This is a genomic window from Microbacterium lacus (assembly GCF_039531105.1).
GTDB classification, from domain to species: Bacteria; Actinomycetota; Actinomycetes; order Actinomycetales; family Microbacteriaceae; genus Microbacterium; species Microbacterium lacus.
In genome coordinates this window covers 2,220,090-2,277,760 of the sequence record NZ_BAAAPK010000001.1, presented here as the reverse complement: position 1 = coordinate 2,277,760, position 57,671 = coordinate 2,220,090, and the positions used below count along the sequence as shown (strand labels likewise).

Genomic DNA, 57,671 nt, shown 5'->3' with positions numbered 1-57,671 from the left:
CGCTCCGGAGGCGGACGTGCGCGGGTACCTCGCGATGATCGAGCAGCTCGAGTCGTGGCTCGCGGAGGTCACGGGGTACGACGCGGTGTCGCTGCAGCCCAATGCGGGCTCCCAGGGAGAGCTCGCGGGGCTCCTCGCGATCCGCGGCTACCACCGGGCGAACGGCGACGTCGACCGCACGGTGTGCCTGATCCCGTCCTCCGCGCACGGCACGAACGCCGCCTCGGCGGTGCTGGCCGGCATGCAGGTGGTCGTGGTCGCGTGCGACGATGCGGGCAACGTCGATCTGGATGATCTCGGCGCGAAGATAGCGCTGCACGCGGATCGGCTCGCGGCGCTCATGATCACGTACCCGTCCACGCACGGCGTCTACGAGCACGAGGTGCTGGAGATCACCCAGGCCGTCCACGATGCCGGCGGGCAGGTCTACGTCGACGGCGCGAACCTGAATGCGCTGCTCGGCTTCGCGCGCTTCGGCGACCTCGGGGGCGACGTGTCGCACCTGAACCTGCACAAGACGTTCGCGATCCCGCACGGCGGCGGTGGGCCCGGTGTCGGACCGGTGGCCGCGAAGGCTCACCTCGCGCCGTATCTGCCCGGGCACCCGTTCTCGCAGCGCGCCGAGCACAGCGGGGGGCACGTGTTCGACGGTGGAGCGGTCTCGGGTGCGCCGCACGGATCGGCCGGCATCCTGCCGATCTCGTGGGCGTACGTGCGCATGATGGGATCACAGGGACTCCGCGACGCGACGGCGGCGGCTGTTCTCGCGGCGAACTACATCGCCGTGCGGCTCAAGGACCACTACCCGGTGCTGTACACCGGCGAAGGCGGTCTCGTCGCGCACGAGTGCATCCTCGACCTGCGGCCCCTGAAGGAGGAGACCGGCGTCTCGGTCGACGATGTCGCCAAGCGCCTGATCGACTACGGCTTCCACGCTCCGACCATGTCGTTCCCGGTCGCCGGAACCCTCATGGTCGAGCCGACGGAGTCCGAGGACCTCGGCGAGATCGAACGCTTCATCGAGGCGATGATCGCGATCCGCGCCGAGGCTCAGGCGGTCGCTGCCGGTGAATGGCCGGCATCCGACAACCCGCTCGTGAACGCGCCCCACACCGCGTCGTCGGTCATCGAGGGGGAGTGGACGCACCCGTACTCGCGCGAGCTCGCCGTGTACCCGGTGCACACGCTCGTGCGCACGAAGTACTGGCCGCCGGTGCGACGCATCGATCAGGCGTACGGCGACCGCAACCTGGTGTGCGCGTGCCCGCCGATCGAGGCGTTCGCCTGACCCGCGTCTCCCTTCGCTGAGACGACAACTGCACGTCGAAACTGTGGGTTCAGCCCATGGTTTCGACGTGCAGTTGTCGTTTCACGGTGAGGGCGGGGCGATCATCGGAGTGAGCGCGCGTCGAGGAGGGCGGTGAGGGAGTGCAGCTCCTGCGACGATTCCGGCCGACGCTGCGGCAAGCCGGCGCGCCGAAGGATGCTACGGAGCGGATCGACCCTGATGGCATCCGACCACCCCCAGTGGACGATGCGGCTCGCATGGCAGAGCAGGCGTCGATCCCGTTCCTTCTCCTTGCGGATCGCCTCAGCACCCGGCTGGAGACGGCCGTCGTATTTCAGCTCGCCGTCTGCCTCGCCGATGACACGCGCATGCTCCCACCACATGTCCGAGCGGTCGAGGAAGTCGCCCGTGCGGAATTCCCGTTGCAGGACCGGCTCGTCGAAACCGAGCCATTCGATGACGCCGCGGCTGATCGACTCCAGCGTCGTCTCAGCTGATGGCGATGCTCGGTGCAGCGGCCAGCGTGCGAGCCGCCTACCGCGCTTGCTGAGACGGCTCTCGTTCGTGGCGACGAGGACTTCGACGGATGCCGTCGGGTCTAGCCGAAGTGTCGCATCGGCGACAGACAGAGCGACGGCGGGATGGCGTGAACGGGCGATGTCGACGGTCGTGTCGATCAGCGACGTCACGAGCAGACCTCCGATCCGGACGATGTTGCGGTCCTGCGCCGTGGTGTGATGCCGTAATCCGCCCGAGAGCCGCGCATTCGCGTTCGGAAGGTCGAGGACATGCACGTCGCGGGGGTGCCCGAAAATCGGCGCACCCAGGAGCGCGGCGGCGGACTCGAGACAGAAGACCGCGTCCGGGTGGGTCATCGCCGTCGCATGCACCCGCGCTCGGTACTTCTCCCACGGTGGAAGCGCCGACCATGCCGAAGCGGGGGTCAGCACCCCGCGACGTACGCGGACGAGGCGACCATCAGCCACTTCGCGGTCAGCGTGGGCGACCGCGGCCGAGCGGATGAGCGGGATCGGAGAAGGAGCGAGCACGGGGTGGCCGGCATCCGCTTCGAGTGTGAGGACCATCCCCGCACTGTGGCGTCATCGTGGCCCTCACAGAGTCGGCTTCGGCCAGCCCGTGGACAACCGCGCCTCGCACAGAGCTGTGCAGGAGCCGATCCCACGTGCCGTGAGACGACAACTGCACGTCGAGACTGTGGTGTTCACCCGCACTCTCGACGTGCAGTTGTCGTCTCAGCGGAAAAGGGAAGGGGGTCAGGACGAGGACGAGGGGGACGGGGTCGGGGACGGGGCGGGGGCGAACACGTCGGGCCAGAGACCTGCCGCGAGCGGGTAGCCGACGAAGGCGACGATGTCCAGGAGCGTGTGGGCGACCACGAGGGGCATCACACGGCCCCACCGCCGGTAGCACCAGCCGAAGACCAGGCCCATGACGAAATTGCCGACGATCGCACCGACACCCTGGTAGGCGTGATAGGCACCGCGCAGTGCGGCCGTCGACAAGATGATCGCCCACCAGGACCAGCCCAGTCGCCGCAGCCGGTCGAACAGGTACGCGATGAAGATGACCTCTTCGGTCAGCCCCGCGCGCAACGCGGCGAGCACGAGCAGCGGCACCGTCCACCACGCGGCGTCCAGCGGCGAGGCGACGACCGCGACATTCAACCCCAGCACCCGCGATATCGCGTACAGGCCCAGCCCCGGCACGCCGATCGCGGCGGCGAGCAGGATGCCGCGCCCCAGGTCACCGCCGAACCGGGAGAAGTCCAGACCGATGCGGCGCAGCGCGTTCTGCCCGGGCTCCCAGAGGAGATAGACGACGAGCGCCACGAGGGCGAGCCCGAAGAACACGCCCAGGAACTGGTACAGGACGTTCCACAGGATCTCGGCATCCCGATTCGGATTCAGCTGCGTCTGCTGCTGCCCGATCGGGGTCGTGCGCAGCGACGCGCGCACGAGGGAGAGCACGGAGTACAGCGCGGACTGTCCGACGGTGACGGCCAGGACGATCCCGATCTCCCAGCGGAGCCGGGTCCGCGCCGCGGGATCAGTGACGAACCTCACATCGGAAGGGCCGCTCACCGTGCTCACCTTGTCAGATTGCCACATGTCGCGCGGGTTGAGTTAAGGCTCTGTAACGTTTTTGCGAGTCGTTATGAACAACAGGCGACGCGTGCTTATCGTTTCCCTTATCCGCGCCCCGGCAGATCTGTGCTGTCGCGTGCGCACAACCCTGCACAGGAGGAATCAGTGAGAATGAAGCGCATTTCGGCGGCGGTGGCTCTCACCGCAGTCGGCGCCCTCGTGATCTCAGGTTGCGCGGCCACCGAAGGTGGCGGCGACGACTCGGGTCTCGTCGAGGGATCGTCGATCACCGCCGCGTGGAACCAGCCGTTCTACTCGTACAACGGCAACACGTCGTTCGGTAACGCGACCGCGAACAACAACATCACGTATCTGACGCTTGACGGCTTCAACTACTACAACAACACCCCCGAGCTCGTGAAGAACACGTCGTTCGGCTCGTACGAGGTCGTCGAAGAGGACCCGCTGACGGTCAAGTACACCGTCGCGGACGGCGTGAACTGGTCGGACGGCACCCCCGTCGACGCGTCGGACCTCCTGCTCGAGTGGGCCGCGCTCTCGCGGGCCCTGGACACCCCGGACTTCGACCCGGCCGACTTCACCGACCCCGACACGGGTGAGTTCACCGACGCCTTCCCGACCGACGTCGTCTACTTCGACTCCGGCGCCACCCCCACCGCTGGCCTGGGCCTGGTCACCCAGACGCCCGAGATCGGTGACGACGGCAAGTCGATCACGATGGTCTACGACGCGCAGTTCGTCGACTGGGAGCTCTCCTTCCCGTCGCCGCTGCCCGCGCACGTCGTCGGCAAGAACGCCCTGGGTCTGGACGACAACGAAGAGGCCAAGCAGGCCGTCATCGACGCGATCCAGAACAAGGACGACGCGGCTCTGGCCCCGATCTCGTCCTTCTGGAACACGGGCTTCAACTTCACCGAGCTGCCGGATGACCCCGAGCTCTACCTGGCCACGGGTCCGTACGTGATCAGCGACTTCGTCGCCGACCAGTACGTCACCCTGACGGCGAACCCCGAGTACAAGGGCGACAACGCTCCGAACATCGAGGAGATCACGATCCGCTTCATCCCCGACCCGCTCGCAGCGGTTCAGGCGCTGGAGAACGGTGAAGTCGACATCATCTCCCCGCAGGCCACGGCCGACATCAAGACCGCTCTCGACGCGCTCGACGGCATCACGGTCCTGACCGGCGTCGAGGGCACGTACGAGCACCTCGACCTGCAGTTCGACCAGGGCAAGAACCCCGAGAACATCTTCTCGAACCCGAAGGTTCGTGAGGCGTTCCTCAAGACGGTTCCCCGCCAGGAGATCCTCGACAAGCTCATCGTCCCGATCGCCGGCGAGGACGCGCTCCTGCGCAGCTCGCAGATCTTCGTTCCGGGCGCCGAGGGCTACGACGAGTCCGTCGCGAACAACGGCTCGGAGGCGTTCGCGGACGTCGACATCGAGGGCGCGAAGGCGCTGCTGGCCGAGTCGGGCGTCACCGACACGTCGGTCTGCATCCTCTACGCGACCAACAACCCCCGCCGCGTGAACGAGTTCGCGCTCATCCAGGCGTCGGCCAACCAGGCCGGCTTCAACGTGACCGACTGTGGTTCGGACCAGTGGGGTGGCCTCCTCGGCACGCCGGGTGCGTACGACGCGTCGTTCTTCGGATGGCAGTCCACGAGCCTCGGCGTGACCAACTCGCTGCCGACGTTCCAGACCGGTGGTATCAACAACCTGAACTTCTACTCGAACGCTGAGGCCGACGCGATCGTCGAGCAGCTGAACGTGGAGTTCGACACCGACAAGCAGATCGAGCTCCAGCAGCAGCTGGACAAGATCCTGTGGGATGACTTCTACGGAGTCACCATCTTCCAGTTCCCCGGCGTCACCGCCTTCAGCGACCGTGTGGAGGGCATCGACCCGTCGATCCTCGCTCCCACGATCTTCTGGAACGCTTGGGACTGGGCAGTCACGGACAGCGGCTCTGACGAGGGCTGATCGCTGTAGCGGTCATCGCTGAGCTTCGGCTCCGCTGACCGCGGTGGGGTGCAGGTCCATCGGGCCTGCACCCCACCCGTTAGACTTCCCGCAGCGGTAGAGCGTGTGCCCGGTGATGACGCCGGCGCAGTCGTTCCCGCTGGATCATCGATTGGCAGGCGGCCACACCATGGCTTCATTCATCATCCGGCGATTGATCGCGTCGATCTTCGTGCTCTTCGCCGCAACGTTCCTGATGTACATCCTCACGACCTTCGCGGGCGATCCTCTCGAAGAACTGAGGCAGGGGAACGCCCCGAACAAGGCGGAGCTCATCGAAGCCCGCACCAAGCTCCTCAATCTCGACGTCCCCCCTCCGCTGCGCTACTTCCTCTGGCTCGGCGCTCTGTTCCGCGGGGACTTCGGGGTCAGCGTCCAGAACCAGCCGGTGAACATCCTGCTGGGCAACGCGATCACGTCGACGCTGACGCTGGTCACCACGGCCACGGTCGTCGCGATCATCCTGGGTCTCACGGTCGGCATCATCTCGGCCCTGCGCCAGTACAGCGGCTTCGACTACAGCGTCACGCTCATCTCGTTCCTGTTCTTCTCGCTGCCGATCTTCTGGGTCGCGGTTCTGCTGAAGCAGTACGGCGCGATCCAGCTGAACAACTGGCTCGCCGAGCCGACGATCGCGATACCCGTGATCATCGTCGTCTCGCTCATCGCCGGTGTGCTGTGGATGTCGCTCCTCGGCGGGAAGGCGAAGAAGAGATTCATCGTCTTCGGCATCGCCGCCGTCGCGACGGCCGCAGTGTTGATCTACCTCTCGGCGACGCAGTGGTTCGCCGACCCGAGCATCGGGATCGTGGTCTACAGCGCATCGGCGATCGGCATCGCCTTCGGCATCACCGCGATCTCCACGGGTCTGCGCAACCGCCGTGCGCTGTACGCGTCGCTCGTCGTCGCGGTCCTGGGCATCGCGCTGTACTTCCCGATGATCAACTACATCCTCAACGGCATGACGCTGTGGTTCTTCCTCCTGCTCATGGTGCTGGCGATCGTCGTGAGCGGACTGATCGGCTTCTTCATGGGCGGCGCAGACCGCGGCCCGGTCGTCCGCACGACGGCGATCGTCGGGTTCCTCACGGCCGCGCTGATCGCGCTGGACAAGTACATGTCGTACTGGGCGGTGTACGCGAACTCCAGTCGCGTGCGCGGCCGGCCGATCGCGACGGTCGGCGCCTCCACGCCCGGTCTCGGCGGGAACTTCTGGGTGCAGGGCATCGACCTGTACACCCATCTGCTCCTGCCGACGATCGCGATCATCCTGATCTCGTTCGCGGGCTACACGCGCTACTCGCGTGCCAGCCTGCTCGAGGTCATGAACCAGGACTACATCCGCACGGCCCGGGCCAAGGGCCTCACCCAGCGCACCGTCGTCGTCCGTCACGCCTTCCGCAACGCGCTGATCCCGATCACGACGATCATCGCGTTCGACGTGGGCGCGATCGTGGGCGGGGCGGTGGTCACCGAGACGGTCTTCGGCTGGACCGGCATGGGCCGTCTGTTCGTCGACGGCATCAACCACGTCGACCCCAATCCCGTGATGGCGTTCTTCGTCGTCACCGGCACGCTCGCCGTGCTCTTCAACCTCATCGCGGACCTGGTCTACGCGGCCCTGGACCCGAGAATCAAGGTGGGCTGACATGAACACCACAGTCACTCAAGAACCAGACGTCAACGACGCGGCCGCGGTCGCCGAGATCTCGATCGAGCAGAAGGAGACCGAAGGTCTCAGCCAGGGCCAGATCGTCCGGCGCCGGTTCTTCCGGCACCGCGGCGCGATGGTCGCGATGGTCGTGCTCATCTTCATCGTGGTCCTCGCCTTCACGTCTGTCGGAGTGGACCTCTGGGGATTCAAGATCCCCGGGTGGTGGACCTACTCCTGGACCCAGATCACGCCGAAGCTGAACAACGGCGTTCCAACGCTCAGCCTCTTCCCGCTGCAGTTCGGGGAGCACCCGTTCGGGCAGGACGAGGTCGGTCGCGACATCTTCGCGGTCGTGATGCGCGGGGCCCAGCAGTCCCTCATGGTGATGGTGATCGCCGGTGTCGTCGCCACCGTGATCGGCGTCGTCATCGGCGCGGTCGCCGGCTACTACGGCAAGGTGACCGACTCGGTCCTCATGCGCTTCACGGACATCGTCATCACGATCCCGCTCATCGTGATCGGTGCGGTGCTCGGGAAGACGTTCGGCAGCCTCGGCGCCGCCGTCCTCGGCGTCGTGATCGGCGTGTTCGCATGGACCACGATGGCCCGACTCGTCCGCGGAGAGTTCCTCTCGCTTCGCGAGCGTGAATTCGTGGATGCCGCGCGGGTGTCCGGCGCGCGGGACCGGCGCATCATCTTCCGCCACATCCTCCCCAACGCGGTCGGCGTGATCGTCGTGAACGCGACGCTCCTGATGGCGGGCGCGATCCTGCTCGAGTCGGCGCTGAGCTACCTCGGCTTCGGCGTGCAGCCGCCGGACACCTCGCTGGGCAAGATCGTCTCGGACAACCAGGCGGCTTTCTCCACGCGGCCCTGGCTGTTCTGGTGGCCCGGTATCTTCATCATCGCGATCGCCCTGTGCGTCAACTTCATCGGCGACGGGCTGCGCGACGCGTTCGACCCGCGTCAGAAGAAGATGCCCAGCGAACGCGCGATGCGCCGTGCCGGTCGTGCGAGCGGTCCTGTCGCGCCGATCCTGGACACCACCGAGCCGACCGGTCCGCAGAGTGTGACGGTCCCGATGGAGGCGGTCTATACCGGCGACGTCGTGAACTACCACGACCCGCGTCCGGAGAAGCCGGGCGATGCCCAGGACGAGCCCCTCAATCCGGAGCGGTGACGGTGACGCTGCTAGACCAGCAGGCCGATCGCCGTCGCGGCAGCCAGCACCGCGATCGCCGTGATCGTGCCGTAGTGCCACGTCACGGTCTGCGCCTCGGGGTCTTCGCCGCGGGCGAAGGCTCCGGCCGCGGACAAGGATTCCCAGTGTCCGCGGATCGCCTGCGCGAGATTGCCGGATGGCGTGCTGAGCGCGTCGCTCGGGCGCAGGCTCTCGTGCTCTCCGCGGGCGCTCGTCCCGACTCCTTCGAAATCCTTCGCCGAGAGTCCGAACGCGCGGTGACGTCCGGGAGCGGGTGTGGCCCACACCGGCACCTTGCCGCGCGAGGTGTGGATCGTCAGCGAGTAGCGGGTGTCGATCGCGCGGATCGCCGGCCAGGGGATGAAGAACGTGCGGAACACGTTCACGACGGTGACGCCGTGCTCCTGCATCCGCAGACTCGGACGCCAGAACAGCGCCCACGCGACGACGGCGACCAGGATGATCGGCCAGACGTAGCGGATCGCGGATGCCGCATCCCCCCAGAACAGCGCGATCACACCGAACGCGCACACCACCACGGTGCTGACAGCGAGCGTGCGGCCGAACGCCGGCCGGTACGAAACCTCCTGGAACGCCATGAACTCAAGCTTTGCAGATGGGACACATCGGAATGACTGACACGACGGGCATCGAGGCCGAGATCGCGGCGTCGCACAAGGCCCTCCCCGAGAAGATCCTCGAGGTCGACAACCTGGGCGTCGAGTTCTGGGTCGAGGGCGAGTTCTACCCGGCTGCGGTCGACATGAACTATGTCGTGCGCCGCGGCGAGGTCCTCGCGATCGTGGGCGAATCCGGCTCCGGCAAGAGCACGAGCTCGATGGCGCTCTTGGGCCTTCTTCCCGAGAACGCCCGTGTGACCGGGTCGATCAAGCTGCTGGGGCGTGAGCTGCGCGGCGTCGACGACGCGACGCTGCGGTCGCTCCGCGGCAACGAGATCGCGCCGATCTTCCAGGAGCCGATGACGGCGCTGAACCCGGTCTACACGATCGGCTTCCAGATCATGGAGGCGCTGCGTTCGCACGATCGCGGCATGGCGCCGTCCGTGGCCAAGGAGAAGGCGATCGAGCTGCTGCGTCTGGTCGAGATGCCGACGCCGGAGAAGTCCTTCAACAAGTACCCCCACCAGCTCTCCGGTGGTCAGCGCCAGCGCGCGATGATCGCGCAGTCGATCTCGTGCGACCCGCTGCTGCTGATCGCCGACGAGCCGACGACCGCTCTGGATGTCACGGTGCAGGCCGAGATCCTCGACCTGCTGCGCAACCTCCACAAGCGCCTGGACTCGGCGATCATCCTGATCACGCACGACATGGGCGTGGTCGCGGACCTCGCCGATCGCATCATGGTGATGAAGAGCGGTGTCGTCGTCGAGTCGGGAACCGTCGAGCAGATCTTCCACGATCCGCAGCACCCGTACACGCAGCAGCTGCTGGCTTCCGTTCCGCACCTCGGTCTCGGAGTCCTCGAGGAGTCCGAGGTCGAACAGGCCGAAGTCGCGAGCGACACGTCAACCGTCCCCGCGGTCGCCGCGATCCGCGAGCGCGCGACGGATGCCGCGGCCGAAGAGGTCGTCGAGACCCGCACTCCGGTCCTGTCGTTCGAGGATGTCGCGATCGACTATCCGAAGCGCGGGCGGGTGCCGGCGTTCCGGGCCGCCGAGCACATCGATCTGCAGATCTATCCCGGCGAGATCGTGGGTCTCGTGGGGGAGTCGGGATCGGGCAAGACCACCCTCGGTCGTGCCTCCATCGGGCTGCTGCCGATCGCGGAAGGCAAGCTCACCGCCGTCGGCACCGACATCTCGCACCCGTCGCGGAAGGATCTCTTCGCGATCCGTCGGCGCACCGGCATCGTGTTCCAGGACCCGGCGTCGTCGCTGAACCCGCGCATGCCGATCGGCCAGTCGATCGGCGAGCCGATCCTGCTGGCGGGAGAGGCGAAGGGCAAGGACCTCGACAAGCGGGTGGAGACGCTCCTCTCGCAGGTCGAACTGCCCCGTTCGTACCGCAACCGCTTCCCGCACGAGCTCTCGGGTGGTCAGCGACAGCGCGTCGGCATCGCCCGCGCCCTGGCGCTGGCCCCCGAGCTCCTGGTGGCCGACGAGCCCACGTCGGCGCTGGACGTCTCGGTTCAGGCCCGCTTCCTGGATCTGCTGCAGGAGCTGCAGCAGGAACTCCAGTTCGCATGCCTGTTCATCAGCCACGACCTGGCGGTCGTGGACATCCTCGCGCACCGCATCGCGGTGATGCACCTCGGCAAGCTCGTCGAGGTCGGCACGCGCGACGAGATCCTCCGCGGGGCCACCGATGCCTACACGCAGCGACTCATCGCCGCGGTGCCCGTGCCCAATCCCGAGGAGCAGCGCATCCGCCGCGAGGCTCGCGCGGAGCTGCTGGCGCGGACGGCTTCCGGCGCCTGAACGACGGCGGCCGCCGCGCCGCCGGAGGGACGCTCAGGAAGCGCCCGGTAGACTGGGGGATGCCCGGCTCCGGGCGCTTCCCCGTTCTGCAAGGATTTTCCATGGCGCGCGCCCTCCGTTCAGACCTCCGCAACGTCGCGATCGTCGCCCACGTCGACCACGGCAAGACGACGCTGGTCGACGCGATGCTCCGACAGACCGGCTCGTTCGGCGAGCACGCTCACGTCGAGGAGCGCGCGATGGACTCCAACGATCTCGAGCGCGAAAAGGGCATCACGATCCTCGCCAAGAACACGGCGATCACATACTCCGGCGTGCACGCGACCGACGGGCCCGTCACGATCAACGTGATCGACACTCCGGGCCACGCCGACTTCGGCGGCGAAGTCGAGCGCGGTCTGTCCATGGTCGACGGTGTCGTGCTGCTCGTCGACGCGAGCGAGGGCCCGCTGCCCCAGACGCGCTTCGTGCTGCGCAAGGCTCTCGAGGCCAAGCTTCCGGTGATCCTGCTGGTCAACAAGACCGACCGCCCGGATGCCCGCATCGCCGAGGTGGAGGAGGAGGCGCACGACCTGCTGCTGGGGCTCGCGTCCGATCTGCACGAGGACGTCCCCGACCTCGACGTGGATGCGCTGCTGGACGTGCCGGTCGTGTACGCGAGCGGCCGCGCGGGCGCGGCATCCCGGACCCGCCCCGAGAACGGCGCGCTCCCCGACAACGACGACCTCGAGCCGCTCTTCGAGGCGATCCTCGAGCACGTGCCCGCCCCGTCGTACGATGACGACGCGCCGCTGCAGGCGTGGGTCACGAACCTCGACTCGAGCCCCTTCCTCGGCCGCCTCGCTCTGCTGCGCGTGTTCAACGGCACGCTGAAGAAGGGCCAGACCGTCGCCTGGGTGCGCGCCGACGGAACCGTCAGCAACGCGCGCATCACGGAGCTTCTGAAGACGAGGGCGCTCGAGCGCTACCCCGCCGAGAGTGCCGGACCCGGTGACATCGTCGCGATCGCCGGCTTCGAGGACATCACGATCGGGGAGACGATCGCCGACCCCGAGGACGTCCGCCCGCTGCCGCAGATCCACGTCGACGACCCTGCGATCTCGATGACGATCGGCACGAACACGAGCCCGCTCGTGGGCAAGGTCAAGGGGCACAAGCTCACCGCGCGCATGGTGAAGGACCGTCTCGATCGTGAGCTCGTCGGAAACGTCTCGCTCAAGGTCGTCGACATCGGCCGGCCCGACGCGTGGGAGGTGCAGGGTCGCGGCGAGCTGGCTCTCGCGATCCTCGTTGAGAACATGCGCCGCGAGGGGTTCGAGCTGACCGTCGGCAAGCCGCAGGTGGTCACGAAGAAGGTCGACGGCAAGACGTACGAGCCGTTCGAGCACCTCACGATCGACGCCCCCGAGGAGTATCTCGGCGCGATCACGCAGCTGCTGGCTGCGCGCAAGGGCCGGATGGACAACATGACCAACCACGGCACCGGCTGGGTGCGCATGGAGTTCATCGTGCCGTCCCGTGGACTGATCGGCTTCCGCACCGAGTTCCTCACGACCACGCGCGGCACCGGCATCGCGAACGCGATCTCGCACGGCTACGAGCCGTGGGCAGGCCACATCGTGACGCGTCAGAACGGGTCGATCGTGGCGGACCGGTCCGGCGTCGTGACGCCGTTCGCGATCATCGCCCTGCAGGAGCGCATGTCGTTCTTCGTCCAGCCCACCCAGGAGGTGTACGAGGGCATGGTGATCGGTGAGAACTCGCGCGCCGATGACATGGATGTGAACATCACCAAGGAGAAGAAGCTCACCAACATGCGCTCGTCGACGTCGGACTCGTTCGAGTCGATGACGCCGCCGCGCCAGCTTTCGCTCGAGGAGAGCCTGGAGTTCGCGCGCGACGACGAATGCGTCGAGGTCACTCCGGAGATCGTGCGCATCCGCAAGGTGAACCTCGATGCGACCGAGCGCGCCCGCGCGACCTCGCGCCTGAAGCGCCAGGACGCCGGCGCCTGACCCTCTTCGGGCTCAGTCGGAGTCCGAGAGGAGCACGGCGCTCGTGTGCGGCTCGAGCGCCTCGAACACGTGCGGTGCGTCGCCCGGGTAGCGCAGATAGTCGCCCGGCATCAGTTCGAACGGCTCGCCGGTGGGACCCGCGACAGCGCGCCCGCTCACCACGACCAGGTGCTCCACTGTTCCGCGTGGGTGCGGTGCCGAATGGCGGGGTTCGCCGGGTTCGGCGCGCACGATGTACAGGTCGCGTCGCACTCGCGGACTGCCCGCACTGAGCAGCAGGGCCTCGTAGGGGGAGTCGGCCGAGCGGATGCCGGTGCTCTCACCCGCCCGCACCAGGCGTGGCCGAGGCGCGGTGTCTTCGACGAAGACCGAGAACGGCACCTCGAGCGCGGTCGCGATCGCCCAGAGCGTCTCCACGGACGGATTGGCCCCTCCCGCCTCCAACTGCGACACCGTGGCCTTCGACACTCCCGCGCGACGGGCGAGCTCCGCTGCGCTCACGTGCAATCGCTCGCGCTCACGTCGCATCGCGCGGGCGATGCGATCTCCCAGTTCATCCATCAGTTCATTCTGCTGCACTTTCGTTCGGTTTGACGAACGCAGATGTCACGACGCAAGATGGGGCAGTGCCATCGCCTCCTGCGCCCGCCGATGACGAGCGTTCCTCTCCGGACGAGGCGTCGGCCCGTGCGGCGATCCGGCAGGGGCTCGGTGTCGCCCTCGCGACCAGCGCGTACGGCGTCTCGTTCGGAGCGCTGGCGGTCGCTGCGGGTCTGGACATCTGGCAGACCGCTGTGCTGAGTCTCGTGATGTTCACGGGAGGATCGCAGTTCGCCTTCGTCGGTGTGATCGCGGCGGGCGGACTGCCGGCGGCACCGGCGGCGATCGCCTCGGCATCCCTCCTCGGAGTCCGCAACATCGCGTACGGCATGCGGATGTCGCCCGTCATCGGGACCGGGTTCTGGCGCCGCCTGGGCGCCGCCCAGTTCACGATCGACGAGTCGACCGCGGTCTCGCTCGCGCAGACCGACGCCCGCGCGCGCAAGCTCGGGTTCTGGGTGACGGGCGTCGCGATCTACATCGGCTGGAACATCTCCACCGTCGCCGGCGCGCTCCTGGGCGACGTCCTCGGAGATCCGAAGGCGTACGGATTGGATGCCGCGGCGGCGGCGGCGTTCCTCGCTCTGCTCTGGCCGCGCCTGAGGCGTCGGCAGCCCATCGCGGTCGGGGTCGCCGCCGCCGTCGTCGCGACGATCCTGACCCCGGCGCTCATGCCCGGCGTACCGGTCCTGATCGCCGCCGTGGTCGCGGTCATCGTCGGCTGGTTCGACTGGCTGGGCGGTGGGCGTCCGCCGGCGGATGAGCCCGGAGACGTTCCGGAGAGGATCGGACTGCCGTGACGGAGGCGATGTCATGACCCTGTGGCCGGCGATCCTGATCGCCTCGATCGTGTGCGTCGTGTGGAAGACGCTCGGCTACCTCATCCCGCAGCGATGGCTGGATGCACCGCGTCCGATGCGGATCGCCGATCTGCTGACGGTCGCCCTCCTCGCCGCTCTCGTGGCCGTCCAGACTCTCGGCGCCGGCCAGGCCGTCGTGATCGATGCGCGGGTCCCGGCGGTGCTCGTGGCCGCAGGGCTCCTGCTCCTGCGTGCGCCCTTCCTCGTCGTCGTCGCGGCGGCGGCTCTCGCGGCGGCGCTGCTGCGCCTGTGGGGATGGGCCTCGTGACGTTTCGCCGTCGCATAGGCTGTCCGGCGTGCAGTCTTCGCTTTCGCGGATCGCGACCTGGCTCGTCGCCTTCCTGGTGGGGGCGGTGTACGGTCTGGCCGGCACGATCGCCCACTCGTTCCGTCTCGGCTGGTTTCCGCTCGGCCTCGTCCTCGCCGTCATCGGCAGCGCCGCGCTCCTCGCGGCCGTCCGTCTGCTGACCGGCGATCGCTGGAGCGCACTGGCGGCGGGACTCGGGATGATCGCCGCGACGATCGCGTTCTCCGGCCGGGGCCCGGGTGGGTCGGTCATCGTCGCACAGACCGATCTCGCCGTCGTCTGGACCGTCGCGGTGCCGATCCTCGTCGTGATCGCCGTCGCCTGGCCGAGCAGACTGCGGCCGGTCGCGGGGGATACCGGCTCCGGGAGCGACCTAGACTAGACCCGTGACGTATGTGATCGCTCTCCCGTGCGTAGATGTGAAGGACCGCGCCTGCATCGACGAGTGCCCCGTCGACTGCATCTATGAAGGCGATCGGATGCTCTACATCCATCCGGACGAGTGCGTGGACTGCGGCGCGTGCGAGCCCGTGTGTCCCGTCGAGGCCATCTACTACGAAGACGACCTCCCGGACGAGTGGCAGGACTACTACAAGGCCAACGTCGAGTGGTTCCAGGACGTCGGATCGCCCGGTGGCGCCGCGAAGGTCGGCGTGATCCACAAGGACCACCCCGTGATCGACGCGCTCCCGCCGCAGGCGCCGTAGCAGCCCATGGGCGTCGCCGACCTCGCCGACTACCCCTGGGACGCCGTCGCGCCGTACGCGGAGCGCGCCCGCGCCCATGTCGACGGGATCGTCGATCTCTCCATCGGCTCGCCGGTGGATCCCACACCCGCCGTGATCGCGCGGGCGCTGTCGGATGCCACCGATGCGCACGCCTATCCGCAGACGCTCGGTACCCCGGCGCTCCGCGAGGCGATCGTGGCGTGGTACGCCCGCCGCCGCGGGGTGAGCGCGTTGACGCCGGCGAACGTCCTGCCGACGATCGGCTCGAAGGAGCTCGTCGCGCTGCTTCCTCTGCTCCTCGGCATCGGACCCGGCGACACGGTCGTGCACCCGCGTGCCGCCTACCCGACATACGAGGTCGGCGCACGCCTGGTGGGGGCGACGCCATTCGCGTCCGACGACCCGTCGGAGTGGCCCGAAGGCACTCGACTGGTCTGGCTGAACTCGCCCGGCAACCCCGACGGGCGGGTGCTGGATGCCGCCCTCCTCCGCACTGCCGTGGGTCGGGCACGCGAGCTCGGCGCGGTCCTGGCCGGCGACGAATGCTATGCCGAACTCGGCTGGGACGGACGGTGGGCCGACGAGGCGATCCCGTCGGTTCTGGATTCCCGGGTCACCGGGGGCGACGTACGCGGGGTCCTGTCGGTGTACTCGCTCAGCAAGCAGTCCAATCTGGCCGGCTACCGCGCCGCGTTCCTCGCGGGCGACCCCGAGATCGTCGCCCGTCTGCTCACCGCCCGCAAGCATCTCGGGCTCATGCTGCCCGCGCCCGTGCAGACCGCGATGATCGCGGCGCTCACCGATGACGAGCACGTCGCTTCCCAGAAGGAGCGGTACCGGCGGCGCCGCGACGTGCTCCGGCCCGCGCTGCAGGAGGCCGGCTTCCGCATCGACCACAGCGAGGCGGGGCTGTACCTCTGGGCGACCGAGTCCCGCGACGCGTGGGAGAGCGTCGGCCGTCTGGCCGACCTCGGCATCCTCTCCGGTCCCGGTCACTTCTACGGCCCGCATTTCCCCGAGCATGTCCGGCTCTCCCTCACAGCGACGGACGAGCGCATCGCCGCTGCCGCAGAGCGACTCCGATCGGCGGGATGAACACCGCGGGTATCAACGGCGTGCATGGGAGGATTCCTCTACCGGATGCCGGATGCCTTTGGTCGTGTCCGCAGTATGCCGAACACGCCAGTAGGCTGTAGAGGCGCGGTGGCGCGGCATCCCACGCCATCACGCCGGCTCTCGGAAACGCCTCTCCATGCGATCCGCAGGGCGTCGAGACCCCCGGAACGACCAGGAATCGCGAGGAGGCGCCGTGAGCGAATCGGGCACCCAGCAGGACAAGGCCACCCTCACGATCGGTGACCGCACCGCCGAGTTCCCGCTGCTGCGCGGCACGGACGGGGTGCCGAGCGTCGACATCTCGACGTTCACCCGGCAGACCGGCCACACGACGCTGGACTACGGATTCGTCAACACGTCGGCGACGAAGTCGGCGATCACGTTCATCGACGGTGACCAGGGGATCCTGCGCTACCGCGGATACCCCATCGAGCAGCTGGCGAAGAACAGCAGCTATCTCGAGGTGGCCTGGCTCCTCATCTACGGCGAGCTGCCCACGGCGGACGAACTGGCCGCGTTCGACGACCGCATCCGCCACCACACACTCCTGCACGAGGACCTGAAGCGCTTCTTCACCGCGCTGCCGCACACGGCCCACCCGATGTCGGTGCTGTCCTCGGCCGTCTCCGCACTCTCGACGTACTACGAAGACCAGTCCGACCCGCACAACCCCGAGCACATCGAGCTCAACACGATCCGGATGCTGGCGAAGCTCCCGGTGATCGCGGCGTACGCGCACAAGAAGAGCATCGGGCAGGCATTCCTGTACCCGGACAACTCGCTGAGCTTCGTCGACAACTTCCTGAAGCTCAACTTCGGCGTGCTGAGCGAGATCTACGACGTCGATCCTGTGATGAGTCGTGCCCTGGAGCGGCTGCTGATCCTGCACGAGGACCACGAGCAGAACGCGTCGACCTCCACGGTGCGCCTGGTCGGGTCGACCGGCGCCAACCAGTTCTCCTCGATCTCGGCAGGCATCAACGCCCTGTACGGGCCCCTGCACGGCGGCGCGAACGAGGCCGTGCTGGAGATGCTGGCCCGCATCCGCGACTCGGGGGAGAGCGTGCAGCGCTTCGTCGAGCGCGTGAAGAACAAGGAGGACGGCGTCAAGCTCATGGGGTTCGGCCACCGGGTCTACAAGAACTACGACCCGCGCGCGAAGCTCGTGAAGGAATCGGCGGACGAAGTGCTCAGCGCTCTCGGCGTCAGCGACCCGCTCCTGGATCTCGCGAAGGAGCTCGAGCAGCTCGCCCTGGAGGACGACTACTTCAAGGAGCGGCGCCTGTACCCGAACGTCGACTTCTACACCGGCGTGATCTACAAGGCGATGGGCTTCCCGACGCGCATGTTCACCGTCCTCTTCGCGATCGGCCGGCTGCCCGGTTGGCTCGCTCACTGGCGCGAGATGCAGTCCGACCCGCAGACCAAGATCGGGCGCCCGCAGCAGCTCTACGTTGGCGCCGCACAGCGCGACTACCCGGGCGCATAAGGGCGGATCCGCCGCTCGTCAGGCCCTCAGCTCGGCGACGATCGTGGGGTGCGTTTCCCGCCAGGCGTTCGCGCCGAAGATGACGTCGAGGTGTCCGTACCCCGGGAACTCGTGGTACGCATGCCGCCCGGGTGAGATCGCCTCGAAGTGCGCGAACGAACGACGCTGCCCCTCGGCGAGGAAGCAGCGGTTGTCCGATCCCGCGAGGAAGACGAAGCGGGCGTCGGTCTTGGGCGGCGCCGTGTAGTCCGTCGACAGAAGAGAAACCCGCCCCGTCGGAACGAGGTGGCCCGCGCGGACGCTCTCCCTCATCTGAGCGAAGAACGTCATGGGAGCGCCGGCGAATTCGCCTGTCAGCCAGTCATGGGTCGCGGCATCGATGTTGCGGTGGGCCCAGAGCGCGGGATGCCCTGCGCCGTATGTGAAGCTCACCATGTTGCAGACCGGGTTCTCGCACTCCGGGTGCGTCGCGACCACGACGCTTCGCAGCAGGCGGGAGAAGCCTCCCTCTGTCCGGTAGCCCCATTTGGGGGACAGCGTCGGGCTGTAGCGGCGCACGATCGGCGAGAGCACCCCGATCTTCACGACCGACCACGCGGGCAGGACGGTGTGCAGCGACACCGCGTTCGTCACGATGGTCGTCACCTCGGGGACGAGCCCGGAGATCGCCGAGATCACGAACGAGGTCGACCCCTGGCAGTGCACGAACGCCTTCAGCGTCGTGGCCCCCGTCCGGCCGAGGACCAGGCGCACGGCCGCCGGGTAGTCGTACGCGGCGGCATCATCCAGGGTCCACGCGACCGGGCGGAGGTCGATCGAAGCGCGCCAGTTCACCATCCACACATCGAAGCCGTCGTCCAGCAGCGCATCGACGAGCGTGTGCTCGAGCGGAGGGCGGAAGATCTCGGCGCGCACCCCGGCGCCGTGGACGAGGAGGACGGGACCGCGCGGGGTCGGGGCTGCCGGGCGCGTGACATGCAGCATCGTGAGCGGGACACCGTCGTCCGCCGCGAACGGGATGATCTCCGTCTCCTGGCCGCGCGTCCCCGGTCGCACGTACTTCGCGGGCGCGCGCACGGGTGCGGTCTCTGTCCGGGCGGATGTCTCGGGACTCATCCCGTCAGTCCTCTCGAGCCGCGAGGCCGGCGTACGTGTCCCACAGCTGACCGAGGAACAGGCTCCCGAACCCGGCGACCGCTGCCGCTCCTTCGGGGCCTGTGGTGCGGAACGTCGTCATCTGCTTCGCGAAATCGAGCGGCTTGATTCGCAGCAGCCCGGCCCCGGTGACCTCGGGATGCCCGACGGGGAGGAGGTCGCCGCGTTCGCCGCCCTCCGGCGGCGGGACGTGTCCGGTCAGCAGCTGGACGTACAGGGTCGTCGTGTCATCCCACAGGTCGAAGCCCGGGTCGTCGTGCACATCCTTCACGCCGAGCACCGTGAAGGGTGCGCCGGAGTCGGGCGTGATCCACAACCGGTAGATCATGCGCCGTTCCGCGGCGTTGCCGGGTTGGACGAACAGGTTGAACCATCCGCGTTCGACCGGCACCTGACCGCCCAGGACGTCGGCGTCGACGAACCCGGATGCCGAGCCCGCGTGCAACGGATCGGCGACGAATCCGTCGATGTCGGGCGTGGAGATCGTCAGCTCGAACATGAACTTCTCATCCAGGAGACGGGCGTCCTCGTACGCGTCGCGGGGATCGCTCGCGCCGAGCTTCACGAAGCCCTTCATCTGCTCCGTGAAGCGGACCGACGTGGCATCCGGGTCGGCGGGGGATTCGGCATCCATCGGCGGTGTCCTCTCCTCGGGTGTGCTTCGTACGGGTGTGCGACGGCGACGGGGGATGGGGGAATCGAGCTGGCGTGTGACCGCACGATCGGCGAACGCGGCGATCGTGAGGGACGGGTTGGGTCCGGTCGGACCGGGCATGACCGACCCGTCGAGGACCCACAGGTCCTCGGTGCCGAACACCTTGCCCCATGCGTCGACGACGCCTTCGTACGGATGCCGACCCATGGGCGCTCCGCCGAGCGGATGCACGGTGATCACGCGCTTTGCCCACCAGAGCGGGTTGTCCGCATACTCCGCGCCGAGCTCGGCGGCGATCTTCGCCATCGTCGCGCGCATGTGAGCGAAGTAGTCGATCGAGGTCGCCGTGGTCCAGTCGATCTGGAGACGGCCCCCCTCCAGATACATCATGCCGTCCGGCAGGTCGCGCCCCATCCCGAGGACCGGCATGGAGGACGAGGACAGCGAGACTTTGCCGATCGCCGATGCGAGGTCGCGCGACACGTTCGAGCGCGCCTCGCCGAAGAGGCGCGAGGCCAGCATGCGGGCGGCCACCCGGGTGCTGCGCGAGATGACCGATCGCAACTGGCTGAGCTCCATCAGCCAGTTCAGGAACCCGGGGTATCCGGCATCCTGCACGTAGTATCCGCGACCCTTCGCGTCGGAGTCGTCGCCGTCAGCCCGGTCGCCGACGCGCACGGCGCTCGTGATGACGGGTCCGCGGCTGCTCACCAGGCGACGCGCCTTCGCGGTCCGCTCGATGCTCTCGCGGGCGTTGAACAGGAAGCCGAGAAGATCGCCGTTGCCGCAGAAGCGCGTTCCGATCGCGGTGCTGAGACCGGGGAGGGAGGCGCGGTTCTTCAGCAGCAGGTACGTGGAGCCGAACGTCCCGGCGGCCAGGATGAGCCGGGTCGCGTTGATGACCCGGTCGATGCCAACGCCCGTGTGCGGATCGTGCACGCGGTAGCGGACCTCCCACGCCCCGTCGAGCCGGCGGAACCCCTTGACCTCGTGGAGCGTGCGGATGTCCGCGCCGGCGTGTGCGGCCGCCGACAGGTACGTGTGATCGAGCGTGTTCTTGGAGCCGTAGTTGCACCCGATGTCGCACTCGCCGCACAGCATGCACGTGAAGCGCTCGGAGCCGTGGATGTTGCCGTACGGCGCGGCGGCCACGAGGCCCACCGAAGGACGTCCCTCGCGCTCCGGCGCGAAGGACACCGCGAGCGGAGGACGCAGCGTCCGCAGACCCGCGCGGTGTGCCGCTTCCTCGAAGGCGACCGTCTTCGAGGTGTCCGTATACGGGTAGGGGGCAGCCCCCATCATCCTCTCGACCTCGTCGTAGTGCGGATCGAGGTCCTCGCGGCTGATCGGCCAGTTCTCGTATCCGCCGCCGGGGAGCGGCGAATCGTGCACGAACCAGTCCGGATCCTTGCGCAGCAGGACGTTCGCGTAGATGAGGGACCCGCCGCCCAGGCCGCTGGAGACGACGCCCTCGAGGCCGCGGAAGCTCCAGGTCTCGAACAGGCCGTACAGCGAATCGGGCGGCGACCAGAAGTTCTCGCTGAATTCGCTCGGTGTCCGTGCGAACGTCCCGGGCGGGTAGGGTCGCCCCCGTTCCATCAGGACGACAGACCGACCGGCGCTCGCGAGCCGGTACGCGGCGACGGATCCGCCGAAGCCGCTTCCGACGACGAGCGAGTCGACGTACTCGACAGTCTGCTCTTGCGACACGCCGACCTCCCCCCGGAGACAGCCGCTGGGAGGATTATGGCACCAGCGCGACCGGGGGGATAGGGCGGCTCAGAGGCCCTCTTTCTCCTCTTCCTTCTCGGCGATGTCCGCGGCGTCCGCCTCGCGATCCTTCTTGCTCTTCTTGGAGGCGACGCGCTCGTCCTTGTGGCGCTTCTCCAGCTCTTTCGCGTAGTCCGGGACGGTCGAGGTCATGTCACGGGGCGGTCGTTCGTACCCGCCGGATGCCGGACGTTCGGGCACGATGACCTCTTCGCGCTCGACGACCTCGTACGGGATCTGGGAGAGCAGGTGCGCGATCGTGTTGATGCGACCGCGGCGCTTGTCCTCGTTGTCGACCTCCCACCACTTCGCCTCGGGGATGTCGGTGTGCACGAACATCGTGTCCTTCGCGCGGGAGTAGTCCTCCCACTTCGTGATGGACAGGACATCGTTCGGACTCAGCTTCCAGCGACGCATCGGGTCGTCCGCGCGGTCGCGGAAGCGCCGCTCCTGCTCCTTGTCGGACACGCTGAACCAGTACTTGATGAGGATGATGCCGTCCTCGACCAGCATCCGCTCGAAGATCGGCGTCTGATGCAGGAAGCGGTGGTACTCCACACTCGTGCAATAGCCCATCACGTGCTCGACACCGGCGCGGTTGTACCAGGACCGGTCCATGAGCACGATCTCGCCCGCAGCCGGGAGGTGGGGGACGTACCGCTGGAAGTACCACCGTGTCTTGTCGCGCTCGCTCGGTGTGTTCAGGGCGACGATGCGGGTGACGCGCGGATTCAGGTACTCCGACACACGCTTGATCGTGGATCCCTTGCCGGCGGCATCGCGGCCCTCGAAGATCACGACGATGCGTGCGCCCGTCGCCTGGACCCACGCCTGCATGTCCACGAGCTTGGCCTGCAGAACCATGAGCTCGGATTCGTACAGCTTCTTCGCCATTCGCGCGGCCATGGGACTCCCTTGCCTGTCTCACGCCGCCCCACCGGCGGTGCTGGCTCGACTTTACGCGTGCAGGGCGTCGTTCAGGGTGACTCCCACGCCGACCCTCCGGACGGCCTCGATCGCGCCGGTGAGCGAATTGCGCCGATACAGGATGCCGTCGCGCCCGGAGAGCTCCGCGCCCTTCACGCTGCGACGCGCGCCGTCGTGGCCGGCCGGCTCGTCGGCCAGGACGATCTTCGAACCGGCCGTCACGTACAGCCCCGCCTCGACGACGCAGTCGTCACCGAGCGAGATGCCCACGCCCGCGTTCGCCCCGAGCAGGGTGCGCGCGCCGATGGCGACACGGTGGGCCCCGCCGCCGGACAAGGTGCCCATGATCGACGCGCCGCCGCCGATGTCGCTGCCGTCGCCGACGACGACCCCCTGCGAGATGCGGCCCTCGACCATCGACGCGCCGAGCGTGCCCGCGTTGAAGTTCACGAACCCCTCGTGCATCACGGTGGTGCCGGGGGACAGGTACGCGCCCAGGCGGACGCGCGACGCATCGGCGATCCGGACACCGGGGAGACTCACATAGTCCAGGAGTCGGGGGAACTTGTCGAGCCCCTGGATCTGGATGCCGTCGCGCAGGAGGAACGGCCGCAGACGTGCGGCGTCGTCGGGATGCATCGGTCCGGCGTTCGTCCACGCGACATTCGGGAGGTGCCCGAAGATGCCGTCGAGGTTCACGGCGTTGGGCGCCACGAGACGGTGCGACAACGCGTGGAGCCGCAGGTACGCGTCCGACGTCGAGGACGGTGCGGCGTCCAGATCGACCTCGATCGTGATCGTGTCGACCGTGACCGCGCGGCGCGGGTCGGGCACCGCATGGCGGTCGAGGTCGTCGGGGGGCATCGCGGGATCCAGACCCAACGGGATGCGCCCGATCTCGGGAGAGGGGAACCAGGTGTCCAGTACCGTCCCGTTCTCGGCGGTCGTCACCAGCCCGGTGCCCCACACCCAACGCTCGTCGCTCATGTCACCACGGTACCGGCACCCGGACCCGGGGCCCGTCCCGGCCCCGACGCTAGGATCGAAGGATGCCGACGCTGGATCTGACCGCGAGCTCGATCGACATCACCCGGGCGATCTGCGACGTGCCGAGCGTGTCCGGCGACGAGACGACTCTGGCCGATCTCATCGATGCGGCCGTGCGTCCGCTCGATCACCTGGAGGTCTTCCGGGACGGTGACACGATCGTTGCCCGCACGATGCTCGGGCGACCGCAGCGCGTCGTGATCGCCGGTCACATCGACACGGTGCCGATCAACGACAACCTGCCGACCCGAGAAGAGCACGTCGACGGCGAGGCGGTCCTGTGGGGGCGCGGCACGGTCGACATGAAGGCGGGGGTGGCGGTGCAGCTCAAGCTCGCCGCAGAGTTCACCGACCCCCGGATCGACATCACCTGGATGTGGTACGACCACGAAGAGGTCGACGCCGACCTCAACGGACTGACACGGCTGGCCCGCACTCGGCCCGACCTGTTCGCCGGCGACTTCGCGATCCTCGGCGAGCCGACGGGCGGCGCGGTCGAGGGCGGCTGCAACGGCAACATGCGCGTGATCGTGCGCACGCACGGCGTGCGTTCGCACAGTGCGCGTGCATGGATCGGCGAGAACGCGATCCACCGGGCGGCGCCGGTGCTCAGTCGCCTCGCCGAGTACCGTCCGCGAGAGGTTCCGGTCGACGGACTCGTGTACCGGGAGGGGCTCAACGCTGTCCGCATCGGCGGGGGTGTCGCGGGCAACGTGATCCCCGACCTGTGCGAGATCGAGGTGAACTACCGCTTCGCGCCGAGCAGGTCGACGGAGGATGCCGAACGCCATGTGCGGGACGTGTTCGCGGGGTTCGAGGTCGACGTGATCGACGTCGCCGCCGGTGCGCGACCCGGGCTGGATGCCTCCCTCGCGCAGGAGTTCGTGGCAGCGGTCGGCGCCGAGGCCCGACCGAAGTACGGCTGGACGGACGTCGCGCGATTCTCGGCGATGGGTGTACCCGCGGTCAACTACGGACCCGGCGACCCCCATCTGGCGCATCACGACCAGGAGCGCGTGCCGCTCGCTCAGATCGTCGACGTCGAGCGCGGACTGCGGGCGTGGTTGAGCGCGCCCTGACATCCGCGGCGGGTGCCGGCCGATGGGCTTCGGTCCCGGCGGCGCTGCGGATCGGCATCCTGTATCTGGGTGCGCGCGTCGTGACGACGGCGTTCCTCCTGCTGGCGGGTCAGCTGTCCGGCCCGGCGTCCCGGTTCGGCCAGGACGCTGATCTGGGGCGGTTCGCACTCGGGTGGGATGCCCAGTGGTACTGGTATCTCGCGGAGAACGGCTATCCCTCCGAACTGCCGCTCACCGAGTCCGGCCAGGTCGCGGAGAACCAGTGGGCTTTCATGCCGGTCTACGCATACCTCGGGAAAGCGCTGGGTCTGCCGCTTGGATCCTGGGGTGCCGGAGCGGTCGTCATCTCCCTCGTCGCCGGTTACCTGGGCTGCCTCGTGCTCTACCGGATCGTCCGCATGCGGGCCGAGGAGGATGCGGCGATGTGGGCCGTCGTGTTCTTCGCGTGCGCACCGCTCGCGGCGATGTTCCAGGTCGGCTACGCCGAGGCGCTGTTCCTGCTGTGGCTCCTCCTCGCACTGTGGTCGGTGATGCGGCGCCGGTATGCGTGGCTGTATGCGCTCGTGCCCCTCATGGCCTTCACCCGCCCGGGGGTGCTGGCATTCGCGCTGTTCCTCGCCCTGTTCGGAATCTGGCGGTGGTTCTCCCGGCGCTCGGAGCCCCTGCGCGTCCGCGAGGTCGTCCACATCGTCGCGCTGGGGCTCCTTGCGGCCGTGACGGGGTTCTCCTGGCAGGTCATCGCCGGTGCGGTCACCGGGGATCCCGGCGCGTACCTGGCCACCGAACTCGCCTGGCGGCGCAACTGGTTGGGCGAGGCCTCCGCCGGGTTCGTGCCCTTCGAAGGATTCGTGCAGGGCGCCGGCTTCTGGTTCGCCTCGTGGGGTCTCGGAGCCATCACCGGCTACATCGCCCTCGCGGCATCGATCGTCGCGGTCGCCGCGCTGCTGCTCTTCGAGCCGCACGTGCGTCGGATGGGTCCGGAGATCCGGCTGTGGTCGGCGTCCTATCTGCTGTACCTGTTGGCGGTGTTCTTCCCGCAGTCGAGCATCTTCCGGCTCCTGCTGCTTCTGTCGCCCCTGTGGGGTGCTGTGGCGGTGCCCCGATCGGTCTGGTGGCGGGTGTCGATCCTGGGGCTGTGCCTGCTCGGACAGTGGTGGTGGATCTACAACATGTACGGACTCGGCAACACGTACTGGCAGATTCCCTGACGGCGATGCGACGCCGGCCAACACGCGCGCGTTAGCCCGTGTCCGGCCGGCGGGATAAACTTGACATGCAGACTACGACGAAAGGGAGCCACGATGGCAGCCATGAAGCCGAGAACCGGAGACGGGCCGATGGAGGCCGTGAAGGAAGGTCGCCTCATCATCGTGCGCGTTCCGCTCGAGGGTGGGGGGCGCCTGGTCGTCTCCGTGAACGACGCTGAGGCCAAGGAGCTCTACGACGTGCTGGGCGGAGTCGTGAACCCCGCCTGAGCATCTCTCACGCCTGACGGCCGGTCTTCGGACCGGCCGTTCGTGTTCTCATTCCGAGGGGCGCGTCGTGAGCTGAAGGAGTCCTTCACCCACGATGGACAGCGCGCCGATCACGGCGGGTGAGGACTGCGTCTCGTGGATGAGCGACCGGTACGCGGCGGTGACGCGGTCGCGCCGCACCGGATCCGCCACTGCACCGTTGCCCAGGACCCGCGGCACGAGCACCGTGCCGCCGGCGCGCACGAGGCGGAGACCATGCTCGACGTACTCGATGACACCCTCGGGATCGGCATCCACCAGCACGATGTCGTACGACGCCTCGTTCATGCGCGGCAGGACATCCGCGGCGCGGCCCGTGATGAAGCGCGCGCGGGCTGGGGGGATGCGGGCTTCGGCGAAAGACTGCCGGGCGGCACCCAAGTGCTCGGGTTCGCTGTCGATCGTCGTGAGCGTCGCACGCGGCGAGCCGTACAGGAGCCACAGCCCCGACACCCCGGCACCCGTGCCGATCTCGACGATGTTCAGGGCGCGCGACGCGGCGGCGATCACCGCGCACTGCGCGCCGACCGGCGCGCTGATCGGCGATGCCCCCAGTTCGAGTGCGTGTGCTCGGGCGCGGACGATGTGGTCGGGTTCGACCGTCGCCTCCGCGGCGAAGCGGTGGTTCGCGTCGTGCTCGGCCATAGGTGCTCCTTCCCCCTCAGCGTACGGGCCGGTGCGGCGTCGACCGCTCAGGCGCGGCGGTAATCTGAGTGCATGTTCTTCGGGCTCACGATCGAGAAGCTTCTGCTGATCGGATTGGTCGCGGGGCTCCTGATCGGACCCGAGCGGCTGCCGCGCTATGTGGAGAGCCTGACGAAGGTCGCCAAGAAGGCGAAGGAGTACGTCACGACCGCGAAGACGCGGATGAAGGACGAGATGGGCGCGGACTTCGACGACGTCGACTGGCGCACGCTCGACCCGCGTCAGTACGATCCGCGCCGGATCATCCGCGAAGCGCTGCTGGATGACGCGCCGGTCCCGACGGTGCGCGCCGCCGGTGCGGCTGCGGCCGTCACCACGGCGGCGGCGTTCACGAAGCCGCAGAGCGCGATCATGCCCTTCACCGCCGAGAACCCGCCGCCGTTCGACGACGAAGCGACCTGATCCGGCTCACCCCGCGCTGAAGGGGAGCGAGCGACGCGCAAGCCCTCGGGGCTGCGCGGCGAGAATCGCAGCCAGGGCATCGATCTGCTGCGCCGCGGGGTCGTCGGGGTGTGCGATCACCACCGGGCGGCCGTCGTCGGCATCCGCGCGGAGCGCGGGACTCAACGGGACGGACGCCAGGAGCGGCACGTCGTGCGCCGCATCCGACAGCGTCTCGGCGACCCTCAGGCCCCCGCCGGAGCCGAAGAGGTCCATCACCGTGCCGTCAGGGAGCGTGAGCGCAGCCATGTTCTCGACGACACCGATCACGCGCTGCCCGGTCTGGCGTGCGACGAGACCGCTGCGCACCGCGACGTCCGCGGCGGCGCTCTGCGGCGTGGTGACGACGATCACGTCGGCGTGGGGGAGAAGCTGTCCCACCGAGATCGCGATGTCACCCGTGCCGGGCGGCATGTCCAGCAGCAGTACGTCCAGGTCGCCGAAGAAGACATCGGTGAGGAATTGCGTGACCGTGCGGTGGAGCATGGGGCCGCGCCACGCCACGGCACCGACGGGCGCGTCGCCCGCGCGGGACTGCAGGAACATACCGATCGAGATGACCTTCACGTCGTGCGCGATCGGCGGCAGCATGAGGTCGTCGAGCCGGGTCGGCTGCGGCACCGCGCCCTCGGCATCCACGAGCCCGAGAAGTCCGGGGATCGAGAAGCCGTGCACGTCGGCATCGACCAGACCCACCGAGAGTCCTCGCGCAGCGAGTGCGACGGCGAGGTTCGCGGTGAGGGTGGACTTGCCCACCCCGCCCTTGCCGCTCGTGACCGCGATCACGCGCGTGAGCGAGTCGGGGCCGAACGGCATCTGCCGCGCGGGACGCCCCTCGCGGAGTCGCTCGGTCAGGTCGCGTCGTTCAGCCGGTGACATGACCCCGATCTCGAGTTCGACGTCGTCGACGCCCGAGACGGACGCCGCCGCAGCACGCACGTCCGAGGCGATGCGCTCGGCGGCCGGGCAGCCGACGATCGTGAGCGCGATCCCGACCCGGGCGCGACCCCGGTCGACCGCGATGTCGCGGAGCATGCCGAGCTCGGCGAGCGGGCGGCGCAGTTCGGGATCGCTCACGGCGCCGACGGCGCGTCGGACGGCGTCCTCGAGGGCGGACGCGTGCGGTTCGATGGTCACCGCTCTGTCGTGTCCGCGTGCACGCGTGGGGTCGCCGCGCGATCGTCCAGCTGCTCCAGGAGCGCTTTGATCTCGTTCCGCAGCACCTCTTTGGTCACGATGTCCTCCGAGACGTCGGCGACCACCATGCGCAGCGCCACGATCTCGCGAGCGAGGTACTCGGTGTCGGCGAGGTTGCGCTCGGCGCGCTGGCGGTCCTGCTCGATCTGCACGCGGTCGCGGTCGTCCTGCCGGTTCTGGGCCAGCAGGATGAGCGGCGCAGCGTACGAGGCCTGCAGCGAGAGGATCAGGGTCAACAGGGTGAAGTTCGTCGAGCGCGGATCGAATTGCAGCGGCACCGGGGCGAACGTGTTCCAAGCGAGCCAGACGGCCACGAAGACCGTCATGCCGATCAGGAAGCCGGACGTGCCCATTCCGCGGGCGAACGCCTCGGAGAACCGGCCGAAGCGGTCCCGTGAGGGCTGCGGATTGCGGCTGAGCATCCCGGTGCGGCCGCGGGGCGCGTCGAGCGAGGGCAGACGTGAGCTGCGGGCCATCATCGCCTCCTCGGCACTGCGGCCGTCGTCACCGGCACGGCCGGCACACGCGGGTCATCCCCGTCGGACTGTTCGTCACCGCCGTACGATCTCCAGTCGTCCGGCAGCAGGTAGTCCAGGACGTCGTCCACGCTCACCGCACCCACCAGGCGACGGGCCTTGTCGACCACCGGAAGCGAGACGAGGTTGTAGCTGGCCAGCATCCGGGCCACTTCGGCCGCGGTGGCGGTGGCCGGCACCGGGTCGAGGGTGTCGTCGATGATCGCCCCGAGCCGCTCGTGCGGCGGGTACCGCAGCATCCGCTGGAAGTGCACCGTCCCGAGCAGGCGCCCGGTGGGCGTCTCGTAGGGCGGGAGGGTGATGAACACGGATGCCGCCAGGGCAGGATGCAGCTCGTGACGGCGGATCAGCGCGAGGGCTTCGGCGACCGTCGCATCGGCGGACAGCACGATCGGCTCGCTCGTCATGAGACCGCCGGCGGTGTCGGGTCCGTACTGCAGCAGCGCGCGGACGTCCTCGGCCTCTTCAGGCTCCATGAGCTCGAGGAGCTGTTCGGAGCGGGCATCCGGGAGCTGGCCGAGGAGATCGGCCGCGTCGTCCGGTTCCATCGCGTCGAGGATGTCGGCGGCGCGCTCGTCGCCGAGCTGTTCGAGGATGTGCACCTGCTCCTCTTCGGGCATCTCCTCCAGAGCGTCGGCGAGGCGCTCGTCGGACAGCTCCTCGGCGACCTCGATCATGCGCTCGTCGGACAGGTCGAGGAGGCTGTTCGCGAGGTCGGCGGGACGCAGGTCGGAGAACGTGGCGACCAGCTGCTCGGCGGACTGGGACTCGCCGGGCAATTGCTGCTCGTGCACCTCCGACCAGTTCGCGAACGTGGTCGGGCCCTTCGCGAACGGCGATGCGCTCGTACGGGGACGCCGGAGGAAAAGCTGGCCGACGTCCCACTCGCCGAGACGGTTGCGCTCGATCGCGACGTCCTCGATGACTGCGGTGCCGGATCCGTCGGCGAGGAACACGCGTCGCCCGACGAGTTCGGTGAGCACGCGCACCTCACCGCCGCGCTGCTGGAAGCGGCGCACGTTGATCAGCCCGGTCGTGATCACCTGCCCGGTGGCGATCGAGGTGACCCGGCCGATCGAGACGAACACGTGCCGGCGGCCCGGGATCTCGACGACGAGTCCCACGACGCGCGGCGGATCCTCCTTGCGATAGATCACGACGACGTCGCGGACTTTGCCGAGGCGATCGCCGGCGGGGTCGAAGACGGAGCACCCCGACAGGCGTGCGACGAAGACCCTCTGCGTGCTCACACGATCCAGCGTAGCCCGGTGCGCTCGGCACGCAGAGAGGGTCCGCTGAGGTTCGGGTGGGAGGATGGGGCCATGAGCATGAACGGTGGGCGGTTTCCGCAGAGCGTCGGCGATCTCGGGCAGACCGTGGCGAGCTTCCCGACGTACGAGGCCGCGCAGAAGGCCGTCTCGCGTCTGATCGCCGGAGAGGTTCCGGCGCGGGACATCGCGATCGTCGGTCAGGGGCTGCGCTCGGTCGAGAAGGTGACGGGCAAGCTCGGCTACGCCACCGCCGCGCGGGCCGGCGCCACGAACGGTGTGCTGCTCGGACTCCTGTTCAGCGCGATCCTCGTGATCGGCTCGCCGTCGGTGCCGATCCAGGCGTTCGTGGGCGTGATCTTCGTCGGAATCGCCCTGGGCATGCTGCTCAGCATCGTCACGTACTCGTTCGTGAGGCGCCGTCGCGACTTCGCGTCGGTGATGCAGGTCGTCGCCGACCACTACGAGCTCATGATCGCGGCCTCGAGCGTCCAGCGCGCGCGGCAGGTCCTGGGCGGATCCGCGGACGACGCTCCGCCCGCCGCGGCGCCCGCGGCGCCGGTTCCGGATGCCGATGCCGAGCCACCCCGCTACGGTGAGCGCATCCGGCCGGCCGCGTCCGGCCCGCAGCCGCCGGTCGAGGCCCCGGCCGAGCCACAGGAGCGGCCCGAGCCGCCCGTGCCCGCCGACCGGCCCGAGCCGGACGCCGAGCCGCCGGCCGGCGGCCGTCCGGACGCACAGTCTTGACCAGGCCCGACCCGGCTCGCCTGCGCGTCGAGCTGCCGTCGGGTCCGGTGGACGTGTCCGTCGACCACGAACCCGTCGAAGACCCCTGGGCGGCGCTCGTGATCGCGCACGGCGCCGGAGCGGGCTTCCGGCATCCGTTCCTCATCGGCTTGTCCAGAGGGATGCGCGCCGAGGGCGTGTCGACCGTGCGGTTCAATTTCGCGTACGTCGAAGCGGGCAGGCGCATGCCGGGTCCGGCCTCGCACGCGGTCCTCGCGTGGAGCGCCGCGATGGAGTACGCGCAGGCCCATGCGCCGGGTGTGCCGGTGTGGGCGGCGGGGAAGTCCTACGGTGGCCGGATGGCATCGATGGCGGCCGCCGAGGGTGCGATCGCGCCCCGCGGCCTGGTGTACCTGGGCTATCCGCTGCACCCGCCCGGTGACCCGACGAAGTCGCGGGCCGCACACCTGCCTGCAGTGGTGATGCCACAGTTGTTCGTGGAGGGCACGAAGGATCCGTTCGTGGATCCGCACGCCCAACTCGAGGAGGCTGTCGCGTCGTGTCGGGACGCGCAGATCGCGTGGGTCGACGGCGGCGGACACTCGTTCGAGGTGAAGGGGCGCAAACGCCCCGCGGATGAGGTGGGTGCTGCTCTCGCACCGCTCGTGGCGGGATTCCTGCGCGAGCGCAGCTGAGCTGCGGGGTCAGCGTCCCGCCGCGTAGCCCTGCATCCCGCGCGGGTTGGCCGCCGCCCAAATTAGACCGTCGCGGTTCCGGCCGACCGCCGAGACCCTGCCGAGCGACCAGTCGCCGGCGCGGGTCACGTCGTGCCCGCGTGCGCGCAGACCGTCGATCACGGCGTCGCCGAGGCGGTCCTCGACGACGACGCCGGCCGGTGTCCAGCCGCGCGGCCAGAACGAGTCCACGAGCGCCGTCGTGTGCAACGACGGCGCATCGATCGCCTGCTGCGCCGAATAACCGCCGAGGATCATCCGCAGGAGGACGGGAACCTGCCACTGCTCCTGCTGATCACCGCCGGGTGTCCCGAGCGCCATCACGGCTCGGCCGTCCCGGAGGACGAGCGTCGGCGTGAGGGTCGTCCGCGGGCGGCTGCCCGGTCGAAGCGCCGCGGGGGAGTCGGCATCCAGCCACATCATCTGCAGCCGGGTGCCGACGCAGAACCCGAGTTCGGGGATGGCGGGGGAGGACTGCAACCACCCACCGGACGGGGTCACGGCGATCATGTTGCCCCATCGATCGGTCACGTCGATGTGACACGTGTCACCGCGCGTCGGCTCGCCGACGCCCGCGGCTGCGGGCTCGCCGGCCGTGCGGCGCAGCGGGGGACGGAAGGGCGCGCGGCCGGAAAGGTGCCCCGGACGCCACTCGCGAGAGGCTTCGTCACCGATCTGTGCGCGGCGAACGGCGGCGTAGTCGGCGGAGAGGAGTTCGGTAAGGGCGAGATCGCCGTCGCCGTAGTACGCGTCGCGGTCGGCGAGGGCGAGCTTGAGAGCCTCGAGGATCGTGTGCGCCCCGCGTTCGGTGGACGGGTCGATCTCGTCGTACCCGTCCAGGATGCGCAGCGTCTGCAGCAGTGCGGGCCCTTGCGTCCACGCACCCGCTTTCGCGATCGTGTGACCGCGGACGTCGACGGTGACGGCTGCTTCGTAGCCCGCGTCGAACGCCGCGAAGTCGGCTGTCGCGATGACCGCCGCGTGGTCGGCGCCGTCCGAATGGCGGTGAGGCTCCGCCAGGAACCGGGCCGCGCTGCGGGCCACGGCGCCGGTCTTCCACTCCCGGCGCGCGGCGTCGATGCGCGCCGCGCGGTCCGCTTCACCGTCGCCTCGGATGCCGCTCCCGGCGTCCACGAGCGAGTCGAGCACGGCGGCATAAGCCGGATTGCGCACGATCGTGCCCGCGGCGGGCACCCGATCATCCGGCATCCACAGCGACGCCGAGCTCGGCCAGTGCGTCCTGAAGAGGTCGGCGACCCGCGCGATCGTGCCGGCGGCCTGCGCGAGGAGGGGGTGACCGTCGCGGGCGTAGCCGATCGCGTAGGCGAGGACGTCGCCGAGTTCCCACGTCCCGTGGTCGCGCAGGAGGGTCAGCCAGGCGTCCACCGCGCCGGGCACCGCCGCCGCGAGCCCTCCCGCCCCGGGGATGAGGTCCAGGCCCTCGGCGCGGTAGTGCGCGATCGTGGCGGCCGCGGGTGCGGGTCCCTGCCCCATGAGCACCACCGGCGTTCCCGGGTCCGTCGCCGTGGCGAAGATCCCGACGAGATCGCCGCCGGGACCGTTCAGGTGCGGCTCGACGACGTGCAGCACGAAACCGCCCGCGACGACGGCGTCGAACGCGTTGCCGCCGCGCTCCAGAACCGCCTGGGCGCTCGCCGTCGCGAGCCAGTGCGTGGACGCGGACATGCCGAATGTCCCGGTGAGCGTCGGTCGTGTGGTGAAGGCTTCGGGCGGGGTGAAACTCACGCGCTCTGCCGAGCGATCCACGCTTCGACCTCGTCCGCGGTCCGCGGGATCGCAGCAGAGAGGTTCACCGGGCCGTCCTCGGTCATGAGGATGTCGTCCTCGATGCGCACGCCGATGCCCCGGTACTCCTCGGGCACGGTCAGATCGTCGATCTGGAAGTACAGACCGGGCTCGATCGTGAAGACCATGCCGGGCTCGAGCGTTCCGCCCGCGTAGAGTTCGCGCCGCGCCTGTGCGCAGTCGTGCACGTCGATCCCGAGGTGGTGACTCGTGCCGTGAACCATGTAGCGGCGGTGATGGTGACCGGTGGCCGGGTCGAGCGACTCCGCCGGCGTGACCGGCAGGAAGCCCCACTCGTGCACGCGCTCGGCGATCACCCGCCACGCCGCGGCGTTCAGCTCGCTGAACTTCGCACCCGGGCGGGCGGCCGCGAACGCGGCGTCGGCGGCTTCGCGCACCGCCTCGTACACGCGACGCTGCACGTCGGTGAAGGTGCCGCTCACCGGAATGGTGCGGGTGATATCGGCGGTGTAGAGACTGTCGACCTCGACGCCCGCGTCGATCAGGATGAGGTCGCCCGGGCGGACGGCCCCGTCGTTGCGGGTCCAGTGCAGATAGCACGCGTGCGGTCCGGACGCGGCGATCGTGTCGTACCCCTCCCAATTACCGTCGCTGCGGGCGCGCTGGTGGAAGACGCCCTCGACGATCCGCTCGCCGCGCGGGTGGGCGATGATCCGCGGCAGGTCGGCGAGGATGTCGTCGAAGCCGTCGGCTGTCACATCGACCGCGAGCTGCAGCTGCGCGACCTCGTAGTCGTCCTTGCGCAGGCGCAGCTCGGAGACGAACCGGGTGAGGTCGGCATCCGCATCGACGACGAGGTCGTCGGGGGATGCCGAGAACGCGTCGATGTGATCGGTCGGAATCTGCAGGTCGGCCGCGACGGCCGCCCGGGAGGGGCGGGGGCCGATCCAGAACTCCCCGATGGACGCGTCGGCGTAGAACTCCGCCGTGGTGCGGTCGGCGCGCTCGCGGAAGTACAGCGTCACGTCGTGGCCGCCCGCTGGGAGCGGGTCGAAGACGAGGACGGAATCGGGCACCGCATCACAGGCCCACCCGGTCAGGTGCGCGAACGCCGAGTGCGCACGGAACGGGTAGTCGGTGTCGTTGCTGCGCACCCGGTACGGCCCCGCGGGAACCACGAGCCGTCTGCCGGGGAACGCCGCGGACACGGCGTCCCGCCGACGTGCGGCGTACGGCGCCTGCTCGCGCGGAACGGGCAGCACCTCGGGGCGCTCGGCCCAGCCGTCCGAGATCGTCTCGAGGAAGCCGTCGCCGAAGCCCTGGCGGCGGTTCACAGTGCTGTTCTCGGGGATCTGCCCGGATTCTGCGGGGATGGTCTCAGTGGCTTCGGTCGTGCCGGTCGCCTCGCCTGCGGTGCTCATCGCACCAGTCTCGCACCGGGGTGGGACTCAGTCGACCGGTTCGAACTGGACGATCAGCGGGCGATGGTCGCTGCCCGATGCGTCCATGGACTGCAGGACCAGGGATCCTGTCGCCCGCCAGTGGCTGGAGGCCATGACGTGATCGATCGGCGCTCCGGCGAGAGCCGGGATCTGCGCGGTCCACGTCCCTACTCCGCCGTTGCCGGTCTCGCTCGCGCCGTCGAGGCACCGTCCGAGTGTGCCGCCGTCCACACCGAGGTTCGTCATGTGATCGATCGTGGCGTTGAAGTCGCCCGCCATGATCACGTTGTCGTCGACGCACTGGTCGGCGAGCCACTGCAGGTCGGATCGCCAGTACTGCATGTAGCTCTGGCGGGGGGCGACGGCATGGGCGGCGACCACGATCGGCCCGTCGCCGTTCGTGGGCATCGCGACCGCGCTCGGGACCGTGGAGGTGTTGCTCGACCCGTCCAAAGAGGACTCGATCACGGCGTAGTCACCGAGCTCCGGCGAGATCAGGAGCGTCGTCGAGCCGGCATCCCACTGCGTCTCGGGGTAGTCCGTGTAGTGCGCCCACATCGGGTGCCCCAGCTCGCGCATCGCGACGGCGACGGCCCCTCCGGTTTCGATCGTCGTCTCGGGCAGGGTCACGATGTCGGCATCCATCGCGACCGCGATCTGCGCGACGGTGTCCGCGGAGGTCGCCGAGCCCGCCGTGTTCCATGTCATCACCCGGATCGTGTTCTCGGTCTTGGCGGGCAGGGCGTCCGTGCCGGTCCCGCGGGAGGTGAGGACCGCGGCGTTGCCCACCGCGCCCACGAGCGCGATGACCGCGACCGAGAGGGCGAGCGCGCGCAGCGGGCGCGCGATCGCGAGCAGCAGCGCGACGACGGCGATCACCGCGAACGCGACCGCGAGCAAACCGCGGAAGGACACGATCTGCGCGATCGGGAAGGTCCGCTCGAGGCGGAAGAAGGCCGGCCAGGTGAGGATCGCCGCCGCGATCGCGAAGATCACGGTCGCGAGGATCCCGAGCAGGCGCAGCACCCCGCGACTCTATGTCAGCAGTCTGAGAGGTCGGCGCGAGCGGCTCGCGTCCGGCCGCCCGCGCTACGCTTCAAGGATGCCGGGAACGCGACGCTTCGAGGGGCCGAGCGATCTGCACCTGCACTCGATCCACTCCGACGGCACCGAGTCCGCGGCGGGGGTCATGGCGGCCGCGCACGCGCACGGCCTGCGCACCGCGGCGCTCACGGACCACGACACGACCTCCGGGTGGTCCGAGGCCGCGGAGGCGGCAGGGTCCCTCGGCATGACCTTCATCCCCGGTATGGAACTGTCGGCGAAGCACGAGTGGCGGAGCGTCCATGTCCTGGCCTACCTGTTCGATCCCGACGACGCGGGGCTCCGCGCCATGACCGACCGGATCCGCGCGTCCCGCACGGATCGCGCCCGGACGATGGCGGATCGCATCTCGCGCGACTTCGACCTGCACTGGGACGACATCCTCGCCCAGACCTCCGACGGCGCGACGATCGGGCGACCGCACATCGCCGACGCCCTCATCGCGAAAGGGCACGTGCGCGACCGGACCGAGGCGTTCGAGGACATCCTCAGCCCGCGCGGGGAGTACTACGTGGCGCTGTACGCCCCCGATCCGGTGCTGGCGGTCGAAACCGTCGTGGCCGCGGGCGGCGTGCCGATCATCGCGCACCCGGCCGGGCGCGCGGGCCTTCTGCCTGAGGGCGTGATGCAGCGGATGCTGGATGCCGGCCTCGGCGGATTCGAGCTCGGCCACCGCGAGAACCTCGAGCCCGGCATCCGGACCCTGCGCAGGATCTGCGAGGAACGCGACCTGATCGTCACCGGCTCGAGCGACTATCACGGGCTCGGGAAGCCGAACCGGCCGGGGGAGCACACCACGAGCGACGACATGGTGGCACGCCTGATCGCCCGTGCGCGCGGGACGACACCGGTCTACGCCTGAACTGCCGCCCTCCGATGGACGACGAAGGTCCCGCCGCGATGCGACGGGACCTTCGTGGACGGGCTGGGGTCAGCCGAGTGCTTTGGTCTTGATGCTGTCGAACTCCGCCTGAGTGATCGCTCCGGAATCCAGCAGCGCCTTGGCCTTCGCGATCTCCTCCGCCGGGCTCGAGGTCGCGACCGACTTGATGTACTGGTCCTGAGCGGCCTTGTACTCACGCGCCTGCGCCGCGCCGCGCTCCTGCATGCCCTTGCCGCGGGCGATCAGGTACACCAGCAGGGTCAGGAACGGGACGAAGATCAGGAAGATGATCCAGACGGCCTTCCACCACCCGCTGAGCTTGTGGTCGCGGAACAGGTCGCCGACCACGGCGAACAGGGCGATCAGGTAGGTGAAGAAGACGAACGCCCACAGGAACCACCAGATCAAGTCCCCGATGGAGCCCCAGAATCCCTGGTACTCCACTGCTTCGATGATTCTCATTGCTGCCTTTCGTGCGAGGTATGCGGCACGGTCGCCGCGCCGATCACACTAGCGCGTGGCTCAGGCGCCGGCGGGCGCGCCGCTCGGGCGGGAGCCGCCGCGGCGGCGACGGCGGCGTCGCGGCGCCGCATTGCCGTCGTGGTGCTCGCTGCCGCCGCCGTCGTGCGTGCCCTGCCCGTCGGCACCGTCGTCCGCACCGTGCTCGGCGGGGACGACGGGAGCGGACTCGGCCGTGCGTGCCTGGTCCGCCTCGCCGCCCTGACCGCCACGGCGACGGCGGCGGCGCGGTGCGCCGTCGCGGTCGCCCGACGCGGCGGGAGCGGCATCCTGCGTCTTGACCGCTTGCGTGCGCGGTGCCGTGACGAGGCGACCCTTCGTGCCGGCGGGGATGTCGAGATCGGTGTACAGGTGTGGGCTCGACGAGTAGGTCTCGACCGGCTCGGGCTGGCCGAACTCGAGGGCGCGGTTGATGAGCGCCCATTTGTGCAGGTCATCCCAGTCGACGAACGTCACGGCGATGCCGGTCTTGCCGGCCCGGCCCGTGCGGCCGGCTCGGTGCAGGTAGGTCTTCTCGTCGTCCGGGATCGTGTGGTTGATCACGTGCGTGACGTCGTCGACGTCGATGCCGCGTGCGGCGACGTCGGTCGCGATCAGGACGTCCTTCTTGCCGGCCTTGAACGCGGCCATCGAGCGCTCGCGCGCCTCCTGGCTCATGTCGCCGTGCACGGAGGCGGAATTGAAGCCGCGGTCGCCGAGCTCGTCCGCGAGGCGCTGCGCCGCGCGCTTCGTGCGCGTGAAGATCACGGTCTTGCCGCGGCCCTCGGCCTGCAGGATGCGCGCGATCACCTCGTCCTTGTCGAGCGAGTGCGCGCGGTAGACGAGGTGCTTGATGTTGGCCTGCGTGAGACCCTCGTCGGGATCGGTCGCGCGGATGTGGATCGGGTTCGTCATGAACCGGCGTGCGAGCGCCACGATCGGGCCGGGCATCGTCGCCGAGAACAGCTGCGTGTGACGGATCGCCGGGACCTTCGAGAAGATCTTCTCGATGTCGGGGAGGAAGCCGAGGTCGAGCATCTTGTCTGCCTCGTCGAGGACCACCTCGGTGGCGTGCGACAGGTCGAGCAGGCGCTGGTTGTTCAGGTCGATCAGTCGCCCGGGGGTACCGACGACGATCTGCGCGCCCGCCTTCAGCTGATCGATCTGACCCTCGTAGGCCTTTCCGCCGTAGATGGCGACGACGCTCGTGGAGCGACCGCGCGTGAGTATGTCGATGTCCTCGTACACCTGGACGCACAGCTCGCGCGTCGGGACGACGATGAGGGCCTTGACACCGTGCGCGGGGTCGGGTCCGAGGCGCTGCACGACGGGGATGCCGAAACCGAAGGTCTTACCCGTGCCGGTCTTGGCCTGGCCGATGATGTCCTGGCCGGGAAGTCCGAGGGGGATCGTCTGCTCCTGGATGGGGAACGCGTCGACGATCCCCTTCTCGGCGAGGGTCTGGACGATGTCCTGGTCGACGCCGAGTTCGGCGAACGTGGTCACGATGTGGGCCTGTCCGGCAGTGAGATGCTGCCTCGTGGTGCCCGGGCGCGGGATCATTCGCCGCGCGGGCGGGGGTGGGATCCACGCCCTTTCTCTGCCACAGGCGCGGGAGCCCCGATCCGATGCCGGGGACGACGTCCAGGATACCGGCTCGCGTGCGCGGATGCCGTATTCACCGGTCGCGGGGCAGCGCACCTCCGCGCGCAGGATGCCGCACACCTATGCTGAGGGGGTGGTGAAGTGGTTCTGGCAGCAGCGCCCGGCTGCGCGAAAGCTCCAGCTGCGATCTCGCGACCAGGTCGGCGATGCGCATCGCGTGGACTTCGAAGAGCTCGCGCCCGAGATCGACACGTTCCTCGGACAGGCGGCCTACCTCCAGCTCGGGTACTTCGAGACGCTGTCCGAGCTCATCGCCTCCACTCCCGAGCTCGCCGAGAAGGAGTCGCTGTCGCGCGCTGCCGGCGCGGCGCTGCGCAAGCACGAGGAGATCGTCGCCCTCATCCGGGAGCGCGGCGACGATCCCACCAGCATCATGCTTCCCTTCCGGGAGCCGCTGGACGCCTTCCGCCGCGCCACTCACGGAGTGCGTCCGCAAGAGACGATGCTGTCCGTGCACATCACCGCGGGCATGCTCGACGACTTCTATCTCGCGCTGTCCGCCAGCTACGGCGAGACGGGTCGGCGGGTCGCCCGCATCCTGCAGGCGGACGATGACCGACAGGCGATCGTGGACATCATCGGCGCGACGATCGCGAGCGACCAGGAGTGGAAGTCGCTTCTGGCGATGTGGGGACGACGTCTCGTCGGCGACACCCTGCTGATCGCGCGGGCGGCGCTGCGACCCACGACGCTCCGGATCGCCGACGAGCAGAAGGTCGAGCCGGTGTTCACCGATCTGATGGGCGCCCATTCGCGCCGGATGGACGCGATGGGTCTGGCCGCCTGAGGCCGGACCGGATCAGCCGATCTTCAATCGTGCTCGCTCACGGGCGTCGTGCGTCGTCCGCGAGCGGGCGAGGAGCGAGAGGACCGGGTAGACCACCACGGCGGGCACGAGGAACGCCGAGAGCCAGAGCCAGACGCTGTCCAGGCCCAGACCGCTCCAGGTGAGGATCATCCACGCGGCGCCGGCGACGAGTGCGCCGAGCACGGGCCCGAGAGCCGTGCCCCGAGTGGCCCGATCGGACGCGAGGAAGTGCGCGGCCGTGCCGATCGCGGCGCCGACGATGAGGGCGAGGAGGATCTGCACGATCAGGCGACGAAGCCGACCCGACGGGTCTCTTCCGTGCCGAGCTCGACGTAAGCCAAGCTCGCGGTGGGGACGATGTAGCTCGTGCCCTTCGCATCGACGAGGGTGAGGTGCGTCGCACCCGCATCCAGAGCCGTCGCGACGGCCTTCTTCACGTCGGCCGCGCTTTCGTTCGTCTCGAAGTTGAGCTCACGGCCGGTGTTCGTGATGCCGATGCGGATCTCCACGTGAATAACCTCCTGCGGCGGGGCCGTGCCCCGTGGCCTCGTGCGCCCGGAACCCCGGCGCGCATGGCAACTCTACGACACGGCCCCACCCCGTCCGGCCGTGGTCGACACGCTCTCGGCGAACGCCGGGTGTCGGCGGTTCCGGCTAGCGTCGAAGGCATGGAGCAGAGGTCGGGTGAGCGCGCGGCGTTCGATCCCGATCCGCACCAGGCCGCGGTGATCGGGCTTCCCGCGACGGCGTCGGGAGTCGTCGTCGGCGTCCCCGGCAGCGGCAAGACCGCCACGATCATCGCCCGGCTCGCGTCCCTCGTCCACGCCGGCTTGCATCCGGATTCCGTCCTGGTCCTGACGCCGTCGCGGCAGGCTGCGACCGCGCTGCGGGACCGTCTCGCGATCGCCGTCGGGCAGGCGACCTCGGGCGCGATGGCCCGCTCGGTGGCCTCCTTCTCGTTCCAGCTCGTCCGAGCGGCATCCGTCGCGGCGGGGGACCCCCCTCCGCAGCTGCTCACCGGGGGCGACGAAGACCAGATCATCCACGATCTGCTCGACGGCGACGCGGAGGACGAAGCCGCGGGACGAATCCGCTGGCCGGACGCGTTGCCGGCCGCCGTGCGGTCGACGGCCGGCTTCCGCGCCGAAGTGCGCGCCTTCATGGCCGAGTGCACGACACTCGGGATCGACCCCGCCCGGCTGCGGACGCTCGGCGCGGCGCACCGCGTGGAGGCGTGGCCGGCGGTCGCGGACTTCTACGCCGACTACCTGCAGGTGCGCGCCGACATGCGCGGGGCTCACCGGGATGCGGCGAGCCTCGTGCGCGAGGCGGTGGGCGTCGTCCGCACGGCCGAGCCCGCGCTCGTCCCGCCTCAGCGCGTCATCCTCGTCGACGACGCGCAAGAGCTCACGCTGGGTGGCGTGGAGCTGCTGGAGGCCTGTCGGGCGCGGGGCATCGCGGTGCTCGCCTTCGGTGATCCCGATGTCGGCTCGGGAGCCTTCCGAGGAGCGACGGCCGAGAACTTCTCGCGTCTCGCGATGAGCCTCGGGCCGGTCTCGGTGCTGCGCCACGTGCACCGTGGCACGGCGTGGCAGGCCGAGACGGTTCGCCGGGTGACCGAGCGCATCGGTGCCGTCGGAGTCGTCGCCCATCGGCGGGCGGCCTCGGATGCCGTCGCCGACACGTCCGTCCGCGCGTTGACACTGCGTTCACCGGCGGAGGAGATCGACGCGATCGCGCGACTGCTGCGCGAACGCCACGTGCACGACGGCGTGCCCTGGTCGCAGTGCGCCGTGATCGCCCACGACACGCGCCAGATCACCCAGCTCGAATCCGAACTGGCCGCGCGGGAGGTTCCGACGCGCTCGAGCGGGCCGGGCCGGCCATTGGGGACGCTGGCCCCCGCGCGTGATCTGCTGAGACTTCTCGACCTCGCCGCGCGCGACGAGTGGACGTTCGAGGATGCCGCGGACGCGCTCGGGGGCATGACCACTCGTCTGGATTCGATCGAGCTGCGCCGGGTGCGCTCGGCACTGCGTCACGTCGCACTCCGGGCGCAGGACGGCGTTCCTGAGGCGACGTCCGGGCGCGACCTGCTGCTGTCCGCGATGCGCAACCCCATCGAGTTCGATCTCGTCGACACGCGCGAAGCCCGTCGCGCCGCGGTGCTCGCCCGCACGCTCGCGGTGCTGCGTGACGAGATCGCGCGCGGGGCGAGCGCCCACGAGCTGCTGTGGACCGCATGGGAGCGCAGCGGTCTCGAGCGTGCCTGGAGCCAGACGGCCGCCGGACTCGGTCCGCTCGCCGAGCAGGCGCACCGCGATCTGGACGCCGTCGTCGCGCTCTTCCAAGCCGCCAAACGCTTCGCGGAGCGCTCGATGGACGCCGATCCCCGGGTCTTCGTGCGCAGCATCCTGGACAGCACCGTCGCCGAGGATCGCCTGGACGCCCCGCTCGGAGGTGAGGTTGTGCGCGTTCTCACGCCCGCGGGTGCTCTGGGAACGGAGTTCGACACGGTCGTGGTCGCCGGGATGCAGGAGGGGGTGTGGCCGAACACCCGTCTGCGCGGCTCGCTTCTGGACACGTGGCGACTCGCGGATGCCGCCACCCGTGCCGATGGCGGGGCGGCGTCGAGCCTGGACCGACGTCGTCAGGCGATGCACGACGAGCTGCGGCTCCTCGCCCGAGCGCTTTCCCGTGCGCGTGCGCGAGTGGTCGTCACGGCCGTCGACGATGACGACACCGGACCGAGCGTCTTCTTCGAGCTGCTGCCTGATCCCGAGCCCTACGCCGTGGAGCACCCGCTGTCGCTGCGCGGCTTGGTGGCGGCACATCGGCGCACCCTGACGACCGCGCCGACGGGATCGCGCGCAGTCCACGCGGCGGAGCAGCTCGCGGTGCTCGCCGATGCCGGGGTCGCGGGTGCCGCCCCGTCGCAATGGTTCGGTGTCGCTCCGCCCACTTCGACCGGACCGCTCCGCGATCTCGCGGTCGAGGACGTGCGGGTCTCGCCCTCGCGCCTGCACACGCTCGAGGAGTGCGAGCTGAACTGGGTGATCGGCGATCTGGGCGGCGATCCGGGTGGCGCCACGGCGGGTCTCGGCACGATCATCCACGCTGCGCTCGAACATGCGTCGGACACGGACGAGTCGACGCTGTGGGCCGAAGTCGAATCGCGGTGGGGTGAGCTGACGTTCGAGGCGGAGTGGCGCGATCGCGCCGAGCGGGCGCGGGCCCGGGACCTGATACGACGGCTCCACCTCTACCTGCGGCGGTTCGACGCGGCGGGCGGCACTCTGATCGGCGCGGAGCCCCACTTCGAGGTCCCGATCCCTCTGGAGGACGAGGAGCCGACGGCGCACGGCGCGATCCTTTCGGGGTACATCGACCGTGTGGAGCGCTCGCCGGAGGGGAGCGTGGTGATCGTCGACCTGAAGACCGGCAAGCGCGAGCCGCAGACGGACGCGAAGGTCACCGACAACCCGCAGCTCGCGGCGTATCAGCTCGCCTTCGAGGCGGGCGCGATCCCCTCGGCCGCAGGGCTTCCGGCCGGCGGCGCGAAGCTCCTCGTCCTGCGCCCCACCGCAGCGCGGGCGGACTACGCCACGCCCTGGCAGGCACCGTTCGACGATGTGAGCCGCGCGGCATTCCTGACGCGTCTGCGCGCGGCGATCGGGGTGATGCGCGGGACGTCCTTCACGGCCGCCTACGAAGAGCACTGCCGCGACGAGCACTCCTACGGACTGTGCCGCATCCACACGATCGCCGCGGTGAGCGCCTCGTGAGCGGCTCGACCGCTCCGGCGCCGGTCGCGACCGCGTCGCTGTCCGCCGCGGTGATCGCCGCGGCGCTCGGCCAGTTTCCGCCCACACCCGAGCAGACCGCCGTGATCGAATCACCGCTGGAGCCGGCGCTCGTCGTCGCGGGCGCGGGCAGCGGCAAGACCGAGACGATGGCCGGTCGGGTCGTCTGGCTCGTGGCGAACCGGCTGGTGCGGCGCGACGAGATCCTGGGTCTCACGTTCACCCGCAAAGCCGCCGGCGAGCTTGCGGAGCGGATCCAGGTGCGGCTGCAGCGACTCGCGGAGTTCGAGCGATGGGGGCTGCTGGGGGCGCTTCCGCAGCTGCACGGCGCCGGGCATCTCGACGTGTTCGGCGAACTCGAGCGCTCCGGAGCGCACGGTGCGAAAGCGGTCGCCGCACGTGCGGAGATCATGGCGAAGCTCGCCACGGAGGTCGGTGCGCGACCGGAGGCTCCGGACGAGGACGCCCTCCTCCATCGGCCCGTCGTCTCGACCTACAACAGCTTCGCGGATCAGATCGTCCGTGAGCACGCCGTCCGCATCGGTCGCGACTCCGACGCGGTGATACTGTCCGAGTCCGCGGCGTGGCTGCTGATGCGTCGCGTGGTTTTCGCCTCCGACGATCCTCAGCTCGAGACGAGGACCGAAGCGATCCGCAGCATCATCGATGCGGCGCTGCGCATCGCGCGGGACGGTGTGGACAACCTGGTGTCCTTCGACGACCTCGCCGCCTTCCCCGCGCGCTTCCACGACGTCGTGGACCGCCCGTCCGTGCGCCGCGGCACGATCGTCTATGCCGACGTCGCCGAAGCGGACGACAAAGTGGCCGCCCTCGAGATGCTCGTTGGCCTCGCGCGCGAGTATGCGCAGGAGAAGCGCCGTATCGGCGTCCTCGACTTCTCCGACCAGGTCGCGGGGGCGGTCGAAGTCATCCGTGCGCACCCGGCAGTCGTCGCGGAGCTCCGCGAGCGCTACCGGGTCGTCCTCCTGGACGAATACCAGGACACCTCGGTCATCCAGACCGAGCTGCTCGCGACCCTGTTCGCGGACACCGCGGTCATGGGGGTCGGCGACCCGCATCAGGCGATCTACGGCTGGCGGGGGGCGAGCGCCGGCAACCTCGGCGGCTTCGCCTCTGCATTCGCGTCCGCGGGGGAGTGCGCGCAGTACTCGCTGCTGACGAGTTGGCGCAACAGCGCACAGGTACTCAGGGCGGCCAACGCCGTGCTGGCGCCGCTCGCGGCGTCCGCCGCGGTCTCGGTCGACGAGCTGTGCGCGCGGCCGGGTGCACCGGACGGCGAGGTGGAACTCGTCTTCGAGAGTGATCTGGATGCCGAGACCGAACGCGTCGCCGCGTGGTTCGCGCACGTCCGCGCCGAGCGCGGCCGCCGCGGCCGGAGCACGACCGGCGCGATCCTGTTCCGGAGCAAGAAGCACATGGTGCGTTTCGGCGATGCGCTCGGACGCCGCGGCATCCCGCACCGGATCCTCGGACTCGGCGGGCTCCTGTCCACCCCGGAAGTGGTCGACGTCGTCAGCGCGCTCCGCGTGCTGAGCGACCCGTCGGCCGGGTCCGCGCTGATCCGGCTCCTCGCAGGGCCGCGGTGGGGCATCGGCCTGCCGGATCTGCGCGAACTCGCCGCGCTCGCGCGCCGTCTCGCGCGGCACGACGCGGCGCTGCAGCCTCTGGCCCCGGAGGTCGTCGAGCGCATCCGTTCCAGCGCCGACGACGATGGCGGGTCCCTCCCGGACGCTCTGGACTTCTTCCTGCGTCACCGTGAGGATCACGGGTGGCTGCAGGGCTTCACTCCAGACGCGCGCGAGCGCTTGCGGGAGGCGGCATCCGTCTTCAGCGGCTTGCGCCGCGCGGTGGGTCTTCCCGTTCCCGACCTTGTTCGACTCATCGAATTGGAGCTGAGGCTGGACATCGAGCTGGCCGCCAATGAGTCGCGGGGGCCGGCCCGCATCGCCTCAGCGCAGCTGCGCGCGTTCGTGGACGAGCTGCACGGATTCCTCGCGGCCGACGAAACGGGCTCGATCGCGAACCTGCTCGCCTGGCTCGACCATGCCGAGCAGCGGGATGAGTTCGCGCCGCGGACCGAACCCCCCGAGGACGACGTGGTGCAGCTGCTCACGATCCACGGGTCGAAGGGTCTCGAGTGGGACGCGGTCGCCGTCGTCCGGCTCGTCCGCGACGAGCTGCCCAGCGCGCCGCGCGACACGAAAGGCTGGTTGGGTTTCGGCATCCTGCCCTACTCCTTCCGGGGGGACGCGCGCTGGCTGCCTGCGCTGCAGTGGGAGCGGGATGCCGCGCCCACGCAGCAGGACCTCAAGGCTGCGATCGATGACTTCACCGCCGCGAACCGGGCGCGCCAGCTCGCCGAGGACCGGCGCCTGGCGTACGTCGCCGTCACGCGCGCCCGTGATCATCTGCTCCTCAGCGGCTCGAGCTGGTCCGGGACGAAGCGCCCGCGGGCGCGGAGCATGTTCTGGGACGAGATCGCCGCTGCGCTCCAGGTCGAGGTCTCCGAGGACGAGCCGGGGGAGGATCCGTACCTCGGCGAGCGGCGCGTCCTGCAGTGGCCGATCGATCCGCTCGGCGCGCGCCGCGCGGCCGTGGGGCGAGCGGTGAGCGCCGTCGAAGCGGCTTCGGACGCGCCGCGCGCCGAACCCGACCGGGATGCGGCGCTCCTGCTCGCCGAACGCGAGGCGCGTCAGCATCCGCCGCGGGAAGGCGCCCCGACACGCATCGCCGCTTCGCGGTACAAGGACTTCGTTTCGGACTACAACGGGACCGTCGCGCAACTCGCGCGACCGCTACCCGAGCGGCCGTATCGGCAGACGCGCCTCGGGACGCTCTTCCACGCGTGGGTCGAGCACCGGTCCGGACTCGTCGGCACCGCCGGGTCTCTCGATGACGCGCTGTGGGAGGCCGATGGCGAAGACGAGGCAGAGAGTTCGCCCGAATCAGACGCTGCACTCCTGGCAGCGCTGCAGGCCACGTTCGCCGCGTCCGAATGGGGTGGGCTGCGACCGATCGAGGTCGAGACCGAGATCGACTTCACCGAGACGGACACGCTGGACGGACGGCCGCACGTCATCATCTGCAAGCTCGATGCGGTGTACCGGCGCGAAGACCGCGGCGGACGCATCGAGATCGTGGACTGGAAGACGGGCGCTCCGCCGCGCACCGCCGCCGAGACGCAGGAGCGGATGCTGCAGCTCGAGCTGTACCGACGGGCGTATCACGCGAAGCACGGAGTCGCCCTCGACGAGATCGACGTCGCGCTCTACTACGTCGCGCACGATCTCGTGCTCCGGGCCTAGACCCGGAGATCAGTCCGAGAGCCAGCGACGCAGCGCCGCGTCGGAGGCGCGCTCCGCGTCGGCCTGCGCGTCCGTGTCGCCCCCGTCGTCACCGTCGTCGGCGGCGGGTCTGCGGAATGCGCCGATGTCGATCGGTGCGGTCGAAGTGTCATCGTGCGTCGTCGGGGTCCTGTCGGCGGCACGCCGATCGGGCTCCGGATCCTCGCCGAGCTGCACCGCGTCGACCTCGATCGTGTCCGCCGAGTCCTCCTCGGCGCTCACCCACAGGGCGAGCTCCTCGGGATCGTACGCGTCGGTGTGCATCGAGGTGTCCAGCGTCGTCGCCTGCGCGTCGGGAACCCGATCCAAGAGCGCGAGCGCGTCGTCCACCCCGAGTGCCGACGCGGAGACGATGTCGTCGTCGCTCACGCCGGCGGCGAGGGACTCGAGCAGATTCACGGCATCCTGCACGATGTCCTGGCGACCGGTGTCGTGCCCGTGCACGAGCCACTTGGCGAACTCGAGCTCGGCGTACAGACGCGCTCGCGACCGCACGAGCTGATCGGGGGCGCGTTCGCTGTGACCCACGTAGGCGGCGTAGACATCCTCCGCGGCCGCGGGCGCGGAGGCGAGCCACTGCAGGTCGGTCGCCGGGTCGCCGACGGAGAGTCCGTGCCATTCGAGGACCCCGGTCACGCGCGGTTCGTCGGCGATGTCTTCGAACAGGAACGACGCCGCACCGGCGCCGCCGAGGACGACGGCGGATTCGAAGCGCCACAGCCGCTCGTCGTCCAGAGCGCGACGCCACCGTGCCAGGAGGTTGACGGGCGCCGAGCGGGTGTGCTCGACGCGATCGATCAGACGCGAGACGTCGTCCCTCACCTGCTGTGGGGTGCGCACCGGCAGGCCCTCCGTGCGCACGATCGACAGCGGCAGGGCGTGCAGTGCCGCGAGGGCCTCCCCGATCGAGGTGGCTGCCCCGCGGCCTGAGGGCAGGTGCGCGGCGTCGACCCGATACCCCGGGAGGAAGTCGACGACGAGCGCCCGTGCGTCGCCGAGGCCCGTCTCGCCGAGAAGCTCAGGAGCACGGAAGGGCAGGAGACCGCGGACACCGGGAGTCAGCGCGCGCAGCGCTCGGGCCTGGGCGGCGAGTTCGGCATCGGCGTCCGCGTCGGACGCCGCGCGGACGACGACTCTCCGCCCGTCGTCGAGATCGGCGACGGCGGCATCGTATCGGCCGGCGGTTCCTTCGGTCAGGACACCGACGCCGATCACGCCCACTCGGGGCAGAGCCGAGGTCACGGACGCGGCTAGAGTGAGGGGTGAGCGTGCCATGAGCCCAGGGTAGGTCGGCCGAGGGCCTGCGCCCCCGCGCCACGCCCGGCTTGTCGCCCGCGGCGATGAGGCGTCGCGCATCCACCGCACGACAATCTGCGCGCCCGCACGCTGCACATCGGATCACGGCGGAGAGGATCGGTCATGACGCCGTCAAAGGGCACACGAGCCGTCGGGCTGGATCGGGCGGCCGAAGAGCGTGCCGTGCCCGGTTTCCTCGAGGCGGCGCGCGCCGATGAGCGCAGCCGCGTGCTCGTGCTGCAGGGCGACCGGGCACCGCTGTCGGACGCTGATGCTCTGTACTGGGTGAGCCCGGCCGCCGTTCCCGGGGGCGCGGAGTGGGCCTTCCTCGGGCGCGCGGAGGACGGAGCGGCGCTGCTGACGGCGGTCCTGGCGAGTGCTGACGACGATCCGTTTCCGGCTCCTGCGGGGTGGGCGTCGCTGCGTGCTGTCGGCGGTGCACTCTCACACCCCGAGTCGGGGGCGTTCGTCACGGCTCTGAGTCTCGGCCGCTGGCTGCGCGAGGCACCGCACTGCCCGGCGTGCGGAGCGTCGACCGAGATCCGTTCGGCGGGGTGGGCGCGCCACTGCCCGTCGTGCGGTCGCGAGCACTTCCCGCGCACGGATCCCGCGGTGATCGTGGCGATCACGAGCGCTCGGCATCCGGATCGGCTTCTGCTCGGATCGAATGCGATGTGGGCGGGCGAGCGGTTCTCGTGCTTCGCGGGCTTCGTCGAGGCGGGCGAGTCCCTCGAGGACGCGGTGGCGCGCGAAGTGCGGGAAGAGGCGGGTGTCGATCTCGTCGACGTGCGCTACCGCGGGTCGCAGGCGTGGCCGTACCCGCGGTCGCTCATGCTCGGATTCCTCGCCACGGCCGCCGACGACTCCGCCGCCGAGGCGGACGGCGAGGAGATCCTCGCGGTGCGCTGGTTCGGGCGCGACGAGATCGGGGCGGGTCTGGCGGGCCGCAGCGAGCTGCTGCTCCCCGGTCCCGCCTCGATCGCGCACCGGCTCATCTCCGAGTGGTACGCAGGCTCGGCATGAGCGATCGGGCTCTCGCCGGACTCGACGAGCGTCAGCGCGAGGCCGTGACGACGCTGCGCGGACCCCTCGTCGTCCTCGCGGGCGCCGGAACCGGCAAGACCCGGGTGATCACGCACCGTATCGCCCACGGCGTCGACACCGGCGCGTACTCGCCCGGCCGCGTGATGGCGGTCACCTTCACCGCCAAAGCGGCCGGCGAGATGCGTGGTCGCCTCCGCGCGCTCGGCGTCGACGGTGTCGCGGCGCGCACTTTCCACGCGGCGGCTCTCGCGCAGGTGAACTACTTCTGGCCGACGGTCGCAGGGGACACCGCCCCGTCGATCGTCGACAACAAGGTGCGGTTGCTCGCGCACGCGGCGGACGGCATCGGACTCGAACCCGACACCGCCACCCTGCGGGACGTGGCGTCGGAGATCGAGTGGCGCAAGGTGTCGATGCTCAGCATCGACCAGTACGCGGCGGCGCGACCCTCGGGCGTCGGCAGACTGGACGTCTCGCGCGTGGTGGACCTGCAGCGTGCTTACGAGAAGCTCAAGGACGAGCGCCGCAAGCTCGACTTCGAGGATGTGCTCCTGGCGTGCGCCGGAATGCTCGAGGCCGAACCTCGCGTGCTCGCCTCCGTGCACGAGCAGTACCGCCACTTCACGGTGGACGAATTCCAGGACGTGTCGCCGTTGCAGCATCGTCTGCTCGAGCTCTGGCGGGGCGACCGCCGCGACATCTGCGTCGTCGGCGACGCGAGCCAGACGATCTACTCGTTCGCCGGCGCAGACTCGCGCTTCCTCCTCGAGTTCGCCGCTGCCCACCCCGACGCGCGCGTCGTGCGGCTGGAGACCAACTACCGATCGGATGCCGCCATCCTGGCCGTCGCGAACGAACTCATGCGCGGACGTCCCGGAGCGCTCGAGCTGGCGCCCGCCCGCGCCGAACGCGGACCCGAACCACCGACGGTCACGGCGTACGAGGACGATGCCGCCGAGGCGGCGGGCGTGGCCGAGGCCGTGGCCGTCCGGATCGCCGCGGGCGTCGACCCGCGCGAGATCGCGGTGCTGTACCGCGCCCACTCCCAGTCGCCGGAACTCGTCCGCGCGCTCGCAGAGCGCGGGATCGCCGCGAGCGTGCTCGGCGGACGCAGGTTCTTCGACATGCCGGAGGTCCGGCAGGCAGTGATGGCGCTGCGCGGCGCGTCGGTGGCGCCGTTGGAGAGCGGGTTCATCGATGCAGTGCGCGACGTCCTTCGCTCGCTCGGGTTCACGGACGAGCCACCCCAGGCCGGCGGCGCCCTGCGCGACGCCTGGGAGGCGCGGGCGGCGATTCTCCGTCTGGCCCAGGAGTCGCCGGCCGGGACGAGTCTGCGGCAGTTCACCGACGAGCTGCAGGCGCGTGCGCGCACCCAGCACGAGCCTGCGCTGCGCACCGTCACCCTGGCGACACTGCACGCGGCCAAGGGGCTGGAATGGCCGTACGTGCACCTGCTCGGCCTCGCCGAGGGGCTGCTGCCGATCAGCTACGCGACCACGTTCGAACAGGCGGACGAAGAACGGCGCCTCGCATACGTCGGCATCACGCGGGCCGGCCGAGTCCTGACGATGTCATGGTCGAGAGGACTTCGCGACCGACAGCCGTCGCGCTTCCTCCGAGAGATCGGCAGCGGCACTCTGCGTGCGGCCGGTGCGGCAGCGTCGAGCGGAGCGCGGAACGCGCGTGGAGGGTCAGCGACGTGGACGGGATCGCGCCCGGATCGTGGACGGGCTCACTGATCATCCGCACGGCCGCGAACGCCGCTTCGGCGAGGATCGGTGTCGACACCGGTGGTGCGGGCCGACCCAGGAGCTGCGCCGCGATCTGCGGCCATGCGTCGTCGGCGTCCCGGCGATGGGCGGCGACGCACGCCAGGCATGCCGTGCGCCCGGGCACGACGACCGGCCCGATCTGCGCACCCGTGCCGGTCAGGATCAGCGGGACGTGCGTGACGTCGGCGCTCATGAGAGGGGCTATGCGTCGGGGTTCGACCAGGTGGTAGGCCACCACGACGACCGGCGGACCGGGTTTCACCGTCTCATCCGGTGCGCCGAACCATTCGCTGCGGGAGCACTCGGCGCCGGTCTGCGCGAAGGCGTCGAGCAGCGTCTCCGTGTGCGTGATCGCGAGCCCGGACGGGATCTGCACCCGCAGCTGCGGCGACGCGGCCGCGGGGACCCACAGAGCCGCGGCGATGCGCCGGAGGAACGGCGCGGCGGCGCGCTCCGGCGCACCGAGCGCGATCGCCACCGGATCCAGTGCGCCGTCCGGGATGCCGCGCTCGAGCTCCGCGATCAGACGCTGCTGCCAGCGTGTGGGCTCCTCGATCACCGCGACGGCGTCCGCACCGAACTGCAGTGTGGATGCGGAGCGCCACAGCGGCGGGTGAGCCGGGTCCAGTCGGAGCAGCATGGGCCGATTCTGCAAGACCGCACCCGCGCGCGGCGCGTTCTCCACAGGCCACTGCGCGGGATGCTCCCGTAGCGAGGTTGGGGAGAAGTCGATGCGGTCGGTCAGACCGGGCGCGGATCCTCCGGCTCGGCATCTGCGGGGGGCTGCCCAGGGTCCTCGCCGGCGAGCAGGCGCTCGAGGGCGTCGTCCATCTCGTCGCGCACCGGCTCCTCGCCACGGGAGCGGGCCTGTAGGCGCGCCACGAGCGCTCCCGGATCGTCGATGTCCTCCGCGGCGGGCATGAGATCGGGGTAATCCCAGAGCGCATCCCGGCCGCTCGCGCCCACGGCATCCGTCACCGCGCGCCACATGGCCGCCGCCTCGCGCATCCGCCGCGGCCGCAGCTCCAGTCCCACGAGCGAGCCGAGCGCCTGCTCGGCGGGTCCTCCCACCGCGCGCCGGCGCCGGACGGCCTCGGCGATCCGCGCCGCCGACGGCAGCCGCGAGGTCGCGTCCTCCGTGACCACGTCCACCCAGCCTTCGATCGTCGCGAGCAGGTTCTCGAGTCGCGTCAGCGCCGCGTTCTGCGCATCGGACCGCGTCGGCAGCAGCGCGCCGCTCTCGAGGGCGCGGCGCAGCTCGTCGGGCTCGGAGGGGTCGAAGCGGGTCGCGAGCTCTTCGAGTGCATCGGTGTCGACGTGGATGCCGCGCGCGAAGTCCGTGATCTGCGACAGGACGTGCAGCCGCAGCCAGCGGGCGTGGCGGAACAGTCGTGCGTGTGCGAGCTCGCGGGTCGCGATGTACAGCGCGAGCTGGTCCTGCGGGATCTCGAGGTCGCGGCCGAAGTCGGCGAAGTTCTGGGGGAGGATCGCGGCTTCGCCCGCCGGCAGCAGGGGGATGCCGACGTCGCCGCCGCTGACGACTTCTTTGGACAGGTTGCCCACCACGTGGCCGAGCTGCGACGCGAACAGCGAGCCGCCGACGGTCCGCATCAACCGGCCCGCGCCCTGGACGAGCGCCTGCATCTCCTCGGGTGCCTGCTCCTGGAGTGCCGCAGTGAGGGCGTCCGAGATGCTGGTCGCGACGGGCTCCGCGAGCTCCTGCCAGACGGGCAGCGTCGCCTCCACCCACGCGCCACGCGTGAGCGTGCGCGGTGGTGACGACAGATCGGAGATCGTCGTCGCCTCGCTCAGCCACAGCGTCGCGAGCGCGAACGCCTGGTCGAGGTCGGTGCGCTCTCCGGCGGAGATGCCGAGGCCGTCCTGGTTGGCGATGTGCAGAGCCTGCCGGGCGGCCATGTCCCACGAGATGCCGCTGCCCGATTCGTCACCGGCGGCGAACGCCCCCTGGAGGTGCTGCATGACGGTCTGCATCATCGCCGGGTCGATGCCCATGCCGGACAGTCTCGCCAGCTGCTCGGGATCGATCTCGGCTCCGGACCCGCCGAACAGCTGCCGGATGAGCTCCTGGAACTGGTCCTGCGGGCTCTGCTCGTCGTCGGATTCTGCCACTTCAGCCGCCTTTCAGCCGGGTCATGACCTCGCGCTCTACGCTAGTCGCACGGATCATCGCACTTCCGGGCCGGGGACCCTCCCGCTGTACGCCGGTCGCGAACGACCACGTACAGAAAGGTCTCTCGTGACGCTGTTCGATGAGAACGTGACGATCACGCCCGCCCCGCGGCGTCGCATGTCGCGCGGCATGCGCGCCGGCGTCTGGTCCCTCACCGTGGCGCTCGCGGTGCTGCTCGTGATCACCTTCCTGCCCACGTCTTACGTCATCCAGCGCCCGGGGCCCGTGTACAACACCCTCGGCACGACCGAGTCGACACAGGGCACGCAGGTGCCGCTCATCTCCGTCGAGGGTGCCGAGACGTTCCCGACGGAGGGAGCGCTGGACCTGCTCACGGTGCAGGTGGTCGGCAGCCGCGAGCGCACGCCCTCGTGGTTCGAGCTCGCGACCGCATGGTTCGACCCGAGCAAGGCGGTCCTTCCGATCGACACCGTCTTCCCCGACGGCGAGAGCACCCAGCAGCGCAACGAGCAGAGCGCCGCGATGATGGTGGACTCGCAGAAGGAGGCGACCGCCGCCGCCCTGACCGAGCTCGGCTACGACGTGGGGGCGCAGCTGGAGGTCTATTCACTCACCGAGGACTCGGCATCCGCGGGCGTGCTCGAGGAGGGGGATGTGATCCTGGCGGCGAACGGCACGACGGTGACCGATGCCGCGACGCTGCGCGAGATCGTGGCGGACGGCGACGGCGCCCCCGTCGACCTGGCGATCCAGCGCGACGGCGGTGCGCGGACCGTGTCGGTCACTCCGCGCTCCACCGAGATCGACGGCGAGCAGGTGTGGCTGCTCGGGATCCAGCTCACGAACGACTACGAGTTCCCGATCGACGTCACGATCCAGCTGAACAACGTCGGCGGACCGAGCGCCGGGATGATGTTCGCGCTCGGGATCATCGACACCCTGACTCCGGGCCAGCTCAACGGCGGCGAGAACGTCGCCGGCACCGGGACGATCGACGCCGCGGGCGACGTCGGACCGATCGGCGGGATCCGTCAGAAGATGTGGGGCGCGGTGGGCGCGGGCGCGGACTGGTTCCTCGCTCCGGCCGACAACTGCGACGAGGTCGTCGGCTACGTGCCGGACGGGCTCCGCGTCTTCTCGGTCGCCACTCTGGACGACGCGTTGGACGTGCTCGAGGTCGTCGCCGACCCCGAGCGCGACGCGGCGGATCTCGCGGCTCTGCCGGCCTGCACCGCCGGCTGAGCGGAGGATTCGCCCACAGCGCAACTCTCGGCGCCGGTAGGTCGATCCCACGGCGTACGCCCAGAACCGCCCGCCTAGGATTGAGGGGTGACCACGACCTCAGCGCCGACACCGGCCACGCCTTCCCGCTCCCGACGCGTCATCGCGATTTCGCTGGCGATCATCGCCGCGCTCGTCGTGGCGTTCTTCATCTTCGCCAACCTTTACGCCGACTGGCAGTGGTATGCACAGCTGGGCTTCCAGTCCGTGCTGCTGACGCAATGGACCGCGCGGGTCGTGATGTTCGTGGTCGGCTTCCTCGGGATGGCGGTGCCGGTCTGGCTCGCGATCCAGCTCGCCTACCGCCTGCGACCCGTGTACGCGCGCCTCAGCTCGCAGCTGGACCGCTACCAGGAGGTCGTCGAGCCGCTTCGCCGTCTCGCGATGTGGGGCATCCCGGTCTTCTTCGGCTTCTTCTCGGGCTTCGCCGCGTCCGCGCAGTGGGAGACCACGTGGCTGTGGTTCAACGGTGTCGCCACGCGCGTGACCGACCCGCAGTTCCAGCTGGACACCGGTTTCTACCTGTTCGCGATGCCCTTCTACAGTGCGCTGCTCGGGTTCGTCTCGGCCGTCCTGCTCGTGAGTCTTCTGGTGACCGCGCTCGTGTCGTACCTGTACGGTTCGGTGCGGATCGGCCAGCGCGAGCTGCGCATCTCCAAGGCGGCGCGCATCCAGCTCGCCGTGATCGCCGGGCTGTACCTGCTCGTTCAGGGCGCGAGCCTGTGGCTGGACCGGTACAAGACCCTCGTCGAGCCGGGCGACCGCATCACCGGGCCCGGGTACACCGGGGTGAACGCGATCATCCCGGGGCTCACGATCCTCTCCGTCGTGGCCGTGATCGTCGCGATCCTCTTCTTCGTGACAGCCGTGATCGGCCGCTGGCGCTACCCGCTCATCGCGACCGCGCTCCTGGTGGTCTCCGCGATCGTGGTGGGCGTGGGCTATCCCTGGGTCGTGAACACCTTCCAGGTTCGACCGAACCAGTTCGCCCTCGAGGGAGAGTTCTACCAGCGCGGCATCGACATGACCCAGCAGGCGTACGGGATCGCCGACCTGGAGAAGAGCGATTTCCAGGCGACGACGGATGCCGAGGCCGGCGCGCTGCGCGAAGACGCCGCCACGACCGCGCAGATCCGCATCATGGACCCCGCCGTGATCAGCCCCACCGTTCGGCAGCTCGAGCAGTTCCGCGGCTACTACCAGTTCGCGGATCCGCTGGACGTCGACCGCTACGAGATCGACGGGGTCTCCCAGGACACGGTCGTATCGGTCCGTGAGCTGAACATGGACCAGCTCGGCGCGGCCGCGTCGTGGCAGAACACCACGCTCGTCTACACGCACGGCTACGGCGTCGTCGCCGCGAAGGGCAACGACCGCACGACCGACGGCGACCCGGTGTTCCTCGAGCGCGGCATCCCGGCGGCGGGTTTCCTGTCGGATCAGGAGAACTTCGAACCGCGCGTGTACTTCGGCGAGTTCTCGCCGACCTACTCGATCGTGGGCGCGCCCGAAGGGACCGCGCCGGTCGAGCTCGACTACCCGCGCGGCACGGACGAGGGCTCGAGCGAGACCAAGACGACGTTCACGGGCGACGGCGGGCCGAGCGTGGGCAGCGTCTTCAACCGCCTGATCTACGCGCTGAAGTTCCAGTCCGAGCAGATCCTGTTCTCGGACAACGTGAACGAGGAATCGCAGATCCTCTACGACCGCGACCCGAGCCTGCGCGTGCAGAAGGCCGCCCCCTACCTGACTCTGGACGGCGACCCGTACCCGAGCGTCGTGGACGGTCGCATCGTCTGGATCATCGACGGCTACACGCTGAGCTCGAACTACCCGTACTCGACGACGGTGAGCCTGCAACAGGCGATCTCGGACTCGACGACGACGGCACAGCGCTTCGCCCTGGACAACATCAACTACATCCGCAATTCCGTGAAGGCCACGGTCGACGCGTACGACGGCAAGGTGACGCTGTACGCGTGGGACGACGAGGACCCGATTCTGCAGGCGTGGCAGAACGTGTACCCGTCGACGGTGAAGCCGATCAGCGAGATGTCCGGCGACCTGATGAGCCACGTCCGCTACCCGACCGACCTGTTCAAGGTGCAGCGCTACGCGCTGGGCGTCTACCACGTCGATGACGCGCAGTCCTTCTACCAGCGCGACAACGCGTGGCAGACGCCGAACGACCCGCAGCAGGACACCGTCCTGCAGCCGCCGTACTACCTCACGATGCAAATGCCCGGACAGGACGAGCCGACGTACTCGATGTTCACGAGCTTCATCCCGGCATCCGAGGGGACGGCATCCCGCAACGTGTTGATGGGGTATCTCGCCGTCGATTCGAATGCGGGCAGCGAGGCGGGCGTGAAGGGTGAGGACTACGGCAAGCTCCGCATGCTCGTGGTGGATGCCGACACCACGATCCCCGGCCCCGGTCAGGTGCAGAACACCTTCAATTCGGACCCGTTGATCTCGTCGCAGATCAACCTGCTGAAGCAGGGTCAGTCCGAAGTGATCAACGGGAACCTGCTGACTCTTCCCGTCGGCGGCGGACTGCTCTACGTCCAGCCGGTCTTCGTGCAGGCCTCCAGCGGGACGCAGCTTCCGCAGCTGCAGAAGGTGCTCGTGGCCTTCGGCAACGAGGTCGCCTTCGAGGACACGCTGAACGAGGCGCTGGACGCGCTGTTCGGCGGTGACTCGGGAGCGGATGCCGGCGACACCGACGTGCCCGCCACGCCGTCGCCGACCGAGACGCCGACTCCGGGTGAGACGACGGATCCGCAGCCCACGACGCCGCCGACCGATGACTACCAGGCAGCGCTGGAGGAGGCTCGACAGGCGATCCTGGACCGACAGGCGGCGCTGCAGGCCGGTGACCTGACCGCGTTCGCGGAGGCGGACAAGCGCCTGACCGCGGCGGTCGAGGCGCTCCTCGCCCTCGGCGAGCAGTAACGGCCGCATGAGACGAAGGCCCCGCACCGATCGGTGCGGGGCCTTCTTCGCTGTCCAGACGCCTTACGCCGTGAGCAGCGCGTACCAGATGATCAGCAGCGTCACGACGAATCCGGCGATCTGGTTGACCCAGAGGAACCGACCCCACCCCTTCGTCGCGGTCTCCGCCGTGTCGTCGGTGATCGAGCGGTAGGGCCAGACGGTCGCGATGTACAGCAACGGCACGAGCGCGGCGAGGG

The 57,671-nt window shown here is 69.6% G+C and carries 48 protein-coding genes (2 of these 48 cut by a window edge); 26 read left to right on the top strand and 22 right to left on the bottom strand.

Features of this window, described 5'->3' with window-relative positions; all coding sequences use genetic code 11:
* Window positions 1-1,288: the final stretch of an aminomethyl-transferring glycine dehydrogenase gene (gene gcvP / locus ABD197_RS10850; protein ID WP_425561036.1), read on the top strand. The gene continues 1,553 nt to the left of window position 1, outside the view; 1,288 of the gene's 2,841 nt are visible here — the last part of the coding sequence; its start codon lies off the left edge, out of view; the stop codon is at window positions 1,286-1,288.
* A gap of 101 nt (window positions 1,289-1,389) precedes the next feature.
* Here gcvP and ABD197_RS10845 read toward each other — a convergent pair whose 3' ends face one another.
* Together ABD197_RS10845 and ABD197_RS10840 are read right to left on the bottom strand one after the other, a co-directional pair.
* Window positions 1,390-2,373 (bottom strand): hypothetical protein, encoded by a 984-nt coding sequence (locus ABD197_RS10845; protein WP_344054397.1) that lies wholly within the window; start codon window positions 2,371-2,373, stop codon window positions 1,390-1,392.
* A gap of 189 nt (window positions 2,374-2,562) precedes the next feature.
* Window positions 2,563-3,417 carry a CPBP family intramembrane glutamic endopeptidase gene (locus ABD197_RS10840; RefSeq protein ID WP_344054395.1) on the bottom strand — a complete coding sequence of 285 codons (855 nt, stop codon included), beginning with the start codon at window positions 3,415-3,417 and terminating at the stop codon, window positions 2,563-2,565.
* Window positions 3,418-3,564: 147 nt separating this feature from the next.
* Between ABD197_RS10840 and ABD197_RS10835 the strand changes: the two genes are divergently transcribed.
* From ABD197_RS10835 to ABD197_RS10825, 3 genes are all read left to right on the top strand, one after another.
* A complete protein-coding gene (locus ABD197_RS10835) occupies window positions 3,565-5,397 on the top strand; it encodes an ABC transporter family substrate-binding protein (protein ID WP_344054393.1) in 1,833 nt (610 codons plus the stop codon).
* Between the two features lie 169 nt (window positions 5,398-5,566).
* Window positions 5,567-7,084, top strand: a complete 1,518-nt coding sequence (locus ABD197_RS10830) for an ABC transporter permease (RefSeq protein WP_344054391.1) — start codon at window positions 5,567-5,569, stop codon at window positions 7,082-7,084.
* Window position 7,085: 1 nt separating this feature from the next.
* Window positions 7,086-8,270 (top strand): ABC transporter permease, encoded by a 1,185-nt coding sequence (locus ABD197_RS10825; protein ID WP_344054389.1) that lies wholly within the window; start codon window positions 7,086-7,088, stop codon window positions 8,268-8,270.
* Between the two features lie 11 nt (window positions 8,271-8,281).
* Here ABD197_RS10825 and ABD197_RS10820 read toward each other — a convergent pair whose 3' ends face one another.
* The gene (locus ABD197_RS10820) at window positions 8,282-8,890 is read right to left on the bottom strand and encodes a PH domain-containing protein (RefSeq protein WP_344054387.1); all 609 of its coding nucleotides are present in this window, start codon (window positions 8,888-8,890) and stop codon (window positions 8,282-8,284) included.
* A gap of 32 nt (window positions 8,891-8,922) precedes the next feature.
* On the opposite strand from ABD197_RS10820, the gene ABD197_RS10815 reads away from it, so the two are divergent.
* Together ABD197_RS10815 and typA are read left to right on the top strand one after the other, a co-directional pair.
* The gene (locus tag ABD197_RS10815) at window positions 8,923-10,728 is read left to right on the top strand and encodes a dipeptide ABC transporter ATP-binding protein (RefSeq protein WP_344054385.1); all 1,806 of its coding nucleotides are present in this window, start codon (window positions 8,923-8,925) and stop codon (window positions 10,726-10,728) included.
* Between the two features lie 101 nt (window positions 10,729-10,829).
* Window positions 10,830-12,743, top strand: a complete 1,914-nt coding sequence (gene typA, locus ABD197_RS10810) for a translational GTPase TypA (protein WP_344054383.1) — start codon at window positions 10,830-10,832, stop codon at window positions 12,741-12,743.
* A 12-nt stretch (window positions 12,744-12,755) separates the two neighbouring features.
* On the opposite strand, the gene ABD197_RS10805 is transcribed toward typA, so the two are convergent.
* A complete protein-coding gene (locus ABD197_RS10805) occupies window positions 12,756-13,304 on the bottom strand; it encodes a helix-turn-helix domain-containing protein (RefSeq protein WP_344054381.1) in 549 nt (182 codons plus the stop codon).
* Window positions 13,305-13,438: 134 nt separating this feature from the next.
* Here ABD197_RS10805 and ABD197_RS10800 point away from each other — a divergent pair, with 134 nt between their 5' ends.
* From ABD197_RS10800 to ABD197_RS10775, 6 genes are all read left to right on the top strand, one after another.
* Complete coding sequence (locus ABD197_RS10800; RefSeq protein WP_344055839.1) at window positions 13,439-14,143, top strand: AzlC family ABC transporter permease; 705 nt, start codon at window positions 13,439-13,441, stop codon at window positions 14,141-14,143.
* A 13-nt stretch (window positions 14,144-14,156) separates the two neighbouring features.
* The gene (locus ABD197_RS10795) at window positions 14,157-14,471 is read left to right on the top strand and encodes an AzlD domain-containing protein (RefSeq protein WP_344054379.1); all 315 of its coding nucleotides are present in this window, start codon (window positions 14,157-14,159) and stop codon (window positions 14,469-14,471) included.
* A gap of 28 nt (window positions 14,472-14,499) precedes the next feature.
* A complete protein-coding gene (locus tag ABD197_RS10790; protein ID WP_344054377.1) occupies window positions 14,500-14,892 on the top strand; it encodes a DUF6113 family protein in 393 nt (130 codons plus the stop codon).
* Window positions 14,893-14,896: 4 nt separating this feature from the next.
* Window positions 14,897-15,217 (top strand): ferredoxin, encoded by a 321-nt coding sequence (gene fdxA, locus ABD197_RS10785; protein ID WP_344054375.1) that lies wholly within the window; start codon window positions 14,897-14,899, stop codon window positions 15,215-15,217.
* A 6-nt stretch (window positions 15,218-15,223) separates the two neighbouring features.
* Window positions 15,224-16,333 carry a succinyldiaminopimelate transaminase gene (gene dapC / locus ABD197_RS10780; RefSeq protein ID WP_344054373.1) on the top strand — a complete coding sequence of 370 codons (1,110 nt, stop codon included), beginning with the start codon at window positions 15,224-15,226 and terminating at the stop codon, window positions 16,331-16,333.
* A gap of 214 nt (window positions 16,334-16,547) precedes the next feature.
* Window positions 16,548-17,843, top strand: coding sequence for a citrate synthase (locus ABD197_RS10775; RefSeq protein ID WP_344054371.1), 1,296 nt, complete (start codon window positions 16,548-16,550; stop codon window positions 17,841-17,843).
* A gap of 18 nt (window positions 17,844-17,861) precedes the next feature.
* Here the strand turns inward: ABD197_RS10775 and ABD197_RS10770 are convergent, their stop codons facing one another.
* From ABD197_RS10770 to dapD, 4 genes are all read right to left on the bottom strand, one after another.
* Window positions 17,862-18,959: an alpha/beta fold hydrolase gene (locus ABD197_RS10770; RefSeq protein ID WP_344054369.1), complete on the bottom strand. Its 1,098-nt coding sequence runs from the start codon at window positions 18,957-18,959 to the stop codon at window positions 17,862-17,864.
* Between the two features lie 4 nt (window positions 18,960-18,963).
* Window positions 18,964-21,363: a GMC oxidoreductase gene (locus ABD197_RS10765; RefSeq protein ID WP_344054367.1), complete on the bottom strand. Its 2,400-nt coding sequence runs from the start codon at window positions 21,361-21,363 to the stop codon at window positions 18,964-18,966.
* Between the two features lie 69 nt (window positions 21,364-21,432).
* The gene (gene ppk2 / locus ABD197_RS10760) at window positions 21,433-22,329 is read right to left on the bottom strand and encodes a polyphosphate kinase 2 (protein ID WP_344054365.1); all 897 of its coding nucleotides are present in this window, start codon (window positions 22,327-22,329) and stop codon (window positions 21,433-21,435) included.
* A gap of 51 nt (window positions 22,330-22,380) precedes the next feature.
* Window positions 22,381-23,337 carry a 2,3,4,5-tetrahydropyridine-2,6-dicarboxylate N-succinyltransferase gene (gene dapD / locus ABD197_RS10755; RefSeq protein WP_344054363.1) on the bottom strand — a complete coding sequence of 319 codons (957 nt, stop codon included), beginning with the start codon at window positions 23,335-23,337 and terminating at the stop codon, window positions 22,381-22,383.
* Between the two features lie 62 nt (window positions 23,338-23,399).
* Between dapD and dapE the strand changes: the two genes are divergently transcribed.
* From dapE to ABD197_RS10740, 3 genes are all read left to right on the top strand, one after another.
* Window positions 23,400-24,476, top strand: a complete 1,077-nt coding sequence (gene dapE / locus ABD197_RS10750) for a succinyl-diaminopimelate desuccinylase (RefSeq protein ID WP_344054361.1) — start codon at window positions 23,400-23,402, stop codon at window positions 24,474-24,476.
* Window positions 24,458-25,684, top strand: coding sequence for a hypothetical protein (locus ABD197_RS10745; RefSeq protein ID WP_344054359.1), 1,227 nt, complete (start codon window positions 24,458-24,460; stop codon window positions 25,682-25,684). Before dapE ends, ABD197_RS10745 begins: the two co-directional genes overlap by 19 nt.
* Before the next feature lie 93 nt (window positions 25,685-25,777).
* On the top strand, window positions 25,778-25,951 hold the full coding sequence (locus tag ABD197_RS10740; RefSeq protein WP_067875042.1) for a DUF3117 domain-containing protein: 174 nt from the start codon (window positions 25,778-25,780) through the stop codon (window positions 25,949-25,951).
* A gap of 48 nt (window positions 25,952-25,999) precedes the next feature.
* Here the strand turns inward: ABD197_RS10740 and ABD197_RS10735 are convergent, their stop codons facing one another.
* A complete protein-coding gene (locus tag ABD197_RS10735; protein ID WP_344054357.1) occupies window positions 26,000-26,635 on the bottom strand; it encodes an O-methyltransferase in 636 nt (211 codons plus the stop codon).
* 72 nt (window positions 26,636-26,707) lie between these two features.
* On the opposite strand from ABD197_RS10735, the gene ABD197_RS10730 reads away from it, so the two are divergent.
* Window positions 26,708-27,097: a twin-arginine translocase TatA/TatE family subunit gene (locus tag ABD197_RS10730; RefSeq protein ID WP_344054355.1), complete on the top strand. Its 390-nt coding sequence runs from the start codon at window positions 26,708-26,710 to the stop codon at window positions 27,095-27,097.
* 6 nt (window positions 27,098-27,103) lie between these two features.
* On the opposite strand, the gene ABD197_RS10725 is transcribed toward ABD197_RS10730, so the two are convergent.
* From ABD197_RS10725 to ABD197_RS10715, 3 genes are read right to left on the bottom strand one after another with little or no spacing between them, the layout of a single operon-like run.
* Window positions 27,104-28,267, bottom strand: a complete 1,164-nt coding sequence (locus ABD197_RS10725; RefSeq protein WP_344055838.1) for an Mrp/NBP35 family ATP-binding protein — start codon at window positions 28,265-28,267, stop codon at window positions 27,104-27,106.
* Between the two features lie 2 nt (window positions 28,268-28,269).
* Complete coding sequence (locus ABD197_RS10720) at window positions 28,270-28,809, bottom strand: DUF1003 domain-containing protein (RefSeq protein ID WP_344054353.1); 540 nt, start codon at window positions 28,807-28,809, stop codon at window positions 28,270-28,272.
* Window positions 28,809-30,119 (bottom strand): magnesium transporter MgtE N-terminal domain-containing protein, encoded by a 1,311-nt coding sequence (locus ABD197_RS10715; protein ID WP_344054351.1) that lies wholly within the window; start codon window positions 30,117-30,119, stop codon window positions 28,809-28,811. Before ABD197_RS10715 ends, ABD197_RS10720 begins: the two co-directional genes overlap by 1 nt.
* A gap of 72 nt (window positions 30,120-30,191) precedes the next feature.
* On the opposite strand from ABD197_RS10715, the gene ABD197_RS10710 reads away from it, so the two are divergent.
* Entirely contained in the window at window positions 30,192-30,884 is a 693-nt protein-coding gene (locus ABD197_RS10710) for a YflT domain-containing protein (RefSeq protein ID WP_344054349.1), read from the top strand.
* Window positions 30,881-31,558 carry an alpha/beta hydrolase family protein gene (locus ABD197_RS10705; protein ID WP_344054347.1) on the top strand — a complete coding sequence of 226 codons (678 nt, stop codon included), beginning with the start codon at window positions 30,881-30,883 and terminating at the stop codon, window positions 31,556-31,558. The genes ABD197_RS10710 and ABD197_RS10705 overlap by 4 nt, the downstream gene beginning before the upstream one ends.
* Window positions 31,559-31,567: 9 nt before the next feature.
* Here the strand turns inward: ABD197_RS10705 and ABD197_RS10700 are convergent, their stop codons facing one another.
* From ABD197_RS10700 to ABD197_RS10690, 3 genes are read right to left on the bottom strand one after another with little or no spacing between them, the layout of a single operon-like run.
* The gene (locus tag ABD197_RS10700; RefSeq protein ID WP_344054345.1) at window positions 31,568-33,343 is read right to left on the bottom strand and encodes a gamma-glutamyltransferase family protein; all 1,776 of its coding nucleotides are present in this window, start codon (window positions 33,341-33,343) and stop codon (window positions 31,568-31,570) included.
* On the bottom strand, window positions 33,340-34,785 hold the full coding sequence (locus ABD197_RS10695; protein ID WP_344054343.1) for an aminopeptidase P family protein: 1,446 nt from the start codon (window positions 34,783-34,785) through the stop codon (window positions 33,340-33,342). Before ABD197_RS10695 ends, ABD197_RS10700 begins: the two co-directional genes overlap by 4 nt.
* A 27-nt stretch (window positions 34,786-34,812) precedes the next feature.
* Complete coding sequence (locus tag ABD197_RS10690) at window positions 34,813-35,832, bottom strand: endonuclease/exonuclease/phosphatase family protein (protein WP_344054341.1); 1,020 nt, start codon at window positions 35,830-35,832, stop codon at window positions 34,813-34,815.
* Window positions 35,833-35,908: 76 nt separating this feature from the next.
* Here ABD197_RS10690 and ABD197_RS10685 point away from each other — a divergent pair, with 76 nt between their 5' ends.
* Entirely contained in the window at window positions 35,909-36,772 is an 864-nt protein-coding gene (locus ABD197_RS10685) for a PHP domain-containing protein (RefSeq protein ID WP_344054338.1), read from the top strand.
* Between the two features lie 69 nt (window positions 36,773-36,841).
* On the opposite strand, the gene ABD197_RS10680 is transcribed toward ABD197_RS10685, so the two are convergent.
* Window positions 36,842-37,255, bottom strand: coding sequence for an SHOCT domain-containing protein (locus ABD197_RS10680; RefSeq protein ID WP_344054336.1), 414 nt, complete (start codon window positions 37,253-37,255; stop codon window positions 36,842-36,844).
* A gap of 60 nt (window positions 37,256-37,315) precedes the next feature.
* Window positions 37,316-38,797 carry a DEAD/DEAH box helicase gene (locus ABD197_RS10675; protein ID WP_344054334.1) on the bottom strand — a complete coding sequence of 494 codons (1,482 nt, stop codon included), beginning with the start codon at window positions 38,795-38,797 and terminating at the stop codon, window positions 37,316-37,318.
* Window positions 38,798-39,029: 232 nt separating this feature from the next.
* Between ABD197_RS10675 and ABD197_RS10670 the strand changes: the two genes are divergently transcribed.
* On the top strand, window positions 39,030-39,743 hold the full coding sequence (locus tag ABD197_RS10670) for a ferritin-like fold-containing protein (RefSeq protein WP_344054332.1): 714 nt from the start codon (window positions 39,030-39,032) through the stop codon (window positions 39,741-39,743).
* Window positions 39,744-39,755: 12 nt separating this feature from the next.
* Here ABD197_RS10670 and ABD197_RS10665 read toward each other — a convergent pair whose 3' ends face one another.
* A complete protein-coding gene (locus ABD197_RS10665) occupies window positions 39,756-40,046 on the bottom strand; it encodes a hypothetical protein (RefSeq protein WP_344054330.1) in 291 nt (96 codons plus the stop codon).
* A gap of 2 nt (window positions 40,047-40,048) precedes the next feature.
* Window positions 40,049-40,273 (bottom strand): DUF3107 domain-containing protein, encoded by a 225-nt coding sequence (locus tag ABD197_RS10660; RefSeq protein WP_344054328.1) that lies wholly within the window; start codon window positions 40,271-40,273, stop codon window positions 40,049-40,051.
* A 159-nt stretch (window positions 40,274-40,432) separates the two neighbouring features.
* On the opposite strand from ABD197_RS10660, the gene ABD197_RS10655 reads away from it, so the two are divergent.
* Together ABD197_RS10655 and ABD197_RS10650 are read left to right on the top strand one after the other, a co-directional pair.
* Window positions 40,433-43,549, top strand: coding sequence for a PD-(D/E)XK nuclease family protein (locus ABD197_RS10655; RefSeq protein ID WP_344054326.1), 3,117 nt, complete (start codon window positions 40,433-40,435; stop codon window positions 43,547-43,549).
* The gene (locus tag ABD197_RS10650) at window positions 43,546-46,893 is read left to right on the top strand and encodes an ATP-dependent helicase (protein WP_344054324.1); all 3,348 of its coding nucleotides are present in this window, start codon (window positions 43,546-43,548) and stop codon (window positions 46,891-46,893) included. The genes ABD197_RS10655 and ABD197_RS10650 overlap by 4 nt, the downstream gene beginning before the upstream one ends.
* A gap of 9 nt (window positions 46,894-46,902) precedes the next feature.
* On the opposite strand, the gene ABD197_RS10645 is transcribed toward ABD197_RS10650, so the two are convergent.
* Entirely contained in the window at window positions 46,903-48,207 is a 1,305-nt protein-coding gene (locus tag ABD197_RS10645) for a phosphotransferase (RefSeq protein WP_344054322.1), read from the bottom strand.
* 144 nt (window positions 48,208-48,351) lie between these two features.
* Here ABD197_RS10645 and nudC point away from each other — a divergent pair, with 144 nt between their 5' ends.
* A complete protein-coding gene (gene nudC, locus ABD197_RS10640) occupies window positions 48,352-49,251 on the top strand; it encodes an NAD(+) diphosphatase (RefSeq protein ID WP_344054320.1) in 900 nt (299 codons plus the stop codon).
* A complete protein-coding gene (locus tag ABD197_RS10635) occupies window positions 49,248-51,011 on the top strand; it encodes an ATP-dependent helicase (protein ID WP_344054318.1) in 1,764 nt (587 codons plus the stop codon). The genes nudC and ABD197_RS10635 overlap by 4 nt, the downstream gene beginning before the upstream one ends.
* 774 nt (window positions 51,012-51,785) lie before the next feature.
* On the opposite strand, the gene ABD197_RS10630 is transcribed toward ABD197_RS10635, so the two are convergent.
* Entirely contained in the window at window positions 51,786-53,174 is a 1,389-nt protein-coding gene (locus ABD197_RS10630) for a zinc-dependent metalloprotease (protein WP_344054316.1), read from the bottom strand.
* A 127-nt stretch (window positions 53,175-53,301) separates the two neighbouring features.
* Here ABD197_RS10630 and ABD197_RS10625 point away from each other — a divergent pair, with 127 nt between their 5' ends.
* Together ABD197_RS10625 and ABD197_RS10620 are read left to right on the top strand one after the other, a co-directional pair.
* Entirely contained in the window at window positions 53,302-54,438 is a 1,137-nt protein-coding gene (locus ABD197_RS10625; RefSeq protein ID WP_344054315.1) for a YlbL family protein, read from the top strand.
* Between the two features lie 87 nt (window positions 54,439-54,525).
* Entirely contained in the window at window positions 54,526-57,432 is a 2,907-nt protein-coding gene (locus ABD197_RS10620; RefSeq protein ID WP_344054313.1) for a UPF0182 family membrane protein, read from the top strand.
* A 63-nt stretch (window positions 57,433-57,495) separates the two neighbouring features.
* Here ABD197_RS10620 and ABD197_RS10615 read toward each other — a convergent pair whose 3' ends face one another.
* Window positions 57,496-57,671: the 3' end of a prenyltransferase gene (locus ABD197_RS10615; RefSeq protein ID WP_344054311.1), read on the bottom strand. 721 nt of this gene lie beyond the right edge of the window; the window shows 176 of its 897 coding nt (coding positions 722-897); its start codon lies beyond the right edge, outside the window; it ends in the stop codon at window positions 57,496-57,498.

What these genes read in the sequence shown, in the direction of transcription:
- ABD197_RS10830 (WP_344054391.1), top strand. Translation starts at nt 5,567, where the DNA reads ATGGCTTCATTCATCATCCGGCGATTGATCGCGTCGATCTTCGTGCTC.
- ABD197_RS10825 (WP_344054389.1), top strand. Translation starts at nt 7,086, where the DNA reads ATGAACACCACAGTCACTCAAGAACCAGACGTCAACGACGCGGCCGCG.
- ABD197_RS10840 (WP_344054395.1), bottom strand. Translation starts at nt 3,417, where the DNA reads ATGTGGCAATCTGACAAGGTGAGCACGGTGAGCGGCCCTTCCGATGTG.
- ABD197_RS10735 (WP_344054357.1), bottom strand. Translation starts at nt 26,635, where the DNA reads ATGGCCGAGCACGACGCGAACCACCGCTTCGCCGCGGAGGCGACGGTC.
- ABD197_RS10710 (WP_344054349.1), top strand. Translation starts at nt 30,192, where the DNA reads ATGAGCATGAACGGTGGGCGGTTTCCGCAGAGCGTCGGCGATCTCGGG.
- ABD197_RS10820 (WP_344054387.1), bottom strand. Translation starts at nt 8,890, where the DNA reads ATGGCGTTCCAGGAGGTTTCGTACCGGCCGGCGTTCGGCCGCACGCTC.
- ABD197_RS10795 (WP_344054379.1), top strand. Translation starts at nt 14,157, where the DNA reads ATGACCCTGTGGCCGGCGATCCTGATCGCCTCGATCGTGTGCGTCGTG.
- ABD197_RS10685 (WP_344054338.1), top strand. Translation starts at nt 35,909, where the DNA reads ATGCCGGGAACGCGACGCTTCGAGGGGCCGAGCGATCTGCACCTGCAC.
- dapC (WP_344054373.1), top strand. Translation starts at nt 15,224, where the DNA reads ATGGGCGTCGCCGACCTCGCCGACTACCCCTGGGACGCCGTCGCGCCG.
- typA (WP_344054383.1), top strand. Translation starts at nt 10,830, where the DNA reads ATGGCGCGCGCCCTCCGTTCAGACCTCCGCAACGTCGCGATCGTCGCC.
- ABD197_RS10695 (WP_344054343.1), bottom strand. Translation starts at nt 34,785, where the DNA reads ATGAGCACCGCAGGCGAGGCGACCGGCACGACCGAAGCCACTGAGACC.
- dapD (WP_344054363.1), bottom strand. Translation starts at nt 23,337, where the DNA reads ATGAGCGACGAGCGTTGGGTGTGGGGCACCGGGCTGGTGACGACCGCC.
- ABD197_RS10845 (WP_344054397.1), bottom strand. Translation starts at nt 2,373, where the DNA reads ATGGTCCTCACACTCGAAGCGGATGCCGGCCACCCCGTGCTCGCTCCT.
- ABD197_RS10740 (WP_067875042.1), top strand. Translation starts at nt 25,778, where the DNA reads ATGGCAGCCATGAAGCCGAGAACCGGAGACGGGCCGATGGAGGCCGTG.
- ABD197_RS10655 (WP_344054326.1), top strand. Translation starts at nt 40,433, where the DNA reads ATGGAGCAGAGGTCGGGTGAGCGCGCGGCGTTCGATCCCGATCCGCAC.
- nudC (WP_344054320.1), top strand. Translation starts at nt 48,352, where the DNA reads ATGACGCCGTCAAAGGGCACACGAGCCGTCGGGCTGGATCGGGCGGCC.
- ABD197_RS10835 (WP_344054393.1), top strand. Translation starts at nt 3,565, where the DNA reads ATGAAGCGCATTTCGGCGGCGGTGGCTCTCACCGCAGTCGGCGCCCTC.
- ABD197_RS10680 (WP_344054336.1), bottom strand. Translation starts at nt 37,255, where the DNA reads ATGAGAATCATCGAAGCAGTGGAGTACCAGGGATTCTGGGGCTCCATC.
- ABD197_RS10645 (WP_344054322.1), bottom strand. Translation starts at nt 48,207, where the DNA reads ATGGCACGCTCACCCCTCACTCTAGCCGCGTCCGTGACCTCGGCTCTG.
- ABD197_RS10635 (WP_344054318.1), top strand. Translation starts at nt 49,248, where the DNA reads ATGAGCGATCGGGCTCTCGCCGGACTCGACGAGCGTCAGCGCGAGGCC.
- ABD197_RS10720 (WP_344054353.1), bottom strand. Translation starts at nt 28,809, where the DNA reads ATGGCCCGCAGCTCACGTCTGCCCTCGCTCGACGCGCCCCGCGGCCGC.
- ABD197_RS10805 (WP_344054381.1), bottom strand. Translation starts at nt 13,304, where the DNA reads ATGGATGAACTGGGAGATCGCATCGCCCGCGCGATGCGACGTGAGCGC.
- ABD197_RS10770 (WP_344054369.1), bottom strand. Translation starts at nt 18,959, where the DNA reads ATGAGTCCCGAGACATCCGCCCGGACAGAGACCGCACCCGTGCGCGCG.
- ppk2 (WP_344054365.1), bottom strand. Translation starts at nt 22,329, where the DNA reads ATGGCCGCGCGAATGGCGAAGAAGCTGTACGAATCCGAGCTCATGGTT.
- dapE (WP_344054361.1), top strand. Translation starts at nt 23,400, where the DNA reads ATGCCGACGCTGGATCTGACCGCGAGCTCGATCGACATCACCCGGGCG.
- ABD197_RS10815 (WP_344054385.1), top strand. Translation starts at nt 8,923, where the DNA reads ATGACTGACACGACGGGCATCGAGGCCGAGATCGCGGCGTCGCACAAG.
- ABD197_RS10730 (WP_344054355.1), top strand. Translation starts at nt 26,708, where the DNA reads ATGTTCTTCGGGCTCACGATCGAGAAGCTTCTGCTGATCGGATTGGTC.